This is a genomic window from bacterium (assembly GCA_009926305.1).
Classification (GTDB): domain Bacteria; phylum Bdellovibrionota_C; class UBA2361; order UBA2361; family RFPC01; genus RFPC01.
Genome location: RFPC01000005.1, coordinates 1 through 57,083, shown reverse-complemented (window position 1 = coordinate 57,083; position 57,083 = coordinate 1). Strand labels below are relative to the sequence as shown.

Annotated in this window: 57 protein-coding genes (1 of these 57 running past the window's edge); 33 read left to right on the top strand and 24 right to left on the bottom strand. The window is 47.7% G+C overall.

Annotated features, from left to right (window positions below):
- Positions 1–167 carry the final stretch of an excinuclease ABC subunit UvrC gene (uvrC, locus tag EBR25_01985; protein ID NBW39753.1) on the top strand. Its footprint begins 1,687 nt before the window's first position, so only the last 167 of its 1,854 coding nucleotides appear in the window; the start codon falls outside the window, past its left edge; its stop codon occupies positions 165–167.
- Between the two features lie 7 nt (positions 168–174).
- On the opposite strand, the gene EBR25_01980 is transcribed toward uvrC, so the two are convergent.
- Entirely contained in the window at positions 175–957 is a 783-nt protein-coding gene (locus EBR25_01980; GenBank protein ID NBW39752.1) for an ImmA/IrrE family metallo-endopeptidase, read from the bottom strand.
- Positions 958–1,051: 94 nt separating this feature from the next.
- Here EBR25_01980 and EBR25_01975 point away from each other — a divergent pair, with 94 nt between their 5' ends.
- Together EBR25_01975 and EBR25_01970 are read left to right on the top strand one after the other, a co-directional pair.
- On the top strand, positions 1,052–2,224 hold the full coding sequence (locus EBR25_01975; GenBank protein NBW39751.1) for an NAD(P)/FAD-dependent oxidoreductase: 1,173 nt from the start codon (positions 1,052–1,054) through the stop codon (positions 2,222–2,224).
- Between the two features lie 91 nt (positions 2,225–2,315).
- A complete protein-coding gene (locus EBR25_01970) occupies positions 2,316–3,800 on the top strand; it encodes a ComEC/Rec2 family competence protein (protein NBW39750.1) in 1,485 nt (494 codons plus the stop codon).
- Positions 3,801–3,804: 4 nt separating this feature from the next.
- Here the strand turns inward: EBR25_01970 and EBR25_01965 are convergent, their stop codons facing one another.
- The 3 genes from EBR25_01965 to EBR25_01955 form a co-directional block, all read right to left on the bottom strand.
- Positions 3,805–4,884: a rod shape-determining protein gene (locus tag EBR25_01965; GenBank protein NBW39749.1), complete on the bottom strand. Its 1,080-nt coding sequence runs from the start codon at positions 4,882–4,884 to the stop codon at positions 3,805–3,807.
- A gap of 11 nt (positions 4,885–4,895) precedes the next feature.
- Complete coding sequence (locus tag EBR25_01960; GenBank protein ID NBW39748.1) at positions 4,896–6,710, bottom strand: GAF domain-containing protein; 1,815 nt, start codon at positions 6,708–6,710, stop codon at positions 4,896–4,898.
- A gap of 388 nt (positions 6,711–7,098) precedes the next feature.
- Complete coding sequence (locus EBR25_01955) at positions 7,099–8,604, bottom strand: Rne/Rng family ribonuclease (protein ID NBW39747.1); 1,506 nt, start codon at positions 8,602–8,604, stop codon at positions 7,099–7,101.
- Positions 8,605–9,670: 1,066 nt separating this feature from the next.
- Between EBR25_01955 and EBR25_01950 the strand changes: the two genes are divergently transcribed.
- Complete coding sequence (locus tag EBR25_01950; GenBank protein ID NBW39746.1) at positions 9,671–10,003, top strand: FHA domain-containing protein; 333 nt, start codon at positions 9,671–9,673, stop codon at positions 10,001–10,003.
- Between the two features lie 50 nt (positions 10,004–10,053).
- Here the strand turns inward: EBR25_01950 and EBR25_01945 are convergent, their stop codons facing one another.
- Positions 10,054–10,422: a response regulator gene (locus EBR25_01945; GenBank protein NBW39745.1), complete on the bottom strand. Its 369-nt coding sequence runs from the start codon at positions 10,420–10,422 to the stop codon at positions 10,054–10,056.
- 307 nt (positions 10,423–10,729) lie between these two features.
- Here EBR25_01945 and EBR25_01940 point away from each other — a divergent pair, with 307 nt between their 5' ends.
- From EBR25_01940 to EBR25_01890, 11 genes are all read left to right on the top strand, one after another.
- Complete coding sequence (locus EBR25_01940) at positions 10,730–12,064, top strand: FHA domain-containing protein (GenBank protein NBW39744.1); 1,335 nt, start codon at positions 10,730–10,732, stop codon at positions 12,062–12,064.
- A 26-nt stretch (positions 12,065–12,090) separates the two neighbouring features.
- Complete coding sequence (locus tag EBR25_01935; GenBank protein ID NBW39743.1) at positions 12,091–13,173, top strand: FHA domain-containing protein; 1,083 nt, start codon at positions 12,091–12,093, stop codon at positions 13,171–13,173.
- 45 nt (positions 13,174–13,218) lie between these two features.
- On the top strand, positions 13,219–14,127 hold the full coding sequence (locus tag EBR25_01930) for a hypothetical protein (GenBank protein NBW39742.1): 909 nt from the start codon (positions 13,219–13,221) through the stop codon (positions 14,125–14,127).
- Positions 14,124–14,384 (top strand): hypothetical protein, encoded by a 261-nt coding sequence (locus EBR25_01925; GenBank protein NBW39741.1) that lies wholly within the window; start codon positions 14,124–14,126, stop codon positions 14,382–14,384. The genes EBR25_01930 and EBR25_01925 overlap by 4 nt, the downstream gene beginning before the upstream one ends.
- Before the next feature lie 29 nt (positions 14,385–14,413).
- Entirely contained in the window at positions 14,414–15,460 is a 1,047-nt protein-coding gene (locus EBR25_01920; protein NBW39740.1) for a hypothetical protein, read from the top strand.
- A 107-nt stretch (positions 15,461–15,567) separates the two neighbouring features.
- Positions 15,568–16,230, top strand: a complete 663-nt coding sequence (locus EBR25_01915) for a hypothetical protein (GenBank protein NBW39739.1) — start codon at positions 15,568–15,570, stop codon at positions 16,228–16,230.
- 5 nt (positions 16,231–16,235) lie between these two features.
- A complete protein-coding gene (locus EBR25_01910; GenBank protein NBW39738.1) occupies positions 16,236–16,481 on the top strand; it encodes a hypothetical protein in 246 nt (81 codons plus the stop codon).
- Between the two features lie 28 nt (positions 16,482–16,509).
- Positions 16,510–17,127, top strand: coding sequence for a hypothetical protein (locus EBR25_01905; protein ID NBW39737.1), 618 nt, complete (start codon positions 16,510–16,512; stop codon positions 17,125–17,127).
- A 15-nt stretch (positions 17,128–17,142) separates the two neighbouring features.
- Entirely contained in the window at positions 17,143–17,685 is a 543-nt protein-coding gene (locus EBR25_01900; GenBank protein ID NBW39736.1) for a hypothetical protein, read from the top strand.
- 43 nt (positions 17,686–17,728) lie between these two features.
- The gene (locus EBR25_01895) at positions 17,729–17,998 is read left to right on the top strand and encodes a hypothetical protein (GenBank protein ID NBW39735.1); all 270 of its coding nucleotides are present in this window, start codon (positions 17,729–17,731) and stop codon (positions 17,996–17,998) included.
- On the top strand, positions 17,988–18,524 hold the full coding sequence (locus EBR25_01890) for a hypothetical protein (protein ID NBW39734.1): 537 nt from the start codon (positions 17,988–17,990) through the stop codon (positions 18,522–18,524). Before EBR25_01895 ends, EBR25_01890 begins: the two co-directional genes overlap by 11 nt.
- A gap of 63 nt (positions 18,525–18,587) precedes the next feature.
- Here EBR25_01890 and EBR25_01885 read toward each other — a convergent pair whose 3' ends face one another.
- Positions 18,588–18,938, bottom strand: coding sequence for a hypothetical protein (locus tag EBR25_01885; protein ID NBW39733.1), 351 nt, complete (start codon positions 18,936–18,938; stop codon positions 18,588–18,590).
- A gap of 73 nt (positions 18,939–19,011) precedes the next feature.
- On the bottom strand, positions 19,012–19,818 hold the full coding sequence (locus tag EBR25_01880; GenBank protein NBW39732.1) for a hypothetical protein: 807 nt from the start codon (positions 19,816–19,818) through the stop codon (positions 19,012–19,014).
- 193 nt (positions 19,819–20,011) lie between these two features.
- Here EBR25_01880 and EBR25_01875 point away from each other — a divergent pair, with 193 nt between their 5' ends.
- From EBR25_01875 to rdgB, 4 genes are all read left to right on the top strand, one after another.
- On the top strand, positions 20,012–20,287 hold the full coding sequence (locus tag EBR25_01875; protein ID NBW39731.1) for a hypothetical protein: 276 nt from the start codon (positions 20,012–20,014) through the stop codon (positions 20,285–20,287).
- Entirely contained in the window at positions 20,284–21,021 is a 738-nt protein-coding gene (locus tag EBR25_01870) for a sigma-70 family RNA polymerase sigma factor (GenBank protein NBW39730.1), read from the top strand. The genes EBR25_01875 and EBR25_01870 overlap by 4 nt, the downstream gene beginning before the upstream one ends.
- A 226-nt stretch (positions 21,022–21,247) precedes the next feature.
- Positions 21,248–22,213: a CPBP family intramembrane metalloprotease gene (locus EBR25_01865; GenBank protein NBW39729.1), complete on the top strand. Its 966-nt coding sequence runs from the start codon at positions 21,248–21,250 to the stop codon at positions 22,211–22,213.
- Entirely contained in the window at positions 22,213–22,833 is a 621-nt protein-coding gene (gene rdgB, locus EBR25_01860) for an RdgB/HAM1 family non-canonical purine NTP pyrophosphatase (protein NBW39728.1), read from the top strand. Before EBR25_01865 ends, rdgB begins: the two co-directional genes overlap by 1 nt.
- 53 nt (positions 22,834–22,886) lie before the next feature.
- On the opposite strand, the gene EBR25_01855 is transcribed toward rdgB, so the two are convergent.
- Entirely contained in the window at positions 22,887–23,342 is a 456-nt protein-coding gene (locus EBR25_01855; GenBank protein ID NBW39727.1) for a tRNA (cytidine(34)-2'-O)-methyltransferase, read from the bottom strand.
- Between EBR25_01855 and EBR25_01850 the strand changes: the two genes are divergently transcribed.
- The 3 genes from EBR25_01850 to EBR25_01840 all read left to right on the top strand — a co-directional run bounded on the left by EBR25_01850 (position 23,341) and on the right by EBR25_01840 (position 25,231).
- Positions 23,341–24,141, top strand: coding sequence for a ferredoxin--NADP reductase (locus tag EBR25_01850; GenBank protein ID NBW39726.1), 801 nt, complete (start codon positions 23,341–23,343; stop codon positions 24,139–24,141). The two genes, EBR25_01855 and EBR25_01850, sit on opposite strands and share 2 nt — an antisense overlap.
- Before the next feature lie 124 nt (positions 24,142–24,265).
- Complete coding sequence (locus tag EBR25_01845; protein NBW39725.1) at positions 24,266–24,676, top strand: hypothetical protein; 411 nt, start codon at positions 24,266–24,268, stop codon at positions 24,674–24,676.
- A gap of 168 nt (positions 24,677–24,844) precedes the next feature.
- Positions 24,845–25,231 carry a hypothetical protein gene (locus EBR25_01840; GenBank protein NBW39724.1) on the top strand — a complete coding sequence of 129 codons (387 nt, stop codon included), beginning with the start codon at positions 24,845–24,847 and terminating at the stop codon, positions 25,229–25,231.
- Here the strand turns inward: EBR25_01840 and EBR25_01835 are convergent.
- From EBR25_01835 to EBR25_01795, 9 genes are all read right to left on the bottom strand, one after another.
- The gene (locus EBR25_01835) at positions 25,197–25,907 is read right to left on the bottom strand and encodes a DedA family protein (protein ID NBW39723.1); all 711 of its coding nucleotides are present in this window, start codon (positions 25,905–25,907) and stop codon (positions 25,197–25,199) included. The two genes, EBR25_01840 and EBR25_01835, sit on opposite strands and share 35 nt — an antisense overlap.
- A 3-nt stretch (positions 25,908–25,910) precedes the next feature.
- On the bottom strand, positions 25,911–26,975 hold the full coding sequence (locus EBR25_01830; protein NBW39722.1) for an SGNH/GDSL hydrolase family protein: 1,065 nt from the start codon (positions 26,973–26,975) through the stop codon (positions 25,911–25,913).
- A 121-nt stretch (positions 26,976–27,096) separates the two neighbouring features.
- Positions 27,097–28,680 carry an HDOD domain-containing protein gene (locus EBR25_01825; GenBank protein NBW39721.1) on the bottom strand — a complete coding sequence of 528 codons (1,584 nt, stop codon included), beginning with the start codon at positions 28,678–28,680 and terminating at the stop codon, positions 27,097–27,099.
- Positions 28,661–30,910: a response regulator gene (locus EBR25_01820; GenBank protein ID NBW39720.1), complete on the bottom strand. Its 2,250-nt coding sequence runs from the start codon at positions 30,908–30,910 to the stop codon at positions 28,661–28,663. Before EBR25_01820 ends, EBR25_01825 begins: the two co-directional genes overlap by 20 nt.
- Positions 30,911–31,202: 292 nt before the next feature.
- Positions 31,203–32,798, bottom strand: a complete 1,596-nt coding sequence (locus tag EBR25_01815; protein NBW39719.1) for an L-glutamate gamma-semialdehyde dehydrogenase — start codon at positions 32,796–32,798, stop codon at positions 31,203–31,205.
- Between the two features lie 18 nt (positions 32,799–32,816).
- Positions 32,817–34,220, bottom strand: a complete 1,404-nt coding sequence (locus EBR25_01810; GenBank protein ID NBW39718.1) for a hypothetical protein — start codon at positions 34,218–34,220, stop codon at positions 32,817–32,819.
- Between the two features lie 71 nt (positions 34,221–34,291).
- Positions 34,292–36,349 carry an ATP-grasp domain-containing protein gene (locus EBR25_01805; GenBank protein ID NBW39717.1) on the bottom strand — a complete coding sequence of 686 codons (2,058 nt, stop codon included), beginning with the start codon at positions 36,347–36,349 and terminating at the stop codon, positions 34,292–34,294.
- A gap of 6 nt (positions 36,350–36,355) precedes the next feature.
- Positions 36,356–37,957 carry a methylcrotonoyl-CoA carboxylase gene (locus tag EBR25_01800; GenBank protein NBW39716.1) on the bottom strand — a complete coding sequence of 534 codons (1,602 nt, stop codon included), beginning with the start codon at positions 37,955–37,957 and terminating at the stop codon, positions 36,356–36,358.
- Positions 37,958–38,106: 149 nt separating this feature from the next.
- On the bottom strand, positions 38,107–38,358 hold the full coding sequence (locus tag EBR25_01795; protein ID NBW39715.1) for a hypothetical protein: 252 nt from the start codon (positions 38,356–38,358) through the stop codon (positions 38,107–38,109).
- A gap of 71 nt (positions 38,359–38,429) precedes the next feature.
- On the opposite strand from EBR25_01795, the gene EBR25_01790 reads away from it, so the two are divergent.
- Complete coding sequence (locus EBR25_01790; GenBank protein ID NBW39714.1) at positions 38,430–39,620, top strand: hypothetical protein; 1,191 nt, start codon at positions 38,430–38,432, stop codon at positions 39,618–39,620.
- Positions 39,621–39,659: 39 nt separating this feature from the next.
- Here EBR25_01790 and EBR25_01785 read toward each other — a convergent pair whose 3' ends face one another.
- Positions 39,660–40,316 carry a 4'-phosphopantetheinyl transferase superfamily protein gene (locus EBR25_01785; protein NBW39713.1) on the bottom strand — a complete coding sequence of 219 codons (657 nt, stop codon included), beginning with the start codon at positions 40,314–40,316 and terminating at the stop codon, positions 39,660–39,662.
- A gap of 64 nt (positions 40,317–40,380) precedes the next feature.
- On the opposite strand from EBR25_01785, the gene map reads away from it, so the two are divergent.
- Complete coding sequence (map, locus tag EBR25_01780; protein NBW39712.1) at positions 40,381–41,166, top strand: type I methionyl aminopeptidase; 786 nt, start codon at positions 40,381–40,383, stop codon at positions 41,164–41,166.
- Positions 41,167–41,182: 16 nt separating this feature from the next.
- Here map and EBR25_01775 read toward each other — a convergent pair whose 3' ends face one another.
- The gene (locus EBR25_01775; GenBank protein NBW39711.1) at positions 41,183–41,608 is read right to left on the bottom strand and encodes a DUF1232 domain-containing protein; all 426 of its coding nucleotides are present in this window, start codon (positions 41,606–41,608) and stop codon (positions 41,183–41,185) included.
- A complete protein-coding gene (locus EBR25_01770; protein ID NBW39710.1) occupies positions 41,609–43,237 on the bottom strand; it encodes a DegQ family serine endoprotease in 1,629 nt (542 codons plus the stop codon).
- 470 nt (positions 43,238–43,707) lie between these two features.
- Between EBR25_01770 and EBR25_01765 the strand changes: the two genes are divergently transcribed.
- The 3 genes from EBR25_01765 (at position 43,708) to EBR25_01755 (ending at position 45,524) form a co-directional block, all read left to right on the top strand.
- The gene (locus EBR25_01765; protein NBW39709.1) at positions 43,708–44,097 is read left to right on the top strand and encodes a hypothetical protein; all 390 of its coding nucleotides are present in this window, start codon (positions 43,708–43,710) and stop codon (positions 44,095–44,097) included.
- A 121-nt stretch (positions 44,098–44,218) separates the two neighbouring features.
- The gene (locus tag EBR25_01760; protein ID NBW39708.1) at positions 44,219–45,085 is read left to right on the top strand and encodes a sulfurtransferase; all 867 of its coding nucleotides are present in this window, start codon (positions 44,219–44,221) and stop codon (positions 45,083–45,085) included.
- Positions 45,086–45,104: 19 nt separating this feature from the next.
- Positions 45,105–45,524: a hypothetical protein gene (locus EBR25_01755; GenBank protein NBW39707.1), complete on the top strand. Its 420-nt coding sequence runs from the start codon at positions 45,105–45,107 to the stop codon at positions 45,522–45,524.
- A 158-nt stretch (positions 45,525–45,682) separates the two neighbouring features.
- Here the strand turns inward: EBR25_01755 and EBR25_01750 are convergent, their stop codons facing one another.
- The 3 genes from EBR25_01750 to EBR25_01740 are packed head-to-tail and all read right to left on the bottom strand — an operon-like array spanning position 45,683 to position 49,827.
- Positions 45,683–46,927: an FAD-binding protein gene (locus EBR25_01750; GenBank protein NBW39706.1), complete on the bottom strand. Its 1,245-nt coding sequence runs from the start codon at positions 46,925–46,927 to the stop codon at positions 45,683–45,685.
- A gap of 1 nt (position 46,928) precedes the next feature.
- A complete protein-coding gene (msrA, locus tag EBR25_01745; GenBank protein NBW39705.1) occupies positions 46,929–47,651 on the bottom strand; it encodes a peptide-methionine (S)-S-oxide reductase in 723 nt (240 codons plus the stop codon).
- Entirely contained in the window at positions 47,605–49,827 is a 2,223-nt protein-coding gene (locus EBR25_01740) for a PBP1A family penicillin-binding protein (GenBank protein NBW39704.1), read from the bottom strand. The genes msrA and EBR25_01740 overlap by 47 nt, the downstream gene beginning before the upstream one ends.
- Before the next feature lie 161 nt (positions 49,828–49,988).
- Here EBR25_01740 and EBR25_01735 point away from each other — a divergent pair, with 161 nt between their 5' ends.
- The 6 genes from EBR25_01735 to EBR25_01710 all read left to right on the top strand — a co-directional run bounded on the left by EBR25_01735 (position 49,989) and on the right by EBR25_01710 (position 56,583).
- Positions 49,989–50,735, top strand: coding sequence for a YebC/PmpR family DNA-binding transcriptional regulator (locus tag EBR25_01735; protein NBW39703.1), 747 nt, complete (start codon positions 49,989–49,991; stop codon positions 50,733–50,735).
- 37 nt (positions 50,736–50,772) lie between these two features.
- Positions 50,773–51,372 (top strand): Holliday junction branch migration protein RuvA, encoded by a 600-nt coding sequence (gene ruvA, locus EBR25_01730; GenBank protein NBW39702.1) that lies wholly within the window; start codon positions 50,773–50,775, stop codon positions 51,370–51,372.
- 106 nt (positions 51,373–51,478) lie between these two features.
- Entirely contained in the window at positions 51,479–52,522 is a 1,044-nt protein-coding gene (ruvB, locus tag EBR25_01725; GenBank protein ID NBW39701.1) for a Holliday junction branch migration DNA helicase RuvB, read from the top strand.
- On the top strand, positions 52,519–53,214 hold the full coding sequence (locus tag EBR25_01720; protein NBW39700.1) for a hypothetical protein: 696 nt from the start codon (positions 52,519–52,521) through the stop codon (positions 53,212–53,214). The genes ruvB and EBR25_01720 overlap by 4 nt, the downstream gene beginning before the upstream one ends.
- A 24-nt stretch (positions 53,215–53,238) precedes the next feature.
- Complete coding sequence (locus tag EBR25_01715) at positions 53,239–55,482, top strand: HAMP domain-containing protein (GenBank protein NBW39699.1); 2,244 nt, start codon at positions 53,239–53,241, stop codon at positions 55,480–55,482.
- Between the two features lie 96 nt (positions 55,483–55,578).
- Positions 55,579–56,583, top strand: a complete 1,005-nt coding sequence (locus EBR25_01710) for a class 1 fructose-bisphosphatase (GenBank protein ID NBW39698.1) — start codon at positions 55,579–55,581, stop codon at positions 56,581–56,583.
- A 278-nt stretch (positions 56,584–56,861) separates the two neighbouring features.
- On the opposite strand, the gene EBR25_01705 is transcribed toward EBR25_01710, so the two are convergent.
- A partial coding sequence (locus EBR25_01705; protein ID NBW39697.1) for a hypothetical protein occupies positions 56,862–57,083 on the bottom strand: 222 nt, incomplete at its 5' end.

Genomic DNA, 57,083 nt, shown 5'->3' with positions numbered 1-57,083 from the left:
GTCTTGATGAAATCTCAGGAATTGGACCGGAAAGGAAGAGAAGACTCTTGAAACACTTTGGAAGTCTGAAAATGATTCGTGGAGCTGCTCCTGAAGAAATTGCAAAAGCAGGAAGAATGCCGGTGTCCCTTGCCCATCGTCTACTACAAGAGCTTGCAAACGAGTAATGACGGCTTAGTAATATTTCCTCAAGGATTTGAGTCTTAGGAAGTCACGACTTGAAATCGTTCCCGATGGCGCTACACCACTTTTTAGAAGCGTTTCCTCCAGGATCTCTTTTCGCTCCTGTACTTCTGGATGGGTTGGGCTAAGGTGCCATTCGATAGAGGCAAAAAGTTTTTTGTCTGAGAATACCGCCAAAGCTGCTTTCGGATTGTAATGGGCTGCCATGAGAAGATGTAGGGCAAACATATCTGCCGCACGTTCTTGGCCTCGCTGGAATTCTAAGTGCGCAGCATCTCCTATGGATACGTGGTTCAGTGCTATATGCGCAAGCTCATGAGCAACAAGGAAGGCAAGTGCAGATTCAGAGGGGAGTACTGAGAGCATCCCCGTCGAGATCAAAACAGTATCTGGTGGTGCTACAAATGATAAAGCTTTTCGGCAATCAAGAATATGAATGGAAGTATTTTTTAAGTGGTGTGCGTGTTGTTCGGCAGAAGCTAATCTGAGCTTGATTCGGTTGAGAAGATCTGTCCAAGGAGAATCAGCATTTGGTGGGCAGACCTGTTGTAAAGATACTAATATTTTCTCATAAGAGAGGAGTGAGTTCAGGTGTTCATGTTCTGCTGGTAACTGTCTGGTCGATATGGGTCTGGTGGAGCATCCGAAGTTCCCTATTGTCATCACGAGCAGACATGTGGTTATCAGACATCTCATCCCGAGTCGTTCGGTAGCCACGTTCATCCTCAATCCCAAGGTCATGTTCTGTCTCGAAAGCCTCTCTGAAAAGTGCATCTTGATACGAGAGTATATTGGCGTAGGGTCATGCTATGTCAACTTCCCTCCGTATCCCATGGCAGAAATCAGTTGAACTTATTATAGTAAGGACGTGAAACAGGCGTGGGATGTTATTATCATAGGGGCTGGGGCTGCAGGTCTGATGTGTGCCATCGAGTCTGGACGGCGAGGGAGGAAGACGCTTCTCATTGAGCATTGCGAAAAAATCGGGAAAAAAATTCTCATCTCTGGCGGTGGTCGTTGTAATTTTACCAATATTCATGCTTCGCCCGATAATTACCTCTCTGAAAACCCGCATTTCTGTAAATCGGCGCTCTCTCGATATTCGCCGCATGATTTTATTGCGCTGATCGAGAAACATAACATCGCATATCATGAGAAGAAACTTGGACAGCTCTTTTGTGATGGCTCGTCCCGTCAAGTGGTAGGGATGTTGTCGACAGAGTGTGCCGAGCATGGTGTAACAATCATTACGGGATGTTCCGTCATGGAAGTAAGAAAGGACGAGATATTTTATCTCTCCACTTCTAAGGGCGATTTCACAACTCAGACACTGGTTGTCGCAACAGGCGGTTTATCCATACCGAAGATGGGAGCGACAGACTTTGGTCATTGTCTGGCAGACCAGTTTGGGGTTCGGCGGACTGAGCTCAAGCCTGGTCTTGTTCCCTTTACATTTCCAGAGAGTATCCGTTCAGAATATGAGGAGTTAGCAGGCGTATCTCTCGCGGTAGAGGCCTCGGTTCAATCAGCTCAATTTCGAGAGAATATGCTCTTTACCCATAAAGGCGTCAGTGGGCCAGCGATGCTGCAGGTCTCCTCGTTCTGGAAGGATGGAATAGCTATTGAGGTTGAGCTTTTGCGGACTGAGGTTTTGGATGCGTTGTTTAAAAAGTATGAGGGATCCCAGAAAGAGGTCGGGACCATTTTACAAGAAGCGCTCCCCAAACGGTTCTTGAAGAAGTTTCTTGATACGAGATTTCAAATGCGTCCTTTCTCTTCGCTCCAGTTGAGCGAGCGAGAGTATTTGCGGCAGGCGTGTTTCATGTGGAAATTTATACCGGGTGGAACTGAAGGATATCGCATGGCTGAAGTTACCGTCGGTGGAGTTGATACTCGTGATATTTCTTCAAAGACCTTTCAAGCAGTGAATGTTGAGGGATTATTTTTCATCGGAGAAGTATTAGACGTCACTGGATGGCTGGGAGGATATAACTTCCAGTGGGCGTGGGCCTCTGGCTTTTGTGCTGGTCAGTATACCTGAGGTGTTCTGAGATATGTGAGCTCTGCCATCTACTCGAGCAACATTCTATGGCAGAGATTCGAATGATATACGGACGATATAACGCTCGTCCTTGAAAGCTTTTCAGCCCCATCTCTTTGAGCCAATGTTGCAACTCGTTACCTATACCTCGCTACTGGTCTTTGGACAGAGCCTCGCTCAACACGTAGAGATATTCCCTCTATTTTCCCTGCTTGGGGGTGTATTGGTCTTCGCAAGGCGTAGAGCGGGAGTTTGTATTGCTATTCTCGCTATCTGTGTCGGGAGTATCCAAGGAAAGCTCAGAGAAGGCGGTCGGGTTGATGTGCATAGTGAGACGTCCTGGTTTAAAGCTCATGTTACTTCAACACCTCATGCGGGAAGACGACCAGGAGAGGTTACGTTTCTTTCATATCTCAGGCCAGTATCGGGAGGTGGATCCCAAGCAATGCGTCTCAAATGCTCGGTGCGTGACCTTCCCTGGCGAAACGCCGTCTTTATAGAGCGTGGAGGTCAGTATGTTGTATATGCCAGGGTTAGTCCTCATCCCCCAGCCCGAGGTCGATGGGCGAGGTACTCGTTAAGACGTGGCATTGATGGCAATTGTCGAATCTATTTCTTATCTAAGGACCTATCAATGCGTGATACGGCTTCTCGAGCTGATAGCCGTATGTTGCTCCAGAAACAAATTCATCACGTGATGGAAACGTCTCGGGGTCGAGCGTATTTGCAGGCAATGTTGCTTGGTGATGTAAGTGGTTTTTCGCGAGCAGATCGAAAGCTATTTCAAACATGGGGAATCTCGCATCTGTTGGTGGTTTCTGGTCTGCATGTGGGAGCCCTCTTTTTTTTCATTCGAGGCACAGTCTCGCTCTTTCTGTGGCTCGCATTTTTTCTGCCTGGAAGATATTCGTTGGCACGATATCTTCCAGACGTGTGCGGCGGAGGTAGTGTCTGGTGGTATGTGGCGCAACTTGAGTTTCCAGTCAGTGCAACAAGAGCCGCCATCGCTGTTACGTTCTATCTTCTTTTCCCGCTATGCGGATTGAATGTCAGAGGGGTGGTGAAAATATTACTCGCTTTCGTGAGTATTGTGTCGCTCTGGCCGGGGGTTTGGGAAGAGGTGGGTTTTCAGCTTACTTTTGCAGCGCTTTTTTCGCTTGTTTTTGCCAGCTCCATACGAAAGCGATTTGAGCTTCCGTGGTATCAGGCGGCTCTTACCACCACGCTCTTGCCGACGCTCAGTACTTCCCTGGTCTTGTGTTGTACGATAGGAGGGGGGAGTTGGCTGAGCCCGTTCGGGAATATTCTCTTGGCTCCATTCATCGTATTTATTGGCTTTTATGGGGGCCTGGTTTCGCTATTCATCTCTTATGGCTTTGATGGGCTTGGTGGTCTGGGAGGGTGGATTGTTGATGGACTCTTATCTGAGTTTCATCGGACTCTCGTCTTTGTCACCCCACATATTGAGCAGGGCGTGGGTTTTGTAGTGCTATGGGTTTTGGCACTCTTGGGGATCTTTTTGATGTTTTGGAGGGGCGTCTTGTTCAGACGGTCTTTCATCGTTAGTGGCGAGTGATGAGTTACGAGATGCAGAGCCGCGAGAGGTTTGGCAGTTCATCTAGGACCTTTCCGACACCACGGACTACGCAGCCAAGAGGGTCATCAACCCGATGCACCTGAATACCAATCTCTTCTTGGATTCTTTGAGTGAGACCTCGGGTCAGTGCACCACCTCCGGCTAAATAAATACCATGAGCCATGATGTCTTGAGCAATCTCAGGGTTTGCTTGTTCAAGTGCCGTGTTTACTGAATCAACGATAGCAAATATTGGTTCAGAAAGCGCATCACGAATGACTTCGTCGGACACGTTTGCTTGTTGTGGTAGGCCAGTTCTTATGTTTCGCCCGAAGGTTCTCGAAAGTTCGATTTTACGGAGGGGGATCGCTGAACCAATTTCTTTCTTCAAGCGCTCAGCCTCATATACGCCGATTTCTAACGAAAAATGCCGTCTTAGATATCTTTGGATGGCCTCATCCATCTCATCTCCAGCAACTCGAATAGAGCGCGAATAGTTTGTTCCACCGAGACAGAGAATTGCAACCTCGGTTGTCCCACCACCGATATCAATGATCATACTTCCTACCGGTTCGTTTACCGGAAGTCCCGCTCCTAGGGCTGCCGCCATTGGTTCTTCGATAAGGCGCACGTGGCGCACCCCTGCACAATGGGCAGCATCGATCACGGCGCGCTTCTCAACTTGAGTGATACCTGAGGGGACTCCGATAATGAGCCTTGGTTTCAGGAGGCGGAATCCTGACATCGATTTTTTCAAAAATGAACGGATCATCTCAGAGGCATAGGTGAAGTCGGAGATGACTCCGCTCTTGAGCGGCCGAAGTGTTGAGATATGTGCATTCGTTTTTCCAAACATCTCTTTTGCTTCTTTGCCGAAAGCTACCGCAGCTCCACTCTCTGATTCGAATGCGACGAGGGATGGCTCATTGAGCACGACGCCCTTGCCGCGTACGTGGACTAACGTATTGGCTGTTCCCAGGTCCATCGCAATATCTGAGGAGAGGTATTCGCTCCATTTGCCGAAAACGCTGTGCCCTTTATTTTCTTTTTTTATGAAGGGAGCGGGGAGTGATGCTGATACCATATTATTTCTCGCTATGATGACTGATGATTGAAATTCTTTACCTGCTTTATGGACCTTCCTCGAAGTGTTTCCAGCATGCCTTTTCTTCCCGCACTATTTGCCTCAATATGAAGAGTTGAGCGAGCGAATCCTTGAGTCCCCGTTTGCTGCTCGGAGGTCTGAGAATTGAATGGTTTCTGGTGACGCCGCGTAGCGTTGCCTCTTCCTTCTCCTCGGAGCCATCTATAGAGAGCTGAGGGGGGTCTCTTCGGTAGCGAAGAGCCACCACTGGTGTTTGAGGAAAAGCCAGTACTCTTTGATAAGGCATCTGCGAGCCAATCCCTCAGACACCCGCTTCCATTGTTCAGATTTGTCAGGGTGTCACTTGAAGATTTGATGATTTCATTGACGAGGACTTCGAATGCTTCCTCTCGAGGATCCGTTGTTACGTATTGGAGCCTTTTACGGAGAAAGAAGAGAAACAGGGCGCGCATTTTCTTCGTGAGCATGGCGCTGCGCAAGTGATCGCATACCAGTACGATTTCTTGGGTGAAGATGAGCGAGGCCGCGCTTTGGTGCTCACCCGTTGTCTCGCCCTCAAGTTTTTCAGATTGAAGTGATTTGAAAAAAGCGACACTCGCTTCATGCCATGCATGTTGTAAGTGCACGGAGATGGCGAGCAGGTGTTCCGCTGATATGCGACGAGAAAGCAAGCTTCCACCAGACGACGTATCGTCTTTTGCTTGGTCTTCTTTCGGCTGGGTCGGGTTGTTTGGGGAATCCGATGCGACCTCCTGAGAAGGCCGCCACATATCGAGAGAGAAACGGATCGAGGTGACAGAGAGAGTCCTTTCTTTCTGATCGGAGAGGAGTGTTCTCAGGGTGTCTTCAAATTGATTTGATGTTAGCTCCATGAGCGCTGAGTGCGAAAACTCGCTGGCAACCTTCTCGGAGCTCGGCAAGGTGTGACCACTACTATGAGGCTCACTACTATGAGGCTGACTGCTCTCAGGGTCACTTCTTCGAAGAAGTGCATCTCGTTCGAAGTGAAGAGCGATTAGCCTCTCAACTTGAGTTCCGATCTGTTGGAGAAGTTTCATTTGAAGGGGCGTAAACTTGTAAGCCTTCATGCTATCGACCGCAAGAACTCCATATTTTACCGAGTTTTGGGGATTTTGATGCAATGCCTTTCCATTATTCCCGAAGGGGACAGCGGCAAAACTTTTGAGTGGAATATGAGTTCCATAAATGCCAAGGCCAGTAGCATCCATCTCAAAGGGAGAGATATGAAGAGGCTTTCCAGTCTTTGCGACCCAAAGCGCTGGACCCGCTGTAATGACCTTCTGCTTTTTTGGAAGAGCTGTTGGCGATAGTGTCTGACTTGCAAGAGGGAAGAGTCCTTCGTGGCCGTATTCAGACTCCTGTTTCCCATTACGAAAAAGATCGCTTTCGCTTCCCTGTACGATCCGTTCAAAAACGTTGCTCGGTAGGAGCAGGAATACCGAGTGAGTTTCAAGGGCGTTTGCCGCAAGCTTTAGCGTTTGAGAAAGATCAGATCTCAGTTCTTCGAAGTTGCAGCCTTGATGTTGTAGAGGAGTAACAAATTCCGAATCCACGTTTTGTGGATTGCTGACAGAAGCAAGCGCCTCCTGTTCAGTGCTCAGTGTCGGCTTGGAGTCTTGCCGCAGGTTAGTTTCTGACGGTGAAACAAGAGAAAGGCTCTCATGAGAACCTGCCAATTCTTGAGTGTTATCCAACTCATTCTCGATATGAGTTGAGGCAAATGGAAGGGGTGCTTGTTGGAATGAGTGGTGGCTTTGAACGAGCTTTTTGGCGGTGGCCGACACAGGTTGCCTTACTAGAAAATTGTTTGTCCGTACAGTGAGAAGGTTCTCGCGTTATTTAAGCTACTTAAAGCTAACAAAGCCCGGTGCGCTCGGCAACGTATTTTCTGAGACTTGACACCGTTTTTTGAGGGAGTTTTTGAGAGGCGTAACGAGCTGCTGGATAGCTCGTTCCACGAATCGGTTCATGGCCGGCAGGCTCAGCTGCACCAGAGTCGTTCATTATAATTCTCACATGGGTGAGCCACCAAGAGGTGTCGGGTCTTGGTGCTGAGCAGGAGCTGTGCAGCACTCAGGAGTTGACGCGCCCCCATTCCGATCGAAAAGGATGAGAGCTCAAGAGAACCCTCTTTCCTATTTCGTTCACGTGTCTCGACAAGGCGGTGGGCCGTTACTTCTCCATCTCAAACTGGTACTCATCTGCTCTTAGGCGACCGTCAGCCAGAATGAAAATATTGACGCTGTGTTCTTTCTCGAGTTGGGAGAGTTCAAACTTCTTGTTGTTGAGCAGAAAGAGTGCTGCAGTTGGAGCAAGTCGGGCTTTTACCATGCCGACCTGTCCGACAATGACGGCACTCTGAATTTTTCGAAGAACTTCTAACGCAACAAGCTCTGGGTTCTTCACCTTTCCGTTCCCATCACAGTGTTGGCATTTCATGTGGCTCTGACTTGAGAGTGATGCTCGAAGCCGTTGACGGGACATCTCTAAGAGCCCGAATTTAGAGAGCTTTCCAACCTCAATCCGAGCCTTGTCGGATTTCACGGCATCTGCCATTCGCCGCTCCACTTCGGAGCGATGCTTACGGTCAAGCATGTCGATGAAATCGATTACAATCAGCCCGCCCAAGTCTCTCAGTCGTAGTTGACGAGCAACTGCGTCCGCCGCTTCAAGATTGGTGCGATACGCTGTCTCCTCGATTCCTCCGCCTGCGGTCGCTTTCCCAGAGTTCACATCAATCGCAACTAGCGCCTCCAGTGTATCGATGACAATCGCACCGCCTGAAGGCAATCGCACTTCGCTTTTGAAAGTATCTGAAACCTGTTCATCAATCCCATGGAATGAAAAAAGTGGTTGTTCATCCTCGTAGAGTTTTATTCGTGAACGATACCGAGGCATGACCTGATTCACGAACTCTTTTACGCGTTGGTAGGTGTCTTTTGTGTCGGTGACGATCTCTCGTACTTCTGGTGTAAAGTAGTCACGAATCACTCTCGTGGCCAGATCATCTTCACTGTACAGTACGGATGGAGATGAAGCATCTTGAGCTTTTTCAAGTATTTTCTCCCAAAGAGTGAGCTGAAGGGATAGGTCCCGCGAGAGATCCGCTTGTGAGCGGTCCAAGCCAGCGGTTCTCACGATGAGCCCCATGCCATCTGGTATTTCGAGCTCAGAGGCCAATGAGGAAAGGCGCGAGCGCTGCCGCGAGTCGCTAATTTTTCGAGATACTCCGCCTCGGTCGCTGCCAGGCATGAGCACTACATATCGACCAGGAAGTGAGAGATACGTGGTAAGAGTTGCCCCTTTGAGCTCTCGCTCCTCCTTAACGACCTGGACTATAAGTTCTTGCCCTGGACTGAGCACGTCTTGAATATTTGGACGCTTATTTGGGCCTCTTCCTTTTCTTCTGCCACTTCGCTTTTCAAAGTATCCAGGGTGAATATCGTTGATCTGTAAGAAGCCATTACGCTCGGTGCCGATATTAAGGAAGGCCGCCTGAAGGCTTGGCTCTAACCGCTCAATCTTTGCGCGATAAATGTTCCCCTTTAACTTTTTTCCGACTGTTGATTCAACTTCTAACTCTAGAAGTTGCTTGTCCTCTACTATAGCAATCCTGCACTCTTCGGAGTGAACTGCATTGATAAGCATTTTTCGACTCATGTAATCTCCCAAACACATGCGGAAGAGGAGTCTTCAACCATCTTGCAAAGGAGCTATTATCCAGCAGGGGGCTTGCATACAGCTCATCGATCATCGATAGCTTCTGTCTGCACGTAGCCTGTTGTGGATAGGCGCGTTCAAAGCCATCGCACGATTTTGCTTTTGAACCGCGTAGAGAAACCATCTTCCTCTCCACTGTTGAGCCCATTGAGACTGTGGACCCTGCCAGTGGTACGGGGCGAGGAGTTTCTCTCATAGCCTTCAGATTAGGGATGTGCACGAGTAATCGTTTTCTTCGGACTTGACTCGTATTCTCCGAAGTTTGATACGTCTTGCACTGTCTGACCATCTTTCTGACCATCTTTTCGGTCTTGTCCGAAGTCCCACTACGCTCCCGTAAGGCACTTGAGCCAAAGGGCTTAGCTGAGGTCGGATTGTAATCTGTTAATTGAACAGACCGGATTGTGTGGTCTTGTACAGCGTGGTCTTGTACAGCATGGTCTTGTGCAGACTGTGCCGCAACGTGGTCTTGCCACGACCGTGCTGCTGCATAGCCTGCCCCTAACGTGAGGGAAGTGAATTGCCTTTTCTGTTGGTTGAAGTTGCTACCTCTCATGAGGTGCCTCTCCCAATCGTTAACTAAATTTTAGAACTGAAAACTCGTTTCAGGCACTCTCCGTGCCGTAGGGTTTGACCAGAAGCTTGCCACTTCGCTTGAGGCGTAAGTCGGTTTGAAGCTCTTAAGTCAGTTCAAAGCTACGCACGTACATGTACGCTTAGACACGGGGTCTTTGCCTGAAACACCAGTATGATATCAGACCCTTTTTCAGGACAATTAGCAAATATGATTAACTAATTGAGATAACACACCTTTTAAATGGGCAGCCGCTCAGATGCTGTTGTTTCGCCTCTGATGAGCCCCCATAGCCTTTTTTATAGGATGATTTTCCCGGCTCAGAGGAAGCAGAAAAGGGAGAAGAAAGAAGGCACTCTACCGTAGGGTTGCAAATGTTGATGCCTATTGCGAATTGATTGGAGTCGAAAAATCTTTGCCTCTCTCGTCTGAAAGTCCGACAATGGGGGCATGTCCGTTTATTTACAGATATGGGATGGCAAGCGCAAAAAGAAGCAGTATCCAATTCGAGAGGGTCAAAATCTCATTGGACGGTGGGATCCGACTGCCGGAGTGTTTCCAGAAATAGATTTGGACGCGATTGATGAGGATGCTCGGGTTTCTCGGAAACATGCCACCATTGAGATGTCGGGTGATGAACTCTCGATTATCGATATGGGGAGTCTGAATGGCACAATCTTGAATGGAGCAGTGCAGCTTGAAGAGGGAAAAGTTTACCCGCTGCAGGATGGCGATCAAATTCTTATAGGGAGAATAGCGCTTCAGGTCTCTTGGGATGAATAGAACACGTAGGGTTGGGGTAACTGAGAGAAGAGAGAACAGCCTTTTTAGCCTCAAGCGTCAAGAAGAGCTTCGACCTCCTTCAAGAGGAGTGATGGTTTGCATGGCTTCGTTAATACGAGGCTCCCCCCGAGGGTTTCGACATCCGCATGCACTTCAGGATCATCAATAGCGGTGAAGGCGACGATTGGAACGTTTAGCCCTTTGGCTCTCAGTGCTTGAATGCACTCTTGACCACTCATCTTTGGCATCATCAAGTCAACCAAAACGATGTCTGGTGCGGTGTCATCGATAGCAGAGATTGCGCGGCAGCCATCTGAGCTGCGAATAACTTCAAAGCCATGCTCTTCGAAGAGAAGATCGACAATGTCTAGAGCGATCATGTCGTCATCGATAATGAGAATCTTCTTGTGTCTCGTCATGGCAGGCGCCTTTGTAACTCAAAACGAAATACCTCGAAACTTTTTAGATGCAGGCATGGTATGAAGGAGTGCATGAGTTTCTCCAAGTCGGAGCCAGAAAAATAAACCATGTTCTATAATCAGGAGGTTAGCTACAGAACTTTCTTAGAATCAACTCATTTTTCCTAAGAATTTTTTGTACGATTCCTCTTGTTCTTGCTTTGCCATAACCTTTCTGTTCGATGCGAATGATGGTTTATTAAAACTTTGAATTCTTGGGGCTTAAATCCATGAGTTTACGGCCATTCTGGTCGAGAGTAGACACCGTATGTTTTCGTTAGAAATAACTTTTAATGGTGATGGGGCCGATACTGAAACGGTCTTCGTCCGCAGGTCACACGCGGTCATTGGAGCCAGCGACTACGCCCACGTGCTAATCGATGAACTTGCTGAACTGCCGTATGAACTTCATCTGTATAGAGGTATTGGCCGGACTTTCCGAACTCAGCCGCTTATTTCGCATTCTCACTTGCGAGTTGAAACCCCTGCTTACCTCGATCGGGAATATGATGGGGAAGCGAGCCTGAACCTGGGCTCCATACAGCTTTCTATCACTGCACTCGATCTTGACCTTTGCTCTATGCGAGGAGATGCCCTTGATAAGGTAGCAGCTCACATTTTACGCAGAGCGTGTGAAAACCCGGCGCCGTATTTCCCTGCGCTGGCGGTAAGCGGAGATGCTCCAGTCACTATTTCGTTTTCGCCAGATCTTCCGCTGACGATTGGTAGAGATCGAGATAATGCACTTCGCTTGGACGCTCCTGATGTATCTGCAAGGCATGCCAATGTGACGTATGAAGCTGGGAAATTTTTTATTGAGGATGTCGGTTCTACAAATGGAACCTTTGTGGGAGCACAGCAAGTTTCAGGGAAAAATCAGATTCCTCCTGGAAAGCCAATTATCATTGGGAGAAGCATTGTTGCGTATGCAATCGATCAAGAAGAGCAAGTCTCAGTGCCCCGTCAAACTGCAGAGGTTGATCTGCAGATACTTCCAGAGGAACGCTATCCGCTGCTGATGTCACTCTCAGAAGTCGCTCGTCCGCAGAAATTGCTGATTCAAGAAGGAAAGCCCCTCAGGATTGGCAGAGATCCCTCAAGTGATCTTTGGCTTGGTGCGCCGCATGTGTCGCGGAAACACTCAACTATTGAATTTATCAGCCTTGAGGATATTCTCATCACGGACCTCAGTATGAATGGACTCGCGTATGATGGTGGGGTGCTAACGCAAGGAGAATCCGTTCACCTCGAGAATAGCCCGTGTGTGTTGAATTTTGGCGGTGGTATTACCGTTGCCATCTGTTTTTCGGAAGAGCATGAAGAGATGTTCCTTGAGAGCAATGGTGCTCCTTCTACCTTTACTCAGAAAGAGGGGGAAGAGAGAGATTCGCGAGAAGTAGTGCCGAGCCGCCAAACATTGGCTGCCCCTGGAGTTCCTCAAGAGGCGCTCTCCCAGTTCGAGATGAATACGAGACCGAATCGTTTTGTTTCAGGATTCTTAGCGCTTGGTTCGTATGAACGGGTAGGAGTTCTCGTAACAGGAATTCTTGTAGCGCTCGCATTACTTGTAGCGTCAATGCTTGTTGTTTCGTTACTTTTTTGAAGGGTTTTTATCTAAAGGAGAAAAAAATGGCCACTGATAGCACTGAATTAACCTTTGTTCGTTGTCCATCGTGTCGGAGTCTTGTGCCGGCGGTGTCGACTCGTTGCAGAATGTGTGGAGCTGGACTCGAAGAGGATGAGCTGGCATCAGGTGCAGAGGAAGATGACTTTTCAACTCCTGAGTCTGCCCTTGAAAGCGCTCCCGCTGAAGCTGAGGATGATTTTGATGATCCGCTTGGAGCATATCTTGAGGATTTTGAAGATGAAGAGGACGAGGAGCTTGCTGCGAGTGAGCCGATAAGAGAAGAGAGTGATTATCCAGAAGCGATTCAGGAGGAGGAAGAGGAAGACCTGGTGGAGGAAATGGACTCTGACATTTTCGAGGCGGGGGACGAAGCAGGGTTTTTAGAAGAGGATTTCGATGATGTTGTCGATGATGATGAGGCACCGTTAGTGACTCAAGCGCCGCGTCAGCCGCGAGTGGAAGAATCAACTGAATCTGTTGCTCCGCGAGTAAGAATGGAGCGAGGCTCGTCCAAGAAAGGGCTCTCTTTCGGTGGCAGAGCGAAACAAAAGACACCCGATGAGTCTTCTCATGAAGCTGAAGCAACCTTTGAAGGAGAGGCGTCTCGTATGTGGCGCGAACAAAGGAGACAAGGACGGCGGCGAGAGGAATCAGCGCCGCGCAGAAACCAAGATGGAGCGATGGGAGAACAGGGCGTCTCTGCTAGGGGAGCTGTAGCAGCTCAGCAAGCTCAAGATAATCAAGGGTTATTGCATGGGTGGCTTGTCAGTTTTTCGGTTGCCAACGGCGTAGGCTACGAGCTGAGAGAGGGGAAGTTCTTTGTCAGTCGCACACCGCTGAAAGATAAAGATTTCGTCCTTGATCATCCCTCTGTTTCAACACCACATGCGCTCATGACACTTTCTGATGAGTATGGATTGCTTGTACAGGATCTCATGAGTGAGACAGGTGTTTTTGTCCGTCGGGAAGGTGATGCCATCTATCGGAAAGAAGAAGAAGCCATCATACTCGGTCATGGAGACTGGGTACGTTTTGGTGAGCAAGAGTTTCTGGTGACGCTTATTCCATCTTTACCGCGAGGTTAGGATACCGCTCTCACGTTACGTTCGAGAGGCTTAGAGGAAAACCCCATGACTCACGTGAATAAAAGACTGTGTGTTTATTGTTTTGCTGCTGTGGTCATGAGCCTCTTGATGATGGGCTGTTCGGACGTTCCCGTTGCTGAGGACATTTCTCAAGACCAAGCTCGAGAAGTGGTAGCAGTGCTGAGCAAGAACGGCATTGAAGCTTCATTCACTCGGAAGAGAAGAGGAGTTGGCAATTTCTTGGTGGAGGTTGCTCCCAGAGATTTCTCTACGGCCATCCGAATCTTGCACGAGAAGGGAATTCCTGAGTCCTCTCGCAGTGAAGTTCTCTCCACCCTCTCGACCAGTTCATTTCTTCCGGATTCGCGCATGGTAGAAGCGGTGCGCTTAGATTTTGCGCGTTCACTACAGATAGAGTCCCTCTTAGAGAATCTTCCTGATGTCGCCTCTGCTCGAGTCGTGTTGCGACTCCATTCTGAGAGACCGGCAAAGAAGACGAATACAGATGATCTTCAAGTCGTGAAGGAAGATCGCGGAGCATCGGTCGTTTTGAAAGTAAAAGATGCCTCTCTCGCTCCTCGCTCGGAAATACAGGCCCTACTACAGTCAATTATTCCAGAGCTAGAGGCCGACAGGATTCATCTGGCGATTTTTTCTCATGAGCCAGAGGGGGAGGGAGTTAGTGAGGCTAGCCTCGACGGAGAGAAGTTCGATTGGGTTGAATTATTCTTTGGCTGGAAAGTGGCAGCAGCAGATTATCCAGCTATCGTGCTCTCACTTCTTGGTGTCTTGGTGCTTGTTGCTGTTGCAGGGATTTTCGGGGGATATTGGTTTGGCGTCATTACCACTGCCTCTCGGGGCCAAATGTCTTCCCTTGATTCGTTCCGTAACGGCGAGCCCTTACAGTTACAACCGTTCGATGTTCGTGATGATGATCGGAGGTCGCAACTATGAAGCTCGAGAAATTTCGTTCCCTTTCAGCGCATCAGCGAGCAATGGTAGCAATAGCAGTGCTGCTCGATGGACATGAGGCCGAGCTTTATCTTGACAATGATTCGTTAGCAGGTGAAGAGCTGGCAAAGGCAGCGAAAGATTTTGTGGCCGCATCGCCAGAGTTCAGGAACATTTTAGCGGGCGACGCGCTGAGACGTGCATTAGAAGAGTTGCAAAGTCGAACTGCTGATGTGAAGGATGAACGTTTGCAGGAATGAGGGTTTAGAGAATATTAGAAGAGTAATTCATGTCGATTGCGTCGGATGAACAACAGTACGGGGAGAGTGACTTTCGGGCATGGGATCCGTTAACTGAGCTATCAGCGGTAAGTGCTGAGGATATCCGTTTCTCAAGAGGCTTTCTTCGGTCCCAACCAGAGGTATGGTTTCCTGGATTTACTGCTCATTGGCTACCGCTTTTTCACACCTTCGATATACATCATGAAAAGTGCGGAACTACTCCGCTCATAGATCTCGATGCCGGAGAGGGAGTCGCCTTTCATGGGAGTCTTGATGGAGAGACTGTTTCTCTTTTTATTCCGAGGTCCTTGTCTGAATGTATTACGAGAACTCAAGCTCCAGCCGCATCCCTTACCGCTAAACATCTGATGATAGAATATTTTGCAAGAAGATTCATGACGAGCCTTGCGTCATCTTGGAGTGCGAACGAAGGGGGCGTCTTCCGCTTTCAAAGTGATGTTAGTGCTCCTTCAGAGGCTTGCGTTGGTGGCGTTCGGCTTGATTTTCGGCTGAATGGCGAGGAGCTTTCGCTTGTTATAGGAATAAGCCAAGGGCTGATGGATAGGCTCGATCAATTGTGGATTACACAAATATTAAAAGGAATACCTTCTGCTGAGGAGAGGGCACGTGTGAGGGTTGTTTTTGGGAGCACTGCATTTCTCCCCTCGGAGGTAGGTGATAGCCTTGTTCCTGGCAAGACGCTTCCGATCAATTTTGGTGGTAGCGATTCAGTCGTGTTGCTCATGGATGAGCAGCCATGGCTTGAGGGATCACTTTTCACTCACGATGATCAACTCGTTTTTCAAGCAAGAGGAGAAGCGAACGAAGGCATCGCGAATGCTGATGGAATGACTTCTGTAACGTTTGAGCTAGAGGAGATAGAACTTTCAAAAGCTGAGAGTGCTCTTCTTTCCCAGCCGGGTGCGCTTCATAAGCTCGCATCTTCTGCGAAACAGCCTAAAATTCATATTTCTGTCGCGCATAAAAAGGTCGGACATGGGATTCTGGTTGCCTATGAGTCTCAGCTCTTTGTAAAGGTCATCGGAGAGCAATAGCGGATAGAGATAATCATGAAAGAGACCGTTCGAACGGTCTTCCCAGTCGATGAGCGTCTGAAAATAGCGGCTAGTGAAATGACGTTCTTTTCTTCACAATACCCTTCATGGGAATTGATGCAAACGCAGCGAGTTATCAGATAGCTCTCATCATTTTAGTCCTTCTTACGGGGGGATTCTTAAAGAGTTTTACGACTCTTCAAATTTTTCGTATTGGCCTCGGGTTTCATGGCGCTACCGTGGGCGTGGTTGTTATGATTTTTTCAGCCGTTCTCGCTCTCTTTGTGGTTGATTCTGTTGTCCCTGTAGGTAATCTGATGACAACCCTCTCTGCTCCAGAACAAAGAGAGAGTATGCTTGAGCAACGTATTGTGCCGTTTCTTGAGCAAAGAACGGATCCCGAACGCAGGGAGGAGATATCACGGCTGCAGTCTGAACTTCGAGATAAGTTTCAAGCGCCAGTGAAGAGTAGTGCGGGAATGACGGAATCGGCACCGAACCCTGAGCAGATAGGGAAGCAGTCAGGGTTTTATCCTGTACTTGTAAGTTTTCTCTTGGATGAGCTCGAGGGCGCATTTCAGCTTGGAGTTCTCTTCATTTTGCCATTTGTGATCATTGATCTCCTCGTGGTGCACGTGATGCAGTTGTTGCAAATGACACAGTTGCCAGCTTTATGTTTTTCATTGCCAATGAAGCTTCTTCTTTTTCTGGTTGTCGATGGTTGGGGGATGTTAATCCAGAGGCTAGCCGGAGATTACATTTCAGGATAAATGTCATGGAATTGAATGTATTCTCAACGATAATTCGGATGTTTCTCATAGTGGGGGTTCCCGTAACGGGATGTATCGTTGGATTTGGGCTATTGGGCTATCTCTTAACGGGCTTCTTCTCGATCCAAGATTACACCTTAAACTATGCACTAAGAGTTATCGGGGCGCTTTTTGCATTAATTTTGCTGGGAGCCCCTATGATTAATTTTTTTATCGAAGAGACGAGAACGCTCTACCTGGTGGTAGGATAGGCTCGGATTGTGAGCAGGGTGTCGTAGGATGACTGAGTTTGCAATAGCAGGGGCTGGACTCTTTCTCGGTTGTGTCCTCTCTCCAGTCATGACGGTCATTGCAGCGCCGTGTCTTGTCCTATGTCTTCTCCTCGTGAGTATTCAGGTCCCCTTTTCCTTTTTGGGGTTATTGTGTGCGGTCGTTGCACTGTGTGCTATCCCGCTCACTTGGCTTCTTATAAGTTGTCTTTTCGAGAGGGTTGGACTTCGGGACCTTTTTGAAGATCACATGTGTTACAGGTGGCTTCCGTGTGTCGTGATGATGTTCTTACTGCCGGAGCTGCTCAGTGAAGACGTGCTCCATGGCATTGTGGAGATATACATGCGGCACCGTGCCGAAGTTCTTCTCTCTGTATTTTCATATTTCACTTCAATGGTTCTGAAGTGGGGCATTCTTGTGGGTTGTGCCTATGTACTTGTATACGCACTTCTCGCTTTCATTGTGTACCTCGTGAGTATCCCCCTAATAGTAAGAAGAAATAGAGTAGAGCTTAGCTTTTCCATCACGTATCAGATTGCAGTTGTTCCTCTGGTGCTCTTGCTTCTGGCCATTTCTTGTCAATCGATAAGCCAATATTTTCTCCACGAGCTATTACTGCCCGGTTAATAGGATAATAATCGAGTGAAGTCTGAATCAGCTTTTAGGAATGCCGTAGCAACACTGACACTCTGCTCAGTGGCGTTTTTTTGCTTTTCCCCTTTCGTTTATCAGGCTCTCCTCAAAGAGCTCTCACTCACCATAAAGCCGTGTCTAGAGGGTCATCTTGCAGAGTGTTTATCAGCATGTGGTCGAGAGATAGTGTTGGTCATTGCTCTTCCCTTACTAATTGTCCCAATAGTCCTGTTTTCTAAAGCTGCTCATACTTTTATTTGGTCATCAGGAGAGAGTCAGTCACGCACCTATTGGAGCACGTTCTTTCTCTTAGGAGCGTACTTCCTGTTCAGTGGAGTGTTCATTTCAGCTTTTTTTGCAGCAGTCTATTTTCTTTTCCCCAAGCTCATTCAAGAGTCACTTTTATATCGGTCTGACGGGGATTTAGGCGAAATCCTAGAGTACTCCTATCTGTTTTTAGTTGCTATGATCTTGGTGGTAAGTTTAGGATTTTTAAATATTCTTCTTGTGTTTATACAAAAGTCCTTTCTGAAGGGGCCAAGTGATAGCTAAGATTAAAAAGAATACTGCGAATCGGTAATTCAAAGGGAAGAAGATGAAAAGTCGAATTGAGGAACTCATGTTTCATGATGAAACACGACTCCCCTTGTTGGCGCTCGTCCCGCAAGGCAAGAATGCTGGTGAGCTTCCAAAGTTACGTGCAGCGTTACTTGCGCGAATGGAACGGGTCGAGCAAGAGGTGGAGGGCGCAAGTAATTCGCGGGTCACTATGGGAGAATCAGAGCGACAGAGGCGTGATGAGCGTGATATGTTAAAGATTGCGATTGATTGGATTGCTTTACAAGAAGATGATCATGGCAAATGAGAACAAGTCCGAGGCCACTATTTCGGATGAGGAAGTAAGTGGTGGTAATCAACCGATGGAATCGTCAAAAGCACTCTCGCCTCGGGGGGATCGAGCGATTGTTCGCCATGGTTATTCCACAACAGAGCTGGATGCACTCTATTCCCTGAGTCGAATATTTATAGAAAGCGGAGAGATTGCCACTGCTGAGAGAGTCGCCAGAGGGCTCGTGTCGATAGAGCCGACGCATGTAAATGCATGGCTGGTAATAGCGTATGCCTCTTTGATGAGGGAAGATTACGGGGAGACTATCTCGGCTGCTCATCGAGCTCTTGAATTACGGAACTCTTCGATGGAAGCCTTGTTATTCCTCGTCTTGGCGCATTTTCAATTAAAAGACTTTCAGACTGGGGGAACATATCTGGGAGAAGTTTCAGATCGACTAGCTGCTAGTGAGCGAATGCGACCTGAGCTTCGGCAGCTATACGAAGCTCAGGTGCTGCGTTTCGAGGAACGGCTAACAGGCGGTTCTTCAAAGACTTCCTAATGCCGATCCTCTTTTTTTGTGAACGTTGAATTCTCGCCGTTTCTGCAAGGAGCATCTCGTGCATTAATTCTTTTCGTCCTCTTTTGTCTTCTTGGTATCATCTTCCTCAACAAGTGCTGAATCAATCGCCATTTTTACTGCTTCTCGGATAAGGCGTTTTTGCTCCTCTGGCAACTTGCTTGAGCGGAATAGGTTTTTTGCTTCTTCATCAACCATTCCTAAAAGTTTCTCGCGGTCTTCAAATCGCAGGCGTTGCAGGTTGTCGCCAGCCTGCGGAGTTTTGCCGGAGCGTTTTACACCAGTTGTTTTTCCAACTTTCTTTACCTCTTCAATGTTATCAACTTTTGATACGGAAGTGGTCTTCTGTGTTTTACTGATTCCCTTGACGTTTTTCTTGTCTTTTTCATCGCTCATTTTTGTTTTCCTACAGTCATTCTGGATTTTTTCCCTTACTGGTTTTTGATATTTCCCTGAGGCGTAAAGGCCATTACGTTTTCTGTCCTTGCGCATAGAGTTCTGTAAAGGGGCCCGCCTGCTTTCTTTGTTTCATTTCAATAGAGAGCGGCCTGAGTGCAGGTCGGACTTTTAGCGGTTCAAAGGAGCTGTTTTTTTCGATTGCCCTCTGTAAATGGTCGACAAGGGCCTTATGTTCTCGGATTACATTCAGCTCGTCCATTTCCCACTCGGATGCGATTGCTCTCATTGAATCCCCATGCCAATACATTCGCCATATGATTATTTGATGAATTACTTCCAGATGCGCTAAGAAGGTCACCATTCGTTTCGTATCAACGATATCATCGAGCGAAGCTGAGGCGAGCCCCTGTCGCGTGGTGACGAGAGTTGCGCCGATTAAGAGTTGTCTGATGCTCGCGCGCATTGCCTTATCGCCTTCCTCTTGGTCAAGCGACATAGGAATAGCTCCACTGCGAAGTTCGGGAAAGAGTTCAAAAAGTTCAATCGATACCTCTTTAGCAAGTCGTTCAAACTGTGTATCAGACCCCGAGCGTGTCCAGCCTTTTGATACTCGGGCTGCTTCAGTAGAGGCTTCATGTATTCTTCGTCTTGCATAGCCACGAAACGGGATGCCACGCTCTGGATTAAACCGTCTCGAGCAAAAGATCAGAGCCTCCATCGCAGCTCCATCGAGTCCGTCATTTTGCCAGTCAAGGTTCCAACCACGAGCAACCGACCGAGCTATACTCTCAGCCCAGCCTCGATGTTCCTCGACAAGTGCGTTTGCTTCTTCGATGGATAAACCCTCTTGGTCATCCTGCGGGGTATCTTCACTCATTTGATGGTGCCTATTTTGCTAGCCTGTCCCTGTTTTTCGCATACCCGACACATCCTTACAAACCTCTTCTGAACCAAGTCGCCTTTCTTTGCGAGTGACTGAAAAAAGCCATAAATAAAGAGAATAAATACAATATGTTATCACTTTTTATGAAGCGGCTAGTCCTTTAGTGCTGACCAGTGTTTGTCAGGGGATGCCTCTGACACACACCGTCTTTCCTTGTTTAGGGGCAAGGCGAGTTGAAGGAGCAAATCAAGTGAATTCGATAAAAGAAACACGATACCAGGCACTGGATACGATTCAAGAGCTGCTTACGCTCGTTGAGGATGTTCCAGCTACACAGACTCGACTATTACTCCAAGCAGGGTTGTTAGATCTGGTCTCATGTATCGAAGAGCTCAGTAAGACTGATCAGGAAAGGTTATTTGAAATCAACAGTACAGTAGGTTCTACAGGAGAAGTGGCATGACAAAGGTTAAGGCTCGAAAAGGTTCACAGAAGACAAAGAAGGGAACGGTAAATGAGCAGGCTCTCAACGACGAAATGATTTTAGAGTATCGAATCAAAGCCCGGAAGCTGGGACGGAGTATTTTGAGAAGGTGGCAGGCACGTCTTGATCTTGAAGAAGTTGATAGTGTTGTAGACCTGTCTCTTTGTGAGGCTGTGCAACGATTTGATCCCGAAAAAGGGGCCAGCTTCATGACGTTTTTATACTATCATTTGAAGGGGAATTTGATTCGTACCGTGACTGCAGCAGCACAGGCAAATTTTATACCTGGTCAGGAGATAGAAGGGAAGAAGGGTGAAGAGCCAAAGACCATTACGGCACTTGATGTAGTGGAGGCCATTTCTGGTACTGATCAGCGTAACCCAGACGACCTTTTGCTTCAAAAAGAGTTGATTGAACTGAGCAAGAGCGCATGTACGCGACTAGATCCATTAGAGCGAGAAGTAATTGAGCGTCTGTTTCTTCAAGGCGAGCAGTTGATGAAGATTGCCAGTTCATTGGGGTACAGCAGGTGTCACATCTCTCGCGTAAAGAAAAAAGCGCTTGAGAATCTGCAAATTGAACTCGAACAGAGCCTTGAGCGTGACGATAGACCTTCTGCTGGAGCGAGCCTACAAGAGATGAGGAAAATTCAGCGCAGAAAGAAGCGGTCTCGGTATGCAAGCGAGCAGGCGCTCGATAATCAAGCTGCATAGACACTCAGAGGAAAGCGCTCATACGAAACACACTCTCGTCAGCAACGTGCGCCTTGCCTCCTCGTCGAGTGAGCAAAAGACTTATCGTACCTTTGTAAGAGAAGTTGTTCCTAAGCCGCGATATTTTCAGACAAGAGGGGTATCAGACGTCTTGAGCTCTGTTCTCCAGTGTCAGCTTCTACTATAGTCTCTGATTAGACACTGTGTGAATAATCAGGAATACAATTTGGAACATGCTAACCACCATCTCGGGCTTGAAGAAGAAAGAGCCACGTTTCGCAAACTTCTTTTTGAGCTGTTGCTCTTGGTCTGCGGCTCTTTGGTTCTATCAGCTCTGATTACGCCGGCCCTTTTTATATGGCTTCAGTCCGTATGGCCGGAGCTCCCATGGCCCTATTCTCGCGTCTATGATCGGGTGATTATGGGAGTAGCAGTTGCACTGTTTCTTCTGAGGCGTCGGCATTTTCATATCGAGAAGTACAGAGATGATTTTCACCTCCATGTGAGGGGACAAAAAGCTTCTCCAATAATACTGGGGTTTTTTACTACATTCTTTTTGAGTCTCTGTGTGGTTCCACTGTTAGTGAGTGGTGGCACTCTTGAGTGGTCAGATAATTCGTGGGGGACGGTTTTCCAGAGACTGCTAAAGGTAATTCCTGCAGCCCTCCTCATTTCTTTTATTGAAGAGGTGTTTTTTCGTTTTTTCCTTTTTCGCTCTTTACGACAGTACCTTTCATTTTGGTGGTCAGCAGGTCTTTCTTCAGCCTTGTACTCAATTGTGCACTTCATCCAGCCAGTAAAATCATGGGGATTTACTGAGCTCGAATTCTCTACCGGATTCTCTTATCTTGGACTTTTAGTCGGACGGGTGATGGAGCCTGGATTCTTGGGAGCGAGTTTTGGACTTTTTTTGGTCGGCGTAGTTCTGTGCTCTACGCTTGAGCGCACGAGATCGTTACTTCCTGTAATTGGATTGCATGCTGGATGGGTTGCAACCGTGAAAATAGTGGGAAAGTTATGTGATCCAGCTCTTGGCTTTGAGTATCCGTCTGGAGCTGGGCGTCGGTATTATCTGCTCACGGAGGAGTTTTCATGGCTGGCGATTGTTCTTGTCTGGATCGTCACGTACTGTGTCTTTCGCAATCGAAGCGATGGAGATTGCGTTCAAAGTGATAAAGAAGGTGGTCAGTAATGTGGTTTCTTTTCGCAACATCAAATATGGGCAAAGTCAGAGATTTGACTCGATACCTAGAAGGTGCAGACTTCCACCTTGCCTCGCCACAACAGTATTCAGAGATGAAGAAGATTTCGCCTTTTCAAGGGGAGGTTGAAGAAGTCGGCACAACGTATGAAGAGAATGCCGCACTTAAATCTTGCGCATATTTTCGATGGGCTGGCATTCCAACTATTGGTGATGATTCAGGGCTAGAAATCGAGGCGCTTGGCGGAGCTCCCGGTCTCTACAGCGCCCGGTATGCTGGTGAGAATTGTACATTCGATGACAACATTGCAAAAGTTCTCCAAGAGCTTGAGGGGGTGGAGAATCGCAGGGCAAAATTCGTCTGTACGCTCGCATTTACTGTATCTGAGAACGATACTACGTATTTTCGGGGGGAGCTCGAAGGGGCGATAACAGAAACTCCTCGTAAAGGGGAGGGGTTTGGTTATGATCCAATCTTTGAAGTTACAGGAACCGGAAAAACGCTGGCTCAGATAAAGCAAGAAGACGCGACTTTTGAAACCCACCGAGTGAAAGCAATGAATCTCTTTCGAGCACACTTGCAAGCAAGTCACGAGAGGGGCATGCGATAGAGTGCTGTGCTCCTACGGGAGTCTGGCGTACACGGATTGAGCACGTGAAAGATTTACCGAAGTGTAAGTTGACGGCGAGCCTCAAAGAGTCCTATTGAAACAGCATTGCTTAAGTTGAGGCTTCTTACTCCCGGTTCATCCATGGGAATTGAGAGTAGGGCTTCTGCTGGACACTGATTGAGAAATTCTTTTCCAAGCCCCGTAGTTTCGCTTCCAAACACAAGGTAGTCGCCAGGTTCAAATTTGGCTTCGTAATACGGTTTGTCTGAGAACTTCGTAAAGTACCAACACTGTTTTGCGGTACCTGAACTCTGAAATGCTTCCCAACTCCTATGTTGAGTGATGGTAACATAAGGCCAGTAATCGAGACCTGCTCGTCTTACTGCCTTTTCAGATATATCAAAACCAAGCTGTCCTACGAGATGCAAGGGGGTGCGGGTCGCAGCACATGTTCGGGCAATCGAGCCCGTATTTTGGGGTATTGTTGGTTCAACTAAAACGATATTCATGTCATACTCTACTGACATTATGGTAGGTAATTCTCTCTTAAACGCAACCGTGGTTGACAATCTTCTTTTGTCGCCTGGGTTATTTCTCCTTCGGGTTCTTCCAGATGCCCCTATCCCAGACTTTAAGCCTGGACAATATGTAGCACTCGGATTGCCTCTCGCTGAAACAGCAGCCGGTCAAAGTGCTTCGCCTCGGAGATCCCTCACAAAACGGGCCTATAGTATTGCCTCATCTCCATCTGATAAGGATGCACTCGAGTTCTATATTGCGAGAGTTGAGGATGGCGCACTTTCACCTGGGCTCTCAGAACTACGAGCAGGTGACAGGCTTTTCGTACAAAAGAAGTTCACAGGAGCCTTCACCACATGCGAAGTAGTAGCTGGCAAGAATCTCATACTCATTGCCACTGGAACAGGGATTGCTCCGTTCATTTCTATGTTGAGAACACCAGAGGTATTAAGGAGATTCGGGAGAATAACGATTCTCCACGGAGTTCGATATAAGCGAGATCTTGCATATGCTGAAGAGATTACGACTTTGATAAACTCAGCAGAATATGATCTGGAATACTTTCGAGCCGTCAGTAGAGAAGAGGTGGAAGAGGAGGGATTGAGAACTGGCTATGTACAGTCTTATGTAGCAGAAGGTCTCGTAACCGTGAATAAGGAGACTGATCATGTATTTCTGTGTGGCAATCCTAGTATGATTGAATCAGTCGTGACGCTACTGACAGCAGCTGGTTTTCAAGAACACTCTCGGAAGCAATCAGGGAATCTTCATTTGGAGAATTACTGGTAAGCACAAGTGGAGAAGCTGGCATCCTGAATATTGGCAGTACATTGCCAGGGAAAAATGAAACAAGAGTTGAGTTTTTCCCCCTTCATATTTACTCTGTAGCAGCCGATGAACAGTATTGTTGCATGTGTTTGAATATCATGCTCGAAAGGAAGTTTCTAAAGAAGAGGAAAGACTGATGGCATTCAATATTTTTGATGAGATTCAAAAGCGTTCTAAGAGCCAGTGGATTGGCCTTGTTCGAGAACAGGTTTTTCGAGGACGTACTTGGATTCAGGAGAATGGAGAGGCATCCTTTCTTATTGGAATCGTGCTGGGGCTCAGTGTTGTGGTTTTTGCGAAGCCAGTCTTGATCATCGTTGCTCTTGTAGCTCTTGTCGGTGTCAGTTTCTATATGCTTGCTCCTGAACAGGCGCCTGAAATCTCTCAAGGAGAAGGAGTTTCCTCGAACAGAGACAAGGGGGCAGGCGAGGGAGAAAGCTCGGAACATCCGGCTGCCGATGAGCCAAGCTCTCCAGAAGAGACGAAACTCCATTAGCCTCTGAGCGGAAGCTATCCGAGTTAGAATGACCATTCGATTTATATCTCACTGAAAGTCCCAACAAAATCGTTCCTGATGCTAACTCCCTCGCATCCCAAGATATAAGAGGGTAAAGCGGTAGAAATGGAATGCCGAATATTCCAGTAGGAAAAGAGAAGGTTCTTTATGGCTTTTGGTGATTTTCTGGAGGTTGCTTGTGACCTCGACAAAATTGGGCTCATCTGGAATCCAGAGATTGGAGATGAGATTTCTAAACGGGAAAGTCCGGATCAAATATCAGTTTTAGTTGATACTGGCGGACTCACTCCTCCCGCACTGAGAGATTCGTATATTTGGTTGCCAACAGTCGAACAGATGATTCTCCAAATAGAAGTAAGACAAGCAATCTTATTTCACGCTGGATTGGAGATGTCAGAGTTTTCATATTGCTATAAGACCGTTATCAAATCAAAAAAAGGTGCCATCGAGGGAGCCGCGTATTCATTTCGCGAATCAATTGGTAAGGCGCTGCATGACCTTATTGTGGTTGAACGGGAGAGGTCTGTTCATTAGCCCCCTCTTTATCAGAGACTTCCTTACCTTGAGCCTTCAGCGATGAGTCGCCTTGAGATGAGGTCAAGCTTCTTTTGCGGGATCTTCTCTTTTTATTTTGCGATGAGAGCCGTGAGCGTAAAAGAAGGAAGCCTGCTCCTACGATAAGAGCAAGCAAGACCCATTCGATATTTTCGAGTAAGTGATCTTGGTGCTCCCATGTGCTGTATCCAATCGCCATCATTAACGGCACACTAACAAGGGCAGCGATTGCATCTGCGATGATGAAACGAGCGTAGCTCATTTTCACCGCACCGCACGCGATAAAGGTAACCATACGGAGATAAAAGAGGTGTCGAGCGAGGACAATAGTAAAGAAGCGATTCCGTTCAAGCCCCTGTTTGAAACGTTTTAGACGTCTTGGAGAAAGTTTTCTTTTGAACCACGGGCTGGAAAAAAGGGCGGAGCCCCACCTTCTCCCAATGATGAAAATGATAATATCTCCGGTGACCACTCCAAGATAGCATGTCGCGAATAAACCATAAATGTTCGCTTCTTCACGAAAGGCGAATACTCCGGCAGCGATAAGAGGGAGATCTTCTGGAATCGGGAGTCCGAGGGCACCCCCCATCAATAAGGTAAAGAGAATAAGGTAAATGAGGTAACCTTCAGTGGTAAGGAGTTGTTCCAAAGACATAGGCTATCCCAATTTCTCCACTTCTCGTATCCGGTTCTGGTCAAGTAAACGGATATCAGTGCGAGCTTTGAAGCGCGGTGCCTGCATATAGGCTTTTGGAATATAGTCAAAACCAGCGAGCCAGTCGTATATTGCTTCAGCCGCCAATCGATGCCCTATCTCATTCGGATGAAAATCAGCTCCTGGAATTACTTGTATTCGCTCTAAGGGAATATTTTCGTAGAGGCGAAAGAGATCGGTATTTGGTATGTTTTCAGCCTCGAGGAGCAACTGCACTTTGTCGTGCAGCGGATGAAAAGGATAATCTTTGTCAAGCGGAACACCGAAGAGTGGGAATACGACTGCTACGAGGGGCGTATTCTTTTTACGAGCAAATTTTGCGAGCTTCTCCACCGAGCCCTTAAAACTATTCCAAGACGCGTCTTCCTCAAAGAGTGTGTGGTAATATTCAATATAGCGAGAGTGTGTATTCGTATTATGAATCCGTTCAAGGAAGTAGCCGAGAGATTTCCAGTATGGAAGTATCTTTTTGAGTATTTGGGGCGGTTGATAGGGGCCAAACTGGTTTTTGCCGGTCAGTCCCGTTGGCTGGTATGACTTGCGCTGAGGGTCGTTGAGGGTAATTTGTAAAATGAGAAGATCGGCACCTTCAGTCACCGCCCTTTTTGCTTCAGTTACCTCATGAGAGGTTGAGAAGCCAGGTACGCCATAGTTGATTACTTCAATATGCGATGATTGCTGATTTGAGTCCGCGCTCATCCGCAAAAAGCGCTCTAATCGAGCAGGAAACGCATCATCAACCTGCATGTATGGGGCAAAGGTAAAGGAGTCTCCTAATACCGCAATGCGATAGACCTCTGGGGGTTTGCGAGGATTATATTGGTTTCCTTGGAGTGTAGTGGCATTCTTCGGGTTTATGTACGCCACTGGACGGTCATTCCATATTGGGACGCGAGAACCCATCCCGCTACTGAGTCGATACAACCCTTCGACTAATACGAGGGCGAATACAAGTCCGATAAGACTCATGAACAGCAGGACAGTGGCACTCTTGATAACTCGAAACATAATGGGTTTAGGGTAACGATCTCAACTCATCTTGTCGAGGACTGTCCTTTTCAGGGAGAAATATGGGAGTCTTTTGAGACGAAGGCTCTGTCGGAAGTCGCCTAGAGAGATGAGGGGTGAACTATCCGTCGTTTTTTAAAGCAATTGCTCTATTGAGAAGCTCCATCAGGACCTGTAAGGCACCACGCTCTTGCTCGGATACCTTCTCTGATTTCTGGTCGCAAACTCTATCTCCGTAGATTAAGCCTACGCGCCTGTTATCAAAACCCACTGGCATAAGTACAAAACTCCTTCCACCAGAGAGTAAGGGCTCGCCCGTAAAGACAAGGCGATTTTCTGCAATCGCTATTGACCAGTTGTCTGTTGGTTGTTCTGAATCAAAGGGGCGTACGAACTGCTTCGGTTCAAAATCGGGGATATCTCCGAGTGCCATTCGTCCGGTGAGATTCTGCTTTTTCTTGTCGAATAAAAGGAGAAGCACTCTTTCGAATTTTAGGCTCCATGCCAGTGTTTCCATCACTGTTGTGATAATGGACGACAGAGGTTCGTGTTGTTCGACGGCCGTACGTACTTCTACAATGAACTGCGACAGATCCTCACTACTCGCTTCGGGAGAGATTGATTCTTTGTCTGATTCAGCGCTCAGTGAAACATTCATGTTCACAACATCATCTGGGAGTGGTGGTAAAGCAACCTCCATGGATGAGCAATACTGATCGTAGCACTCTATGAAGCTCTGAACTGAATCGGTAAGGAGAGTGCTTGGAAGCGGGAGAATCTTATCAATTTCGATTATGGCAGTCTCAAGTTGCTTTAATGGGTCCTCCCCGGAGAAGGCATCAGCGAGTGCTCCTCCTGCAAAGAGCGCTTGGGCAAGCTCGCCCGATGGTCCTGTTGATAAGATACGTTCCATCTCTTTCTGTGCTTTTTCACCGGGCAATAGAGCCGCCCGTTCTAAGGAAGAGGTTGTTTGGAGTATGGACTGATATTCGGTCGGAAGATTGAGCTCTTGTAATACTTCAAGACTGATTTCAATAGGAGTCAGTCCTACGAGCTCTTGTATGCCTTTCGAGATGGTAATTCCTTTTGATGCTGCTCTGTTTTTTGCTGAATCAAATAGCTTCGGAAAATAGAAAGAGATGAGCAGGAGGCCCAACTCACCAAATGTACCCGCCAGATAAGCAGCCTCGTTTCTTCCTTGATGCGCAGAATCCGAAGTTCTGGAAGACGAGTGAGGGCTTGCTTCCCTCGACTCTGTTGCAATCATGCTCGTTAAAAGAGAAGTGGTGATGGTTCTTTGAAAACATTGGGCAAAGGGTCCACTTCGTCGGGTGAGCGGGATGAATTTCTGCAAGAGGACAAGGTTCGTACACAGCTCCGCAATCGGGCGCATGCCAATCTGTATGACTGCTTGGCTCACGGTGAGTATTGGTTTGCTTCTCCCATAGAAGGAGCTATTTACAAGATGGAGCACTCGAGCTCCCAGTGTAGGTTCCCGCAGAATGAGTTCTGCCACTTGTTGGGTAGTAGTCTCTGGGCGCGAGGTAATATCTTGTATTTGACTCACTAGCCGGGCGCTTGCGGGGAAATCTCCATCCTTTCCCAGAGCGCCCTTCAGTTTTTTTAAGAAATCTGAGGATGAGTACGTTGATTGAGGATTTGGTATATTCGGCTTCATCTGACGTTTATCCTTCTGTGATTGCATATTGGAGGGTCAATTCCCGAATAACCTCAAGGAGATCGTTAGGTCGAAAAGGCTTTGGGTAGAATGCGTTTGCTCCGGCACCGAAGGCGGCGAGTTGATCAGTATCAAAGGCTCGAGAGCTTAAGACAACGATCGGGATTTGGCGTGAGTCCTCTCCTGCTGCTCGAACAAATTTTATGAGCTCAAGGCCACTTTCTCCTGGCATCGAAATCTCAGTAAGCAGGACATCTGGCTGGAAATCTTTGAGTACCTGTCGAGCAGAATCGACCGTTTCTCTGACCTCTACGATTGCACCAGCTGCATGTAAAATATTCTCTAGAATATTTCTTGTGTCGCTATGATCATCAACAACCAAAATCGAGAGCCCATCAAGTTTCGTCATGGCTTGAGCTTCAGGATTCTCTGTCTCACTTGCTTGATAGTGGCTGTGGCTTGTCGGATAGGTGAGTATGAAACGTGAACCGCCGCCAGGATTGTCTTCGGCTCGAATCTCTCCCATATTGAGCTCTACGAGCTTTTTGGTTAGGGCTAGCCCAAGCCCAGTTCCCACCTGTTGCTGGCTATATGGATTTCCAGTTCGGTTAAACCGTTCAAATATATCTGACTTCTCTTGATCGCTTAGTCCCACACCAGTGTCATGCACTGATATCTCAATCATTTCCTCGACTTGTCGTGCCTCAATCCAGGCGCTACCTCCTGCTGGAGTATATTTAATAGCATTAGAAACGAGGTTTATGAGAATCTGTTGAAAATGCTTACGATCACACAAGAACTCCAAGTCGCTTAGCTCCTCAGACAAGTCGAGGTCTCGTAACGTAACTCCTTTTTCAAAAGCACTTTGTTTCATGAGCTGATACGCATTTTCTAGCATTTCACGAAGTGAGAGGGGAACGATCTTAGCCTCTTCCTTGCCAGCTTCCACCCGCGCAAGATTGAGGACGTCATCAATAAGGCTTTTGAGATGTTCACTGGATCGAATGATTGCAGAAAGCCCTTCCCGTTGTTGCGGGGTGACCTCTCCTAATATTTCATCATTCATTATGCTTGAGTATCCAAGAATAGCCGTTATTGGAGTACGTAGCTCATGAGTCATATTTGCAAGGAAGTGAGACTTTGCCTCGTTTGCTTGCTTCGCTTTATCGGTTTGAATTTCTAATTCAGCCGTCCTTTTTTCTACGAGCTCTTCAAGTCTTTCTGTATACGCTTTGAGTTGTGTTTGAGCGATGCTGTTGCTAATCGCAAGGGCGGTGCCCCTACAGAATTCTTCGAATCGAATGACCTCTTGAGCATCATAAGCATGTTGCCGGCGAAATCCGACAATCATTGTTCCCAGAATTTTCTCTTGTACCTCAAGACAGCATATATGGAGTGATAGAACTCCTAGTTTTTGAAGATAATTGATCTTATGATTCTTATGTTTTGTGAGATCGCTAATACTGAGTTGACCTCCTGTGCTCATCACCTGTCCAATAAGCCCTTCATGTTGTGATATGGTCGACGGAATCTGTTTGGGATTGCAGCCATAGGCACCCGTAAGTTCGAGTGAATTTTGCAGAGGATTACAGAGATAGATAACCGAGATGTCCGCTGAAAAGTTAAAGGCGCTTTCACGGACCAAACCTTTCATGAGCCGTTCAAGGCCCGTGTTGTGGATAAGAATCTCATTGAGGGAATTCAGGATTTGTAACCTCTCTTGAAGATGCTGATTCTCTGCCCATGACTTTTTATGGATGTAAGCCGTTGAACAGCACTGAATGAGAGGGGTGAGAGTATCAGTCTTCAATTCCTCTGAACTCTGGATCACTACAGCACCGATCCATTCGTCTCCGTGATACAAAGGGAAAACATAATGTGGTGGTCTCTGTTTTTGCAGCGATTCAGTCTCGGTGATCAATGGTTTTTGATAATCAAGAACGCCAGTAGAGTAGACACTCTCCGCGTTTGTTCCTGTTTCGGAGCCTTTCACATAAACACATACTCCTGTGGCATGAGATCGTGAGATAAGGTGCGAGGCAATCTGGGCATAAATTTCTGTTGCTGCTTTTCCGTCAGAAATTGCTTGAAGAATGTTTGAGATAGCACCATTGAAAGACGCTTGGCTTGTTGGTTGCTGAGAGACATCTTTCTCCCTGTGCGCCACGGTGTTTTTTTGATTCTTTTTATTCATCACGCGGTTTCTTGCCGGGTCTTCCTCTGCTCTCAGTGGGATTCCAGAGGGAATTGTAACCACTCGAAAACGTTCCCTCTTTTAGATCGACCGATATCTCGAAGAGCTTTAGGAAGAGTTGTTGCCAAGAAAGCGCAGATAAAGCTAGTGATATCAATAGGGTAGGGTGGCTCCGATGGCTGCCTCGGGAACACGGACCCTTCTTAGCCGCTCAGTGGCTTCAGCGGTATAGGGCAACACCGTGTGACGTACCGTCAGAAGCAAGACAAATATTGAGTCCAACGACGCGGGGGAGAGCTGGTATACAGCCTCCCCTTTTGAGGGCGTTTGAGCGCAGCGCCTCGTTCTTTATCTTTTAATCAGCGAGCTCTGGAGTGAATCCCTTACGCATCGTGTTTTCCGTAATTGTTCGTGGCTCTACAAACTGAAGGAGATAGTCTGGACCACCAGCTTTAGACCCGATACCAGAAAGACGGAATCCACCAAAGGGTTGCCGTCCGACTATTGCTCCAGTGATACCTCGGTTCAGGTATAGGTTCCCCACTTCGAACGCAGCGCGTGCTCGCTCAAGATGGGATGGACTGCGGGTATACACACCTCCAGTGAGTGCATAGTCTGAATCATTCGCCATTGCGAGTGCCTCTTCAAATGAGTCAGCAGAGCGAATGCAGAGAACAGGAGCGAATGCTTCTTCACGCCAGAGTGGATCCGTTGTTGGAACATCTCGAAAAATAGTTACTGGCGTAAAGAACCCTGAATCTGGGCACTCTCCTATGCAACCAAGGCTGAGATGCGCTTTTCGTTCTTCTATCAGCCTGCGAACGCGGCTCTGGCTTTCAGCGTCGATCAGTGGACCTAAAAATGCCTCAGGCTGTTCAGCTGGAGCAACAATCAGAGCCTGTGCTGCCTCTATGAGCCGTTCTGTGAATCGCTCATAAGCATCCTGTAACACGATGACTCTTGAGCAGGCAGAGCATTTCTGTCCAGCAAAACCGAAGGCTGAATACAGCACACCCTTGACCGCTTCATCGAAGTCAGCATCATCATCGACTATAATCGTATTTTTCCCTCCCAGCTCAAGAATTACTTTCTTAATATGTCGCTGTTCTGGTGTTACTCGAGATGTATTCTGTAGGATCTCGAGCCCTACCTGTCGCGATCCCGTAAAACAGACAAGATGCACTTCTTCATGCTGAACAAGATATGCGCCCACTTCTTCTCCAATCCCAGGGAGGAATGCAAAAGCAGATTCTGGTATCCCTGCTTGGTAGATAAGGCGAGCGAGTTCAGCTCCGATAAGTGATGTCTGTTCGGCAGGCTTGAGCACTGTCGTATTCCCACATATCAGGGAAGCAACAGTCATTCCTGCTGCAATAGCGAGAGGAAAGTTCCAAGGAGAAATCACTACCGACACACCTCGGGGTGCGTACGAATAGTGATTGGTTTCTCCATTCAAGAAAGGCATCAAGTGTTGTGGTTTTGCCATTTCAGCGGCGAGTTCAGCGTAGTAGTCACAAAAGTCAATCGCTTCGCACACATCCGCATCGGCTTCTCCCCACGGCTTACCTGCTTCCAGTACCATGAGAGCAGCAAGCTCCCTGCGCTCTGCTCGCATTCCAGCCGCGAGTTTGCGAATGAGGTCAGCCCGATATTCAAAGCTCGTTTCAGCCCACTGTTTTTGCCCTGCGGAAAGCAGTGTGATTGCTTCGGATGCTTGAGAAATTGATGCGAAATAAACCTCCCCGAGTACTTGATCGCTGTATGAGGGATTTAAGCTCTTTCCGAGCGTTGTGTTTTCTTTCCGCTCTTTGCCCCCAATGATTGGAATTGCTTTCAGCTCCCCACGGCTTGCTTTCGCACCTATTGTAGTCAGGGCTATTCCAAAAGCCTCAACTTCTTCTGGGAGTGAAAAGTCAAGCACAGGCTCATTTCGAAAATCATTAAGTGACATAACGCATCTCCTTCATTGCTATGAATCTTGTGGTGCTCGTAAAAGGGTATCGATGGCATGTTCATCGAAAAAGGTATGACGGAGAAATGATTCGTTTGATGTATTCTCCAATAGTCGTCGTACGAGATACCCCATGCCTGGAATGAGCTCTCCCAGTGGAACATAGAGCCTTACGAGTTGCCCGCTGTGTTGGAATGCTCGAGCGATTGGTTCGGCCATTCCGTATAACATCTGCAGCTCGTATTGTTTTGTGGTTACTCCTTTATGTTTCGCATACATACATGCGTGTGATAGCGAGCGAATATTATGCGAGCCGAAAGCTGGAAGGCATAACTCAGTATTGTCTAGTAATAGCTCGGTAATTCGCTCAAAGTTCCGATCGGAATCCGATTTTTTTGTGAACAAGGGATTTTCCCAGCTTTTCTGCGAGCAGGAGACTGTCTCCGAATCCCAATAAGCGCCTTTTACAAGACGCACTGCAATGGGTGCCCCCCGCTTTCTCGCAAATTCCAGCATGTCTTCAGCAAGAGCGAACGAATCACGAGCATATGCCTGAATTACTATTCCCGGATACGGATAATCTTGAAATTCAGGACTTCCGAATACATTTCTAAAAACCGCATAAATGATCGGGTTATGGCTTGTGTCTTCTGCATCACAGTACACCTGAACGTTTTTTTGTTTGGCTACTCGAACAAGTTCAGAGAGTCGCTCAGTGAGTATATCAACACTTTTTCTATAGTTGAGTGCATAGCACTGAGAGTAGAGAGCAGAGAGCTTCACTGATACGCACACTGGAGTTCGCTCTCCAGGGTGATCCTCAAGAATAGGCTTTGATGAGTCCCAGGTGGGGACGTGCTCCCCAAAAACTTCCATCGCTTTTCGATATCGTTCGAAGTAATCGAGCGCCTCTTGCTCACTAACGCAGTATTCACCGAGAAGGTCTACTGTAAAGGCGAGCTGAGAACCCCTAAGCCGCTTTAGCTCTCTCAGAGCATTTTCTGGGGAATCCCCTGCGATGAATTGTTTTGCCATTTGATAGACACTTTTTTGCACTGTCAGCGAGATCAGTTTGCCTCGCAAAGAGCCGGGACTCGCTTTTACTCCCCACCCGATGACTGGATGAATCTCCCTTGCAGACTCTCCGAGATACTCGGAGACATGGGCAGTAACGGAGTTGCTCGAAGAGAGTGAGGGCAGTACATCAACGAGTCGAAACATATCTGTTTTGAAACGCTGGAATTGCATTGACCATTGCATGATTTTGCTTGTCCAGAACTTTGAATTCAGGACCGATGGCTTATCTCTTGTAATCTGGCGAAATATTTCTTGACCAAATACCTTTACCTCTTTTTCCAGAAGAGAGCAATCAAGGTGGGTATTGTCCTCTGATGTATGAGAAATAGTTGATTCTTTAGTCATCTCTAATGCTAACACTCCCGAATACCTCCTTTATGGTCATCGTCATCTCACAACCGTTACCCTAACATGCTTTACGCAATAGTCGCTAAGAGTTGCCCTGAGCTCACCACGTCTCCTTCGGATACTTCTAGTCGTTCAACTGAACCTTTTGACTGACTATTAACCGTATGCTCCATTTTCATTGATTCAAGGAGAATGAGCGGCTCTCCAGCATTGATGGATTGCCCAACATCCGCCAATAATCGAAGCACCTTTCCTGGGAGAGGTGAGGTAATATTTCGTGTGCTCGCACTGGCGCCTGATTTTTCTTGTCGGAGTGCTGGACGCGAGAGGGTAATCAAGGAACTAAAAGCTTCACTCTCAACCCAAAACAGCTCATCAATTCTCTTGTCTCTCTGAAGAGGAACGACTCTTACCCTGGAGTGTATGCCATCAATCGTCAAATCATACTCGCGGATAAGGAGAGGTTCAGCTACTGCTGTTGTCTCCGTAATGATTGGTGTGATCGAAACCTCGTACGACCGGTCCTCGTGTAATATGTGAAACGTTTCGCGAGTATTTTGATGAACTGTGATTTCAGCAGCGATCCCTTTGCACTCTACTACAAAGGAACGGGTCGATATACCAGCCGAACGAAAGCCATCTTTTTCATTCCATGAGGATCCGCCTACGACCTCTTGAATTCCTTGATGGCTTTTATAAAGAGAAAGAATTGCCGCTATCCCATTCTGGAGCACCAGGGCATGTACCGAGGGAGTAGCTTCTTGCACTACTTTGGTAATATCGGTTGTATAAGAGGCATCTTGCCACGCAGGGGTTTTTAGAACTTTGAGCAAGAAAGGAATATTCGTTTCCACACCGAATATGCGGGCACTCTGTAGATTTTGAATCAAGGCGGTTGTCGCGTTTCTCCTTGATTCGCCGTGTTGAATGCACTTTGCTATCAGCGAATCGTAGTCCGATGTCACTGAGGAATCTCTTGTTACCGCGCTCTCTACTCTCAGTGGACGCAACTGATTAGGAAATATGCATTCCAGGAGTGTTCCAGTTTGCGGCAAGAAGTCGATTGAGCTTTCGGCGTTGATTCGAGCTTGAATTGCGTGACCTGAAGGAGTGAGATTCTCTAGCGGCTTTGAATAGCTTTTTAGCGATTTGCCCTCAGCAAGGTGAAGCTGGAGCGAAACAAGATCAATATCTAAAATTTCCTCAGTAACCGTATGTTCTACTTGTAGTCGTGGATTCACCTCAGTGAAGTAGTGGCTCTCGTCTTCAGTAACCAGAAATTCAACGGTAGCTAATCCCTGATATTTGAGTTTTTCAAAGAGTCGGATTGCATCCTTAAATAAGGCTTGCCGAAGATTTTCAGAGATACCTTGGGAGGGAGCTTCTTCAAGAATTTTCTGGTAGTTTCGTTGGGCAGAGCACTCTCTCTCGTGCAGGTGAACCACGTGCCCCTTGATGTCACCAGCTATCTGTACTTCTATATGCTTGATGCTCTTCAAGAAGGGCTCGATAAGGAGTGTTCCATCACCAAAGAATTTCTCAGCCTCTCTGCTTGCCGAAGCAACGGCGGGCTCGAATTCTTCGAAGGATTGCACGAGTCGCATTCCTCTGCCGCCTCCGCCGCCCCGTGCCTTAATCAATAGAGGATAGTTGAGACTCTTCGTGTCTTTTGTCTTTTTAAGAAACTGCTTCAGGGTGCTTGGCTCGACGCAGTGTGTTTCGACTACCGGAATTCCCAGCGTTTTCGCTCTCTCTTTCGTTTTCGCCTTATCGCCAAAGAGAGACAGAAGTTCAGGTGTCGGCCCGATGAATGCTATCCCAGCATTGTTGCACGCTTGGGCAAGTTCTGAGGATTCAGAAAGGAATCCGTATCCTGGATGAATTGCATCGGCGCCTGCTTCACGAGCCGCATTGATAATTATCTCCGGATGAAGAAAAACACGAGCGATGTTTGGCTCATCAAGCAGAATTGACTCGTCGCAACAATGAATATGGCCTGCACTCGGATCATAAATGGAGGCCAGGCCGATTGCAGAGCGCTGCTCATGGCGAAGTGTCCTTGCTATGCGCCTTGCGATTTCGCCCCGATTCGCTATCAGAACTTTTTGATATCTCTTCTCTGTCATGGATCCCTACATTCTAAAAACGCCAAACGTGCTCTCTTCAGGTTCATGTCGCGTGACTACGCCCAGGGCAAGACTCAAGACTCGTCTGGTATCTTGCGGAAGAATCACTCCGTCATCCCAAAGACGCGCTGTTGAATAATAAGCGTCGGCTTGATGTTCATATTGCTCTAAAATTTCACGGGAAAAAGCATCGAGAGCCTTTTCATCTACTTTTCCATTCTTCTTCAGGGAAGAGTCTCGCTTTACGTTCGTAAGTACTGTTGCTGCTTGTTCAGGACCCATGACAGAGGTCTGAGCGTTGGGCCACAGGAAAAGGAAACGTGGATCATACGCTCTGCCACACATGGCGTAGTTGCCCGCACCAAAAGAGCCGCCAACGACCACCGTAAGTTTTGGCACTTTCGCATTCGCTACCGCATGAACAAGTTTTGCTCCATGTTTCGCAATCCCTCCGTGCTCGTACTCTTTGCCGACCATGAAGCCCACTATGTTTTGGATGAACAACAGCGGAATCTTTCGCTGGCAGCAGAGCTCAATGAAATGGGCTCCCTTCTGCGCACTCTCTGAGAAGAGAATTCCATCATTCGCTATTATGCCAACAGGATATCCTTCGATGCGTGCAAAGGCAGTAATCAGCGTATTCCCAAAATCTCGCTTAAATTCACTAAGTGAGCCACCATCGAGTATGTGCCCGAGAGCCTCACGCATCGGAAACGGTTTTTTACGATCGGTTGGAACAAGAGTAGGTAAAAGAGTTGGAGAATGAAGAGGCGCGGTTGATTTTGCACGAATCTCCCAACGAGAGTCTGGTTCAAAGTGCATCACGAGTTCTCGAACCATTTTGAGGGCCTCGTAATCATCCTTGGCCGTATAGTCAGAGACTCCACTGATTGTACCATGAACATGAGCGCCGCCGAGGTCCTCCGCACTCACTTCCTCTCCTGTTGCTGCTTTTACGAGAGGTGGGCCGCCTAGGAATATAGTGCCTTGCTCCTCAACCATAATTACCTGATCGGACATCGCTGGAACGTAGGCTCCCCCAGCTGTACAAGAACCCATGACGCATGCAATTTGTGGAATGCGCTCCGCACTCAAGCGCGCCTGGTTGAAAAAGATGCGACCAAAATGCAGTCGATCGGGGAAGACCTCGTCTTGCTTTGGAAGATAAGCACCACCCGAATCAACGAGGTAAATGCAGGGAAGACGATTCTCAAAAGCAATATCTTGAGCACGTAGGTGTTTTTTTACCGTTGTTGGAAAATACGTACCACCCTTAACAGTCGCATCATTTGCAATAATCATGACGGGTCGTCCCATCACCTGACCAATTCCTGTTACGATTCCTGCTCCTGAAGGAATATCCCCGTAGAGCTCGTATCCTGCCAAAGGAGAAAGTTCTAAAAATGCACTTCCGGCATCTATCAACTCATCAATACGAGTGCGAACCGGGAGCTTCCCGCGCGCAATATGTCGTTCAAGTGCGCTGGCATCAATCGGATGAAGGGCTTGTTGGAGGAGTTCTTGATGTCGGGTGACGTAGGGTGCGTAATCACACTGAGCGATATGATCGTTTTGACCCTCATTTTTGCTGAGACCATTCCCTTCCATGACCCTCGTCCCCCTCAACAATAGTTGTCATGCTGTGTCTGCCATGGTGCTGGTAGTAGCTCCATAAACGACTGTTATCATTTAATCTTTACCCCTTTAGGTCAAGTTATTTCAGGATTTATAGGGTGATGTCCCGTGGGATATGAATTTTACGCGCATCCTTTTGCCTCTTGTGCCATCTGAATCGAGCAGGAAGCTCCGTAATAAGCGAGTTGTCCAAGGTTTTTTTCAAGTTTTTCTACTGTGTCACTCATCGGGTATCGGGGAGTTCTCTGCTCGGAACTGGAATGAGTCCTGAGCGCGTCTGTGCCAGAAGAGAAGGTTCCTCCCAGTTTTTTCAACAACAGCTTCACGCTTTTACGCTTCGTGATTTTCGCAGGTGAGGGAGTAGTAGCGGTCATCGATACGTCTTGATTCGAATCTCTAACTCCAGCCTCTGTCAAGTCAACATGGTGTGTATTGAGGTAAGTGAATGAAAAACGAAAATTGTAGCGAGGCTACGCAAAAAGCACAAAAAGCATCTCGTAGTAAAAGCCAACAGGCGAAGACTGAGCCCCTTGCAAGCGCCATGAATGATACACCACGTGGGGCAAGCGAGCAGCGCGCTGAGATCGTCGCGGGGCGAGGAGTGCTGGAATCCCGTCTTCAGGGAATAGCAAATATACGAAATTCGTTCACAGACTTTACGACAGCAGCATTTGCCACACGAGATGTGATTGGGATTTTTTTAAATGAGTGCGTGGATGAGATCAAGAAGATTGGATTTCATGTGCCACCATCTGATGAGTCTGAGCACCGAGAGGTTATCACCGATACATTAAGCAGTTCCCTGCGAGCGATGAAAATGCTCCTAGAGAGCGAGCTTGCCTCGGCTGAGCCAGAGGAGGTCAAACTCGAGGCGTATGGGCATATCCATCAACGGCTTGAACAGGCGATTTGCATCATGGAGGAAGCTTCGTATGACCAGGGCTGTATAGCGGATGATTATATTGAACCGCTAGCGTTTGAACTTTTAGAGTTACGTGCCGTGCTTGCAACAGGAGCACTTGAGGTGGCATCTCGACTCTTGAGTTCTCGAGTTCAGGCTGAGCTTGCCGTTCATCCGTTAGCATCCGAAAAAGGCACACTCATCCTCAGTATAAAGGAAGATTCTCTCTTTACTCGGATGTTTGAGCGTCAGGAGGAGCTTCGAGCATGTGTGCTCCCTGCAGTTCAAAAGACGGCATCGAGCATGGTGCAACACTTGTTGAGTTTTATCGATATGCTCAGTGAGCATCCGTCAGATCCGATTGGTTTTGGACGGCGAGCAAAGCGGGAAAGCCCCCCAATCCAAGCGAATGCAATGCTCGAGAGTTTGCGAGACACCTCCTATCAGTTAGACGAACATTTTAGCGCGCTTTCAAGTGAGACGCCGATGGATGTCAACTTTCGAGCCTATATACATAATATGGGGTATTGCCTTGGAATGTTTCAGATTGCTCTAAAGAGAAGAGTGAGAGATGGATGTATTCCCGATGGAGATGTATTAGCCGTCAAGGCACAGGCTCAATTAACATTTCGGGATCTTGCAACGGCCGTAAAGCAGCTCTCTCAAGTTGCTACTACTGATCTCCTTGAGGGGCGAGTGGAAGTCCGGGCACAATCTTCTCGCGATGTGGCATAAGACAGGAGCTCTCGGGAGGAAGAGCAAAGATATAAATCGCTACCCCCTGTAACAATCAGTGTTATTCGGTACTCCTGCAACGGATATGATACAGGCTCTCCCATCAACGACATCTGGAATTGTAAACTGGCTTATGAGCACCGGCTTGAGAGGCTGTTCCCCTCGAATCTTCAATACCGAGAATGTGCCTCCATCAATTTCTCGTAATTCAATGAATCTCGGGAAAAAAATGAAGTCGTGCCATGGCGATAGGGCCTTATACGCTGCCTCTTTCGCTGAGAACACATTCACTGGTGCCATTTTGTGTTCCTCTTTTGAAGCACAGACTCTTTGTTGAAAGCCGCGAGAAACACTTCTTTCTATCTGAATATCAAGCCCAAGAGGCTGTTCAGTCGCATGCAACAGTCCGACATATCCTTCCGAATGACTTAAGGAAGCATGAATCCCATTTGGAAATAGCGGCACTCGCTTCTCCGATGGCAAGATAGGTCCGATATCTCCAAGTGCTACTTTTACCAGTCTTCTACCAGCAAGAAATTCTCTTCGACGTTTCTCGGTTCTCAGTCTCTCAGCATGCTCGAGCTCTTTTGGATGTACCACAATGTGTGAGACCGCCTCGAAATGAGCGCACATCAGAGTGGGAGAATTCTTGAGGAGGGGGAAAGAATCAAACTCTTTTATCTGGGGCGTTTTCAATGTGATTCCCTTTTTCTCTTTGATAGCGTTGCTCCTGCTCGACGGTCAATGTACACTCACTGCGATGTCAAAGATACCACTGAAAACCGATAAAGAAATTGAGTACATGCGTGCCGCGTCGCGGATTACCGCTGAAGTGCTTGATAAGGTAGGAGATATCATCCGACCAGGGATCACTACAGAGCAGATTAATACCTTTGTTCACAATATGATAACCGAGAGGGGCGCAATTCCAGCGACTCTTGACTATCATGGCTTTCCCAAGTCGTCATGTACTTCTGTCAACGACGTCATTTGTCACGGTATTCCTTCTCCCTATGAGACATTGAAAGCGGGAGATATCATTAACGTTGATGTTACTTCTATCAAACATGGATATCATGGGGACTCGAGCCGAATGTATCTTGTCGGTGGTGAGGATGCGTGCTCAGAGGAGGCGGTAAAGCTTGTTCAGCTAACGCGTGAGGCTCTCTATCGAGGGATTGAAGCAGTTCGACCAGGAGCTCGGTTTGGGGACATTGGTGCAGCGATTCAAGAGTTTATCGAATCCTTAGAGAGGCCTTACGGAATTGTTCGCGAGTATACAGGGCATGGCATTGGGGCAGCATTTCACGAATCCCCCCAAATTCTTCACTTTGGTCGTCGCGGCACTGGTCCTGAAATTCGCCCGGGAATGACATTTACCATCGAGCCGATGATTAATCTTGGCACCGCAAAAACAGTTCTTTCCAAGGTGGATGGATGGACAGTCAGAACTGCGGATGGAGAATTGTCAGCCCAGTGGGAACACACCGTATTAGTTACTGAAGATGGGGTAGAGCGCCTGACACAATCAGAGCTCTTCGCTTAACCTGTTTCCCCTCCGCCTACGCTTGTTGCTCTTTGCGCAATACGTCATACGCCTCGTTGATTTGTTGAGTCTTTCGCTCTGCAACTTCTCGAATCTCTCTCCCAAGGCCGTGTACTCGATCCGGATGGTGTTCCTTAATCTTTTGTTTATAGGCTTTTTCAATTTCTTCTTGCGTAGCATTCAGCGAAACGCCGAGCACAGCGTGCGGGGTTTCTTTTTCCGCTGTTTGGGAAGGACTCGAAACACCTTCAGCAAATCTTACTCCTTGTGAATTGCGATTTTTCGCCAATCTCAAAAGGTGCCAGATTACGATCCCCAAAACGACGACGTCATCGAGGAGTCCGAGCGGTTTCATGAAGTCCGGAAGTACGTCTAGCGGAATGATGGCATATACAACGGCTACAAGTATGAGGAGGAGAGGCGATTCAGTTATTCGAATCATTTACTTTTCCCGGATGAAGACGAAGCGATCAATGCCCCCACTTTCTAAAAGCACGCGTGCTCCCTTCTTGAGGTCAACTGCTTCGAGCAGTTTCTGAAACTCTTTGATAGTTGTTATCGGTTCACCATCAATACTTTTTATAATATCTCCTACCCGAATATGAGCCTCGGCAGCAGCACTTGAAGGTTCCACACGGGTCACCACCACTCCCGTTTTCGTTCTGGATCTGAGTTGTTGTTGTAACTGATCAGTTAGCGGCTCTACGTGGATGCCGAGCGAAGACTGATAGTCAGGTTGTGCCGAGTCATCTTTGTCGAGGGAAGCAGGCTGCTCAATATTATTCGGAAGTTCCCCAAGTGTAAGCCGTATCTGTTTCTGCTTTCCATCGCGAATGAGAGTAATTGCAACTCTCGTCTCTGGACGTTGCGCTGCAACGAGATTGCGCAAGTCATTGACCGAGGTAATTTGTTTCCCATTAAACTCTGTGATGATGTCACCCTGTCGAAGACCGCCCTTCGCAGCCGGGCCATCCTCGGCGATTTCGGAAACGAGAGCTCCCTTGGTGTCGTTATATTGAAATGACTCCGCGAGTTCTTTGGATAGCTCTTGAATGACCACTCCTAACCAGCCCCGAACCACCTTCCCCTCGGTAATGAGACTTTGCATGATTTGTCGAGCCATATTGATAGGGATTGCAAATCCAACCCCCATGTATCCGCCTGAGCGAGAGAATATTGCGGTGTTTATACCTACTACCTGACCATTAAGATTTGCGAGCGGGCCTCCACTATTGCCTGGATTGATGGCAGCATCGGTCTGAATGAAGTCTTCATAAGAGTTTCCGCCCAGGATTGAACGACCCTTTGCGCTGACAATTCCAGCGGTAATCGTGTTCTCAAGTCCAAACGGAGTGCCTGCAGCAACAACCCATTCTCCAATCTTGAGATGGTCAGAGTCTCCCAGTGCAGCCGGAATGAGTTCCGGCGCATCTATCTTGATTACTGCGAGATCTGTTCTCTTGTCGGCACCTACAATTGTTGCATCGAATGACCGTCCATCGGAGAGGCGAACGGAGACCTCATCTGCATTCGCTATTACGTGATTGTTGGTAAGAATGTGCCCCTCTGAGTCCACGATTACTCCTGATCCTAACCCTTGTTGAGGAGTCGTGTCGCCGTTAAACGGAGGTTGCTTCCCGAAGTGTTCAAAAAAGTCACGAAACGGGGCAGGAATCCCTGGAGGGAGAGGCGACGGTTCGTTGTTGTCTCCGCGAAGATTTTGCGTTGCTGCTGGTTTTGAAACGGCGCGAATATTAACAAGCGCTGGCGTTATGGTAGTAGCGACGCTTTCGAAGGCTCGAGAGAGACTCTGTGCATATTGCAATGCTTGCTCTTGTTCCTGGGCGAAGCCAGGAGTTGCGCAGCAGAGCGTTGTGAAGAGAAAAGAAAAAATGAGCCCGAAGTATGCCGGTCCTATTTTTCGACCCGAGCCTTTGTTTGAGTCAATCGACGAGCCAATACATCGGTCGACTATTCGGGATGACACTCGGGAGGAGGGTGACACTCGGGAGGTCTGCTGAATGTGTTGGGAACAAGAATTCATAGTTGGAGAATAGTAGAGCATGTTCATCAATCCTAAAAGCGGGAGAGCGTGTATCCTAAACGACTATTTGACGTTTTTACATGGGATTTATTCATGATGTTATTCCGGCAGCCCGCTAAGAGCTAGCATCAGCTGAGCAATGACCATTAACACCAGTTGAGAATGAAGAATCTCCATAACCACCTGATATTTCATATGCTAAAAGTTGCTATCTTGCTCCACCATGCTAAAACTATAGCAAGTGAAAGGAAGGCGAGCTCGATGCGTCTTACTGTTGCTACTGAAAGCTGAAATCATTCTCCTTCGAGCAAGGCTCGATGTTCTCGTGCGAGCAAGGCTCGATGTTCTCGTGCGAGCAAGGCTCGATGTTCTCGTGCGAGCAAGGCTCGACGTGTTGTCAGCGGGACCTGAAGGTGTTGTCAGCGGGACCTGAAGGGTGGGAGTGTGGTGCAGCGGGTTGTAAGTTTGCGAAAACGAATAATTGTGAGGAGTTTCCTATGGCATGCGATCGAAGAGCGTTTATCAAAAAGGGATTAGCGGCAATAGCGGCTGTGCCAGTTGCATCAACGTTAGAAAAAGTATCAGGCGGCTCGATTTTGAAGGCGCGGTATGTGGAGGCGCAAGGTCTTGGCGCTCTCCCTGAGAATCATCCGATGGCTTCAGCGCTTGGATATATGCATGATGCATCAAAGGTAGACACGGCAAAATTTCCGAAGCGTGCCGGTGAAGCCGGAAAAAGCCAGTTCTGTAGCAACTGTCAGTTGCTCGTACAGAGAGATATGGAAGTCGCTGGCAAAGAAGGAAAGTGGGGCAAATGTGCGTTGTTTGCTGACGGCCTGGTAAGTCATCAAGGGTGGTGTAACAGCTGGGTGGCAAAAGCCTCTTAGGAGTCAGATCTCTGAAGGCATCTTTGTTCCTTTGTTGAAGAATGACGGCAAAAAATTGCTGTTGCTCGCAGAGAGAACGCCGAGTCGTTTGAGTAGAGTGGTATAAAAAGAAGAGAATCCTATGTCTCCAATTGAAGAACGAGGGTATGCCTGCCCCGAAATGCTTGTTTCAACGGAATGGGTGGCAAGCCATCGAGAAAATCCAGCGATACGACTCATTGAATCTAATGAGGATCAGTTGCTCTACCGTAGTGGTCATATTGAAAACGCGGTGGAAGTAGATTGGATCAGAGATCTGAACGATCCGGTCTGTCGAGATTACTTGGATGCAACTCACTTTTCTGAGCTTGCCTCTCGGATAGGAATTACTCCTGATACGACTGTTGTATTTTACGGCGATAAGAATAACTGGTGGGCATGTTATGCACTGTGGGTCTTCAGCCTCTTCGGTCATACGAACACCAAAGTTATGGATGGCGGTCGTCTTAAGTGGATGAAGGAAGGACGTGAGTTAACACGTGAAGTGCCAAATTTTGAGCCAACGGTCTATGGAGTCGTCGAACGAGATGATGCATCTCAGCGCGCTTTTCGAGAACAGGTACTCGCACATCTCAACATGGGCAAATCGCTGGTAGATGTGCGGAGCCCTGAGGAGTTTTCGGGCGAACGACTCCACATGCCAGACTATCCAAATGAGGGGGCCTTACGCGGCGGGCACATTCCTGGAGCCAAGAGCATTCCATGGGCCAGGGCAATATCTCAAGAGGACGGGACCTTCCTTTCAGCACCGATGCTCAAAGAGATTTACCTCAATGAACAGAACCTGCGGCCTGAAGATCCAACTATTGCGTATTGCCGAATAGGTGAGCGCAGCAGTCACACGTGGTTTGTGCTAAAATACCTGTTGGGTTTTGAGGATGTGAAAAACTACGATGGAAGTTGGACCGAATGGGGAAACTTAGTGGGAGTTCCAATCGAACGCTCATAAGAGCGAGAGGGAAGGAAAGATGGTTCTACCGGAGAAACTTCAAGCGCTTATAGAAGAGCTATCTCTCACGGATGAGGATACGCGAGCTGAGATTCTTATCGAACTCGCAGATGAGTTTGAGCCCGTCACGGCTGATATCGCTACGACCCCGTATCCAGAGGAGAATCGGGTTCCGGGCTGTGAATCTGAGGTCTTCATGTTTGCGAGGGCCCGCGGTGATGGAAGTTATGATTTTCACTATGCGATAGAGAATCCTCAGGGAATATCGGCGATGGCGATGGCCTCGATCATTCAACAAACTCTGAGTGGCCTTCCAGCGGATGAAATCAAATCAATTCCAGTGGACATAGCGTATCAGATTTTTGGAAGAACACTCTCTATGGGAAAGGGTCAAGGGTTGATGGGCATGGTCTCAATGTTGAAGAGCGTTGTCGGCTGAGATGTCTTCACAATTTCTCTCCCCACCTTCTCTGTAGACTAGGGTCTGTAGCGCCCCGCGCTCTAAAGTCTGTAGCGCCCCGCGCTCTAAAGCCTGTAGCGCCCCGCGCTCTAAAGCCTGTAGTGCCCCGCGCTCTAGAGTCTGTAGCGCTCCGCGCTCTAGAGTGTGGCTCTGAGAATGTTCTCCACCGCTAAGCGTCCTGACTGAAGCGCCCCGTTAATACTCCCTTGAAGAGCCCAATCCCCTGCAAGATATACCCCTTTCGGGAGCTCGTTTGATTCAAAATGAGTGTTGTTGGAGGGGAGAGCATACGGAATGGTGTAGGTCTTTAGGTGTGTAGCCTCTTGCATCGCATCGCCAAAAAGTTCGATAAGCTCTTCTTTGATCTCATTCGCTGCAGGAGATGTCCCATTAAAACTTTCATCAAGTGTGATATTCACTGAAAAAAGGCAGTTTTCTGGAGGCGCATACTCAGATGCTACAGCAGAGAGAGGGGCGATATTTGCGATTCCGTTCCTTGATTGTGGAACGAGATGAATGAGAGGAGGCATCTCGTTTCGTTTGGCTCCCGTGAAGTACATACACATAGTGCCCCGTATCTTGGGCTTTTGGTAAGGAGTGCTCTTCGGAAGAAGCTCTAAGGCCGAGGATTGATCAACAGCGAGAATAATATGTGGAGCATAGAGCTCCTCTCCAGTTGCGAGAGTAACTTTCCCTTCAGTCACTGCTTGCACTGTTGCATCTGTCCGAACAGATTCCTCTGGTATGCTCTCTGCAAGTTGTAAAGGGATACTCTCCATGCCCCGAGAAGGAAGAGCTCCCCCTGTGTTTGCAAAGTGAGAAAAATAAAAAGCGAACTCGGAGCTGGAGCGTGACAAGCTCTGTTCGAGGAATACTCCTTTGAGAAAAGGCTGAAAGAAATTTCCTATGATCTTTTCCGAAAAGCTGATTTTTTTTAGGTATTCTTCAGTCGAGAGCTCGGGACGACCTTGGAGGGTGCCTTTTTGACTGCGGAGGCTCAGAGCAATCATTCCGAGCTTATCATTGAGTGAGCCAACAGAAGAGAATAATCCCTTCATGGACTTCCACGGGGCATCCAGTGGGTCTCGGAGTTCCTGCCATCTCTTCTCGAGCCATATTCTCACTCCTGGGGTAAAATACCGCAGATCAAGAGTATGGTAATCGAGAGCATCTTGAGCCTCTTCATATCCAGGAAGCAGGATTTGAAATCCTCGATCAAGCTGAAATCCCGATTCTCTGTCTGTGCGGATTCGACCTCCGAGCGCACCGGTTTTCTCCAGAATCAGAAATTTTTTGTCATTCTCATACAGTTCTTTTGCGGCATTGAGACCACTGATACCGCCGCCAATAATGAGAACATCAAACTCAGACATGCTCAACATCCTACGAAAAGATGAGTCCCCAGAGCTCTTCTAAACGAAAGTCCCTCTTACATGCTTTCCGGTAATACTTGTAGCGGAGTTGGTTCTTCTGAGCATAGTTTTGATGGTATTCCTCAGCCTCGTAAAACTTTGCTCGTTGCAATATTCGGGTAACTACCGTCCCTTTGTCCTCCAGGTCTTTTTGAGTTTTTTGCTTGCTCTCCTCTGCTAGGGTTCTTTCTTCTTCCGTATCAACAAAAATAGCACTGAGATACGGAGTTCCTCGGTCACAAAACTGTCCTTTGTCATCAAGAGGGTCGATATTACGCCAGAAAATTTCAAGGAGCTTCGCGTAAGTAATAATGTTGGGATTGTAGGTAACACGCACTGCTTCATAGTGTCCCGTTGCCTTCCCTGCAACCTCTGCATACGTAGGATCGGGTGTTGTTCCCCCTGTATATCCTGCCGTTGTATCGTGTACCCCGGGGAGAGCGTCAAATGGAGGTTCCATGCACCAAAAGCACCCTCCTGCAAAAATGGCTGTACGTAGGGTATTACTATCAACGAGAATCTGTGTTTGTTGATTGTCTGCTTGATTCGTAAGCTCTGCGTTGCTCGGGTTCTCTGGACGTGGAAGGATTTCCTGAGCAAGTGCGAAACTCGTTACCGCGATGCTGATGATCAGTGATACAACGACTTTAGTTGCCAAAGAAGCGTTCAAAAAACCCTTTGCGCTTTTGACCATTTTTTCTCCTCTGATGAGTGGTTAATGTTTCGTCCTCTGACAATATCACACCTCCGTGCAGAGTGCAGGGGCGTTTTGGGGCAGTGCCTCGTAAGAATAGCTCGTATACCTGTTGATGCTCTGGGCATCTATCGGAAAAGAGTTCTCCAGTTTCACTATCGAGTGCTGAACGGACGATATTTAAAGGCATCAGGGGCTCTATCGAGGCGAGGTAGGGCGAGCTACACTCGATGAATCGTCTCCAGATGGGTGCTGCAGCGCTTCCTCCACTGAGCCGGATGGAAGTATTGTCGTCATAACCCACCCAAACTCCTGCTACGATTTGGGGGGCCATTCCTATGAACCAGGCATCTCTCGATTTTTGTGACGTCCCTGTCTTTCCTCCCAGAGGAGCGAGTGTAGTCTGGGGCTGGGCATTTTTCCCAGTCCCACGGGAGATTACCCCCTGAAGTGCATCTTTCAATAAAAAGGTCGCTCCAGGATCAGCAACTGGCTCTCGGTCATACCGATTGCTATAGAGCAAATCTCCATCACCGTCTTCAATCCTGTCGAAAAGACGTGGTCGTACGAGCACTCCGTGGTTAGCAAGTGCCCCGTATGCTGCAGTCAGAGACAAAAGGTTCGTTTCAAGTGTGCCAAGGGCGAGCGAGAGTACTGCCGGCGGGTTTGGATGAAGCTCGAAACGTTGCAAAGTTTTCTGCACAGTCTCAACCCCTACCTGTCGAGTGATATGAATAGGTGGCAGGTTGAGGGAGTGTTCCAATGCATAGCGTAGAGTTACTTTCCCCCGGAATTTTCGATCTGAGTTTGAGGGCTCCCATCGGTCTCCATTGGGAAGTTTCACCGAAATCGGCTGATCGGGAAGGGTGGAGCGAAGCGTAGCAGTCTTATACGTATTCAGTGCTGGATCCAGTGCCGTAAGGTAAATGAATGGCTTTACGGTTGAGCCAATCGGGCGCTTTGCTTGAGAAACATGGTCGAACTGATTCTTTGAGTATTCTCGCCCGCCAATCCATGCCCTGATGAGTCCCGAGGTTGGATCTAATGCGACGAGTCCACCTTGGAGGCTTCTCTCTTTGTTCGGTCGGAGTGTCGGAAAGTTGCGTTCAATTTGCTTCAATCCTTGAGACAATGCCTCTTCACCGCAAAGTTGTAGTTCTCTGGAAAGTCCGGTAACAACCTGAGCTCCTCGTCCTCTGAGTGCTTCGAGGTTTACCTTTTCTGCCAGAGAACGCTCCAGGACAATTTCAAAAAAGGGAGCATATCTTCCGGTGAAAAGAGGCTTGTGGATCGTGGGATTTGTTTTTCTGAGCGCCTCTTCTTCACTTGCGGTGAGATAGTCTTCATCATGAAGGGCTGCCAGGACAATGTTCCGTCGTTGTATGGCCCGTTTTAGGTATCTTCTCGGATTGTAGCTTGATGGTGCTTTAATTATTCCAGCAAGGAGTGCAGCCTCATCTACTGATACCTCTGATGCAGATTTTCTGAAAAAGCTCTGAGCCGCGGCTTCCATCCCATGCAGAGCGGAACGACCCTCTTGTCCGAGATACACTTCATTGAGGTATAAACTAAGAATCTCCTCTTTTGAAAGATGGAGCTCGAGTAAAATAGCGATAAAGAGCTCATGGATTTTGCGAGTTACTGTACGCCGTGGTGAAAGAAAGAGGTTCTTTGCAAGTTGTTGGGTTATGGTACTAGCTCCCTGCACTATGCTGCCGGATCTGATATTTGTGAGCAGGGCTCTTCCTATTCCCCAAACATCTACTCCGATGTGTTCATAAAACCGCCGATCTTCTGTTGTGAGAACCGCTTGAATGATATGTGGGCTAAATTCACCTAACGTTACCTGTGAGTAAGCAGCACGTTTGGTTGGCGATGAGTTTAAAATTGGCAGGGCAGCACGAGTTGTTTTCTCCAATCTGCCCTCAATTCCCAGAACGCCAAAATCTCCCTTTTGTCTATGAGAGAGAAAGGTGAGTACCTGATACTCGGACCACAGGGTAAGGCCTAATAGGGCCGTAAAGAGGAGAAAAATTGCGCCACGAATATATCGTTTCTTCCCGCTCTTTTGCCTTGTTTGACGCTTCTTTGATTGACGGCGAGCGGGCTTCCGACTACTCTTTTTAGAACGCCGTGTCGTTTTAGAGCTTGATTTCTTCCGTCTTGGAGGCACTATTTTTTTCCCTCAGTTGATACTGGTTCGGAGAGCTTTTCTCAGCCTCTGGGGGTTCAGTTTTTCTGCCAGAGAAGGGTATCGTTACTCGATTACGTGCGGTTACACAACGAATCAGCGCTCTTTACTGTATTGAAGAGTTGCTAATAGGAAGGATAGGACGAATGGCGGGTCATTCCAAGTGGTCAAAAATTAAAAGAAAGAAGGCAGCAAACGACGCAAAGCGTGGCGCAAACTTCACAAAATTACTCAAAGAGATACAAGTTGCTGCGAAGATGGGAGGTGCTGATCCAGCCGGCAATCCACGCTTGAAGGTTGCGATACAAATTGCGAAGTCCAGTAGCGTGCCGAACGATAATATTGATCGTGCGATTACGAAGGGCGCTGGAAATCTTGATGGGGTTGATTATGAAGATGTGCTGTATGAGGGATACGGACCGGGCGGAGTCGCCATTCTTGTAAAAACGCTTACCGAGAATCGCAATCGCACAGTAGCTGAGGTGCGACACGCCTTCAATAAGTACGGAGGAAGTCTCGGTAGTACAAACTCAGTCGCTTATCAGTTTACCGATAAGGGAGTATTCACTTTACCGAAGGAATGTGTCGGGGAGGAGCAGCTCTATGAGTGTGCTATTGATGCTGGAGCGGAAGATTTAAAAGACGATGGAGAGTGCTGGGAAGTGATTTGTGAGCCATCGCTTTTCGGTGAAGTAAGGGATGGCTTAGAGAGTTTGCAGGTGGAGCTGGAGGGAGAATTAACGTCTATACCGAACAATACGGTGTCGGTAGCTGGAAAAGAAGCGGAGACATTAATCAAGCTGCTCGAGGTTTTAGAAGATTTAGATGATGTACAACGTGTTGTAGCGAACTTTGAGCTTGATGAGACGACTCTCGAAAACTTGGATGGATAGCAGCGAGCACAGGTTAGGAAGCGGAGTGTGAAGTAGTATGATAGGACGATTAATTGGAGAGGTTGCTGAGATAGTTGGCTCAAGAGTCCTGGTTGATATCCAGGGGGTTGGTTATGAGGTCTATTGCCCTCGGTCTACTCTCGAAGAGCTATCGGTTGGAAGTTCAGGACGACTCATTGTTCATACAGAAATGAAGGAGTCTGACATTCGACTGTACGGCTTTCATACCATGATAGAAAAGCAGCTCTTTGAATTTCTCATACAAGTGAATGGGGTTGGACCAAAGAGCGCCTTAGAAATACTCTCCTCGTTAGAGTCAGAGGAGCTGATACGTGTAATAGGCAGCGGTGAGGCACAACGATTACAGAAGACCAAGGGGATTGGAAAAAAAACTGCAGAAAGGATCGTCTTAGAACTTCAAGACAAATTGTCGACTTATGCGGTCGAGAGTTCATCACTGAGTGATCAGATTGAGTCCGTGCGAGTAGCAGATAGCTCAGATGACTCAGTATTAGCACTTGTCTCGCTGGGATTCTCTAAAAATCAAGCAGAGCTGGCGGTTCATAAAGCGTTATCGGAAAAGGGACACCTGCAAGATGCTGGGGATATCGTGAAGGCCGCACTTGCGTTCCTTTAAGGTTCTCGATGGCAAAGGCAAGCAAAGAGATGTACTCTGAAAGAGGCAAACGAGGAGAGAAGCAGTGAGTGAAGATGATGGGCTTGAAAAATGGGGCAGCTGGGATATTGGCGACGAGAGCACATCATTTGCCCTCAGGCAATCGAGTGCATCCTCAGAGGACGAGGGGCAACTTGCGACATTACGACCCACGGGATTTGATAATTATATTGGCCAACTTTCTGTAAAGGAGAACCTCCAGATTGCGTGTTCGGCCTCTAAGAAAAGAGGGGATTCCCTCGATCATGTCCTACTACACGGTCCTCCTGGATTAGGAAAGACCTCGCTGGCTCGAATCCTGGCTCAGGAATTGTCGGTCGGATTTAAAGCGACCTCAGGGCCGGTGATTGAAAAGCCTGGTGATCTGGCAGCCATTCTGTCTTCTCTACAGGAGAGAGATCTTTTATTTATTGATGAAATTCATCGACTTCCGCGCGTGGTTGAAGAAGTTTTATACCCAGCGATGGAAGATTTTGAAATCGATATTCTCATCGGACAAGGCCCTTCAGCGAAATCAGTAAGAATTGATCTGAAGCCGTTTACTTTAGTCGGAGCAACAACTCGAACAGGAATGCTCACCTCGCCCCTGCGCGATAGGTTTGGAATGGTTCTCAGGCTTTCTTTCTATGAGCCTCAAGAGCTTGCTGAGATAGTCACTCGCTCTGCAAACATTTTAAATATTCGGCTCGAGCCTGATGCAGCATTGATCATCGGCAGTCGGGCTCGTGGAACCCCGCGGATTGCGAATCGTATGCTAAAGCGGGTGCGGGACTTTGCTGAATTCAAAGGCGAACAGTCTGTGACGACCGATATTGCGGATGATGCCCTTGGGCGGCTGCAAGTGGATCATGCGGGTCTTGATGAAATGGATAGGACCATTCTTTCTCTCATTGCAGAGAAGTTCTCAGGAGGTCCAGTTGGGATAGACACCATTGCTGCTGCGATTGGGGAAGAACGAAATACCATAGAGGATGTTTATGAGCCGTTCTTACTCCAACAGGGTTTTCTTGCGCGCACGAAGCGGGGAAGGGAGGTAACGAAGCTCGGATATGATCATATCGGGATAAAGCCGTCGGCTAGTGCGGCGAAGAATCTAGAGTTATTTTCATGAAACTGGGATCTTTTTTGCGTATATCCTCCTGTTGCTCAGCTCGCAGCCACTCATTGACGTTTAGCGTGCAGCAGTGTTTACGCAGGGGATTAGCGCTTCTCTTGTTCTGTGTCATTCCCTTTTCCCTCGATGCGGTGCCTTTTCGGCTTGAATGGGTTGAGCCGGATCAGTCGGTGATCACGGTGTCTTCATTCTTGGATGCAAAGGACTCTTTAGAGTGTGTTGAGGCAGGGCTGACACTTGAGCATCGCTTCTTGTTTAAGTTTTGTGAAAGAATTAATCGTTTTGGAGTATCTTGTCTTGGCGCGAAGCAAGTCATTCATAATCTGACATATGATGCAGTGCAGGAGGCTTATCGAGTTGATAAAGATCGGCTCGGTGACGACGAAGAGGGCGTACGCATATCGCTCATGAATATTGAGCAAGCTATTGAGGAGGCTACTCTCGTAAAACAGTTATCCCTTTTCTATGTGGGTGGAGAAGAGGCGTATCGACGGTTTCAACAAGATCCGAGTCGATGGCGACTCGGATCTCGGGTGCGAACTATATGTCGAGGACAGATTCCGAAGTTTATCGCTGATCTTTCTTACTATCTCTCCTTCGGTATGGTGAGCTTGTATGGAGATGATAGCGGTTGGGAGTATTTTGACCTGGATGTTGTAAGCCGAGAGCAGGAACCCGAACATGAGTAGAAATTGCTATAGGGAGTCATTCTAATGGTGTCTTCGCGCAGGCGGCTTCTCGTGTGGTGGTTTCGTGCCGGGATTGGGATCCGACTCTTTTTCTTCTTTTTGATCAGCTTTCTCTTGTTTCTGCTGGTGTATTGGCAGAGACCTACGGGTGATGCCGCTAATCTTCCGAGTGTTGTTGTTTGGAGTCTTGTAAATTTTATTGTTGCAGCTCTTCTGATCCTTGTGTTTCTGGTAGCGAGGAATTTCTATCAGCTTCTTTTCGAGCGAAAGAGAAAGACTCATGGTTCGCGTCTTCGGCTGAAGTTGGTAGGAGCTATCGTCGGGCTGACAGCTATTCCAGCAGTTCTTTTGATTTCTGTCTCGAGTGGACTCTTGAGTAAGGCTATTGATGGTTGGTTTAGCTCGCCGGTTGAGGCATCAGTAGAGGCTGCTCGAGAAGTTGCAAAGATGTACTTTGGCTCTTTGAAAAGTCGAGCGGTACAAATCACTCGCGAGTTGAGTGAGGAGCTTCAGTCGCAAGAGTTAGCGCTCGATACTCCTGAGAGCATTCGAAGCCTCTTGGAGCGTAAACGAGTCAATGAAGAGCTTTACGGAATACAGTTGTTCAGTTCGCCGAATGAGTCTGTTGTCCATGTAGAGAACGTTACGGCTTCGATAGATTATTTTTCGCCCCCGCCACTGGACGTGGAGATAGTAAAGAGAGCATTTGATGGCAACAAGGAGGTGATCTTTCAAGAGACTCTCTCAAGTCAGTTCGTTCGATCCTTACGACCAGTGCTGATATCAAATAAAAATCTGGTCTTGTTAGTGACCATTCGAGTTCCAGCATCAATGACACTGGCATTGAACACTATCGGGGACTCCTATAACGATTATCTTCAGCTTCAACATTTTCAGAATCCTTTAAGAAGCACGTATATCGTCTCTCTCTATCTGGTTGCTGCACTTGTTCTCTTTGCGGCAGTCTGGTTGGGAATTCATATTGCTCGACAGCTTACCGTGCCTATTCAACGCCTATCAGAAGCGATGCAGGAAGTAGCGAGTGGGAATTTTGGTCGACAAGTTCACCATAAGGGGGATGATGAGATCGCGTTGCTCACCAGAAGTTTTAACCAGATGACGACTCAGCTAAGGGACTCTACGGCGCAATCCGAAAGGCGTCGAGTATACCTTGAAACGGTCTTAAGCAATCTAGCAGTCGGAGTTGTCGTATTTGATATCGATGGGACGATTACTGCGGTGAATGATGCAGCACTTCGCATCTTGGGGGAAAAGGGAGTCAGTGCTGATTATGAAGGCTCTTTGGGGGGAAGCCTTATTCCCGATGAGATGTGGGAAAAGGTAGGGCATCTATTGACGGAAGAGGCTGTGCGTCAAGATCCGAAGCGAATTCAGGAGCAAGAGGTGTTATTTTCTGTAGACGGCATTGAACGTCGAGTGCTCTGTACCACTGGAGCTTTGACGACCCAGATGCAGCGCTCGATTGGAAATGTGCTCCTGATTGACGACGTAACGGCACTCAGCGAAGCTCAACGTCTGGCAGCTTGGAGAGAGGCTGCTCGACGTATTGCTCATGAGATTAAGAATCCACTGACCCCTATTAAGCTTGCAGCTCAGAGACTGGGCCGAACGTTCCGAGACTCGGAGCCACTTGGACAACAGGTGCTTGAGGCGACGCATACGATCATTGAGCATGTAGACTCAATTAAACGCCTGACCGATGAATTTTCTCGCTTTGCGCGTATGCCAATGCTCAACCTTCAGCAAACTGATTTAACGTTACTCGTTAACGACGTTGTGTTGTCGTACGTTGAAAATGAGAGAGGGATATCATTCCAGGCCATGGTTGGCGAAGGTGTACCAGAGGTGGAGGTTGATGCTGAGCAGATTCGCAGGATGCTTATTAATCTCATTGATAACTCAATTCGAGCTATCCGAGAGGAGAGGGATGAGACGGCAGGTTTGTCGGGCGAAGCAGCCCGAATCCTTGTTAAGCTCTATGTCCAACAGGAGCAGGAAAAGATCACGTTGGAGATCTGCGATACCGGACCGGGTGTTGCTGTAGAAGACCGAGCAAGAGTATTTGAGCCATATTTCACAAGAAGAAGTGGTGGAACTGGTCTTGGATTGGCTATTGTAGCATCAATTGTAGCCGAGCATCACGGAGAGGTTCGGGTAACTGACTTTTCCCCTAGAGGAACTCGAATGATTATTTCATTACCGCTATCGATGCAAAGATCCACTCAGCGAAAGCTGGAGGTTATATGATGAGAGAGTGCGGTGAAGAGAGATCTCTGTCAAAAGGGAGAGCTTGAATGATGTTGAAGATAACAGGATAGACGCCAGATAATTAGGGAGAGAGTTATGACCATTCCAACGGAAACACTATCAAGATATATCCTTAAAAAAGAGGCTGAGCATCCCGAAGCAACAGGAGAGCTCAGTGAGCTGCTCACGGCTATTGGTGTTGGGGTCAAGATGATTGGGCATCTCGTAGCAAGTGCTGGATTTATGGGGGCAAAAGGATATACCGGAAATATCAATGTTCAGGGTGAGCTAACCCATCAATTAGATGAAGATGCCGATGAGATCCTTGTCGAATTGTTGGGGGCCTCGGGCCATTTCGGCTCTCTTGTCTCTGAGGAGCGAGATGGCGCTATTGAGACGGAGGCCATTAATAAGGGCGCAAAGTATGTCGTAGCATTTGATCCACTCGATGGCTCGAGCAACATAGGCTCTAATATTCCGGTAGGGACAATTTTTACTATCTTTCGAATTTGCGATGATGCCGTTGGAGCCAGGGTTGAGGACTTTCTGCAGCCAGGTCGTCAGGTGGTAGCAGCTGGATATTCAGTGTACGGTGCGAAGACCTCTTTCGTATATTCAGCTGGAAATGGGGTTCATGGGTTCACTCTTGATCGGACCATAGGGGAGTTTGTTCTCACCGAAGAGTCTATGCAGATGCCAGCCTCGGGGAATATCTATAGCGTGAATGAGGGATACTGGGAGGGGTGGAGTCCCCAGTTACAGGAGTTTATTACGACACTTCGAACCAGTCAGAACGCTTCTGGCGTACCATTTACTTCGCGTTATGTCGGGTCTCTGGTGGCTGACTTTGATAGAACCTTGCGCAAGGGTGGTCTATTTCTCCATCCAGGAAATGTGACGCGCCCCGAGGGAAAACTCAGACTCCTCTATGAGTGTATTCCACTTGCCTTTATTGCAGAACAGGCCTCTGGTAAAGCAACGAATGGGGAAAAGAATGTCCTTGATATTGAGCCTAAGGCCATTCATGAAAGGAGCCCGTTGATTATCGGAAGTAAACGTGAAGTGGAATGGTTCGAAGAGATGGTAGGGAAATCTCAATAAACGAGTTTCTCTTTCACGGGGGATTCTTTCGCTGGGGGAAGTTCAAGGAGAGAGGCGCACTTTCTTGAACCTGAGTTCGCCTAAATTCCAGATTCCCTGAATTCTAGATTCCCTAAATTCTAGATTCACTGAATTCTAGGTTCCCAGCGTGAGACTCTATTTGTTCACATGTTACCAATGGAGGCTCGATCAAGAAGTGCCAAGGAGACTAGGCTCACAAGGACACTAGGCTCAATCGTAATCGAATATCACTGCTTTCCTGAGAAGGAAACAGTCGACTACTGCTCGCCAGAGAATGCTCTTTCAATACTCCGTAGCGCTTTTTTCCCTTCAGCGGTAATCTTCCAAATGCGCGATGTGAAATCACCTTCAGGATATGGAGTCACTAACTTCTGTCCCTCCAGGATAAAGAGAATTCGCTGAATTTCTTTCTCGTCCTCTAACCGCGTAATTTCCAGGATCTCTTCAATCTGGAGATGAGAAGGTCCTTCTGACAAATT

What these genes read in the sequence shown, in the direction of transcription:
- EBR25_01980 (NBW39752.1), bottom strand. Translation starts at nt 957, where the DNA reads ATGCACTTTTCAGAGAGGCTTTCGAGACAGAACATGACCTTGGGATTG.
- EBR25_01965 (NBW39749.1), bottom strand. Translation starts at nt 4,884, where the DNA reads ATGGTATCAGCATCACTCCCCGCTCCCTTCATAAAAAAAGAAAATAAA.
- EBR25_01955 (NBW39747.1), bottom strand. Translation starts at nt 8,604, where the DNA reads ATGTGTTTGGGAGATTACATGAGTCGAAAAATGCTTATCAATGCAGTT.
- EBR25_01950 (NBW39746.1), top strand. Translation starts at nt 9,671, where the DNA reads ATGTCCGTTTATTTACAGATATGGGATGGCAAGCGCAAAAAGAAGCAG.
- EBR25_01945 (NBW39745.1), bottom strand. Translation starts at nt 10,422, where the DNA reads ATGACGAGACACAAGAAGATTCTCATTATCGATGACGACATGATCGCT.
- EBR25_01940 (NBW39744.1), top strand. Translation starts at nt 10,730, where the DNA reads ATGTTTTCGTTAGAAATAACTTTTAATGGTGATGGGGCCGATACTGAA.
- EBR25_01935 (NBW39743.1), top strand. Translation starts at nt 12,091, where the DNA reads ATGGCCACTGATAGCACTGAATTAACCTTTGTTCGTTGTCCATCGTGT.
- EBR25_01930 (NBW39742.1), top strand. Translation starts at nt 13,219, where the DNA reads ATGACTCACGTGAATAAAAGACTGTGTGTTTATTGTTTTGCTGCTGTG.
- EBR25_01925 (NBW39741.1), top strand. Translation starts at nt 14,124, where the DNA reads ATGAAGCTCGAGAAATTTCGTTCCCTTTCAGCGCATCAGCGAGCAATG.
- EBR25_01920 (NBW39740.1), top strand. Translation starts at nt 14,414, where the DNA reads ATGTCGATTGCGTCGGATGAACAACAGTACGGGGAGAGTGACTTTCGG.
- EBR25_01915 (NBW39739.1), top strand. Translation starts at nt 15,568, where the DNA reads ATGGGAATTGATGCAAACGCAGCGAGTTATCAGATAGCTCTCATCATT.
- EBR25_01910 (NBW39738.1), top strand. Translation starts at nt 16,236, where the DNA reads ATGGAATTGAATGTATTCTCAACGATAATTCGGATGTTTCTCATAGTG.
- EBR25_01905 (NBW39737.1), top strand. Translation starts at nt 16,510, where the DNA reads ATGACTGAGTTTGCAATAGCAGGGGCTGGACTCTTTCTCGGTTGTGTC.
- EBR25_01895 (NBW39735.1), top strand. Translation starts at nt 17,729, where the DNA reads ATGAAAAGTCGAATTGAGGAACTCATGTTTCATGATGAAACACGACTC.
- EBR25_01890 (NBW39734.1), top strand. Translation starts at nt 17,988, where the DNA reads ATGGCAAATGAGAACAAGTCCGAGGCCACTATTTCGGATGAGGAAGTA.
- EBR25_01885 (NBW39733.1), bottom strand. Translation starts at nt 18,938, where the DNA reads ATGAGCGATGAAAAAGACAAGAAAAACGTCAAGGGAATCAGTAAAACA.
- EBR25_01880 (NBW39732.1), bottom strand. Translation starts at nt 19,818, where the DNA reads ATGAGTGAAGATACCCCGCAGGATGACCAAGAGGGTTTATCCATCGAA.
- EBR25_01875 (NBW39731.1), top strand. Translation starts at nt 20,012, where the DNA reads ATGCCTCTGACACACACCGTCTTTCCTTGTTTAGGGGCAAGGCGAGTT.
- EBR25_01870 (NBW39730.1), top strand. Translation starts at nt 20,284, where the DNA reads ATGACAAAGGTTAAGGCTCGAAAAGGTTCACAGAAGACAAAGAAGGGA.
- rdgB (NBW39728.1), top strand. Translation starts at nt 22,213, where the DNA reads ATGTGGTTTCTTTTCGCAACATCAAATATGGGCAAAGTCAGAGATTTG.
- EBR25_01850 (NBW39726.1), top strand. Translation starts at nt 23,341, where the DNA reads ATGTCATACTCTACTGACATTATGGTAGGTAATTCTCTCTTAAACGCA.
- EBR25_01855 (NBW39727.1), bottom strand. Translation starts at nt 23,342, where the DNA reads ATGAATATCGTTTTAGTTGAACCAACAATACCCCAAAATACGGGCTCG.
- EBR25_01840 (NBW39724.1), top strand. Translation starts at nt 24,845, where the DNA reads ATGGCTTTTGGTGATTTTCTGGAGGTTGCTTGTGACCTCGACAAAATT.
- EBR25_01835 (NBW39723.1), bottom strand. Translation starts at nt 25,907, where the DNA reads ATGTCTTTGGAACAACTCCTTACCACTGAAGGTTACCTCATTTACCTT.
- EBR25_01830 (NBW39722.1), bottom strand. Translation starts at nt 26,975, where the DNA reads ATGTTTCGAGTTATCAAGAGTGCCACTGTCCTGCTGTTCATGAGTCTT.
- EBR25_01825 (NBW39721.1), bottom strand. Translation starts at nt 28,680, where the DNA reads ATGCAATCACAGAAGGATAAACGTCAGATGAAGCCGAATATACCAAAT.
- EBR25_01815 (NBW39719.1), bottom strand. Translation starts at nt 32,798, where the DNA reads ATGTCACTTAATGATTTTCGAAATGAGCCTGTGCTTGACTTTTCACTC.
- EBR25_01810 (NBW39718.1), bottom strand. Translation starts at nt 34,220, where the DNA reads ATGACTAAAGAATCAACTATTTCTCATACATCAGAGGACAATACCCAC.
- EBR25_01805 (NBW39717.1), bottom strand. Translation starts at nt 36,349, where the DNA reads ATGACAGAGAAGAGATATCAAAAAGTTCTGATAGCGAATCGGGGCGAA.
- EBR25_01800 (NBW39716.1), bottom strand. Translation starts at nt 37,957, where the DNA reads ATGGAAGGGAATGGTCTCAGCAAAAATGAGGGTCAAAACGATCATATC.
- EBR25_01795 (NBW39715.1), bottom strand. Translation starts at nt 38,358, where the DNA reads ATGACCGCTACTACTCCCTCACCTGCGAAAATCACGAAGCGTAAAAGC.
- EBR25_01790 (NBW39714.1), top strand. Translation starts at nt 38,430, where the DNA reads ATGAAAAACGAAAATTGTAGCGAGGCTACGCAAAAAGCACAAAAAGCA.
- map (NBW39712.1), top strand. Translation starts at nt 40,381, where the DNA reads ATGTCAAAGATACCACTGAAAACCGATAAAGAAATTGAGTACATGCGT.
- EBR25_01775 (NBW39711.1), bottom strand. Translation starts at nt 41,608, where the DNA reads ATGATTCGAATAACTGAATCGCCTCTCCTCCTCATACTTGTAGCCGTT.
- EBR25_01770 (NBW39710.1), bottom strand. Translation starts at nt 43,237, where the DNA reads ATGAACATGCTCTACTATTCTCCAACTATGAATTCTTGTTCCCAACAC.
- EBR25_01765 (NBW39709.1), top strand. Translation starts at nt 43,708, where the DNA reads ATGGCATGCGATCGAAGAGCGTTTATCAAAAAGGGATTAGCGGCAATA.
- EBR25_01760 (NBW39708.1), top strand. Translation starts at nt 44,219, where the DNA reads ATGTCTCCAATTGAAGAACGAGGGTATGCCTGCCCCGAAATGCTTGTT.
- EBR25_01755 (NBW39707.1), top strand. Translation starts at nt 45,105, where the DNA reads ATGGTTCTACCGGAGAAACTTCAAGCGCTTATAGAAGAGCTATCTCTC.
- EBR25_01750 (NBW39706.1), bottom strand. Translation starts at nt 46,927, where the DNA reads ATGTTGAGCATGTCTGAGTTTGATGTTCTCATTATTGGCGGCGGTATC.
- msrA (NBW39705.1), bottom strand. Translation starts at nt 47,651, where the DNA reads ATGGTCAAAAGCGCAAAGGGTTTTTTGAACGCTTCTTTGGCAACTAAA.
- EBR25_01735 (NBW39703.1), top strand. Translation starts at nt 49,989, where the DNA reads ATGGCGGGTCATTCCAAGTGGTCAAAAATTAAAAGAAAGAAGGCAGCA.
- ruvA (NBW39702.1), top strand. Translation starts at nt 50,773, where the DNA reads ATGATAGGACGATTAATTGGAGAGGTTGCTGAGATAGTTGGCTCAAGA.
- EBR25_01720 (NBW39700.1), top strand. Translation starts at nt 52,519, where the DNA reads ATGAAACTGGGATCTTTTTTGCGTATATCCTCCTGTTGCTCAGCTCGC.
- EBR25_01715 (NBW39699.1), top strand. Translation starts at nt 53,239, where the DNA reads ATGGTGTCTTCGCGCAGGCGGCTTCTCGTGTGGTGGTTTCGTGCCGGG.
- EBR25_01710 (NBW39698.1), top strand. Translation starts at nt 55,579, where the DNA reads ATGACCATTCCAACGGAAACACTATCAAGATATATCCTTAAAAAAGAG.